Annotated in this window: 61 protein-coding genes, 1 pseudogene and 1 other annotated feature (2 of these 63 running past the window's edge); of the genes and pseudogenes, 8 read left to right on the top strand and 54 right to left on the bottom strand. The window is 45.7% G+C overall.

Annotated features, from left to right (window positions below; genetic code table 11):
• Positions 1-62 (bottom strand) — a binding site (T-box leader); it reaches 164 nt to the left of the window's first position.
• A gap of 152 nt (positions 63-214) precedes the next feature.
• On the top strand, positions 215-808 hold the full coding sequence (locus tag ACSQ8O_RS19015) for a TetR/AcrR family transcriptional regulator (protein ID WP_436242885.1): 594 nt from the start codon (positions 215-217) through the stop codon (positions 806-808).
• Positions 805-1,224 carry a DUF3995 domain-containing protein gene (locus tag ACSQ8O_RS19010; protein ID WP_436242884.1) on the top strand — a complete coding sequence of 140 codons (420 nt, stop codon included), beginning with the start codon at positions 805-807 and terminating at the stop codon, positions 1,222-1,224. The genes ACSQ8O_RS19015 and ACSQ8O_RS19010 overlap by 4 nt, the downstream gene beginning before the upstream one ends.
• 66 nt (positions 1,225-1,290) lie before the next feature.
• Here the strand turns inward: ACSQ8O_RS19010 and ACSQ8O_RS19005 are convergent, their stop codons facing one another.
• From ACSQ8O_RS19005 to ACSQ8O_RS18955, 11 genes are all read right to left on the bottom strand, one after another.
• Positions 1,291-1,710, bottom strand: a complete 420-nt coding sequence (locus ACSQ8O_RS19005) for an HIT family protein (RefSeq protein ID WP_436242883.1) — start codon at positions 1,708-1,710, stop codon at positions 1,291-1,293.
• Between the two features lie 88 nt (positions 1,711-1,798).
• Positions 1,799-2,629 carry a sugar phosphate isomerase/epimerase family protein gene (locus ACSQ8O_RS19000; protein ID WP_436242882.1) on the bottom strand — a complete coding sequence of 277 codons (831 nt, stop codon included), beginning with the start codon at positions 2,627-2,629 and terminating at the stop codon, positions 1,799-1,801.
• A gap of 145 nt (positions 2,630-2,774) precedes the next feature.
• Positions 2,775-3,263, bottom strand: a complete 489-nt coding sequence (locus tag ACSQ8O_RS18995) for an SRPBCC family protein (protein ID WP_436242881.1) — start codon at positions 3,261-3,263, stop codon at positions 2,775-2,777.
• A 114-nt stretch (positions 3,264-3,377) separates the two neighbouring features.
• The gene (locus tag ACSQ8O_RS18990; RefSeq protein WP_436242968.1) at positions 3,378-4,523 is read right to left on the bottom strand and encodes an MFS transporter; all 1,146 of its coding nucleotides are present in this window, start codon (positions 4,521-4,523) and stop codon (positions 3,378-3,380) included.
• A gap of 34 nt (positions 4,524-4,557) precedes the next feature.
• Positions 4,558-5,376 carry a class I SAM-dependent methyltransferase gene (locus ACSQ8O_RS18985; protein ID WP_436242880.1) on the bottom strand — a complete coding sequence of 273 codons (819 nt, stop codon included), beginning with the start codon at positions 5,374-5,376 and terminating at the stop codon, positions 4,558-4,560.
• 65 nt (positions 5,377-5,441) lie between these two features.
• Complete coding sequence (locus ACSQ8O_RS18980) at positions 5,442-5,738, bottom strand: hypothetical protein (RefSeq protein ID WP_436242879.1); 297 nt, start codon at positions 5,736-5,738, stop codon at positions 5,442-5,444.
• Positions 5,707-6,321, bottom strand: a complete 615-nt coding sequence (locus tag ACSQ8O_RS18975; RefSeq protein ID WP_436242878.1) for a DUF3990 domain-containing protein — start codon at positions 6,319-6,321, stop codon at positions 5,707-5,709. The genes ACSQ8O_RS18980 and ACSQ8O_RS18975 overlap by 32 nt, the downstream gene beginning before the upstream one ends.
• Positions 6,322-6,359: 38 nt before the next feature.
• Positions 6,360-7,343, bottom strand: a complete 984-nt coding sequence (locus tag ACSQ8O_RS18970) for an aldo/keto reductase (protein WP_436242967.1) — start codon at positions 7,341-7,343, stop codon at positions 6,360-6,362.
• A 154-nt stretch (positions 7,344-7,497) separates the two neighbouring features.
• Positions 7,498-7,881, bottom strand: coding sequence for a GIY-YIG nuclease family protein (locus ACSQ8O_RS18965; protein ID WP_436242877.1), 384 nt, complete (start codon positions 7,879-7,881; stop codon positions 7,498-7,500).
• Positions 7,882-7,886: 5 nt separating this feature from the next.
• On the bottom strand, positions 7,887-8,369 hold the full coding sequence (locus ACSQ8O_RS18960; protein WP_056625300.1) for a DUF6530 family protein: 483 nt from the start codon (positions 8,367-8,369) through the stop codon (positions 7,887-7,889).
• A 211-nt stretch (positions 8,370-8,580) separates the two neighbouring features.
• Entirely contained in the window at positions 8,581-9,000 is a 420-nt protein-coding gene (locus ACSQ8O_RS18955) for a MerR family transcriptional regulator (RefSeq protein WP_436242876.1), read from the bottom strand.
• Positions 9,001-9,168: 168 nt separating this feature from the next.
• On the opposite strand from ACSQ8O_RS18955, the gene ACSQ8O_RS18950 reads away from it, so the two are divergent.
• Positions 9,169-10,017: an SDR family NAD(P)-dependent oxidoreductase gene (locus ACSQ8O_RS18950; RefSeq protein ID WP_436242875.1), complete on the top strand. Its 849-nt coding sequence runs from the start codon at positions 9,169-9,171 to the stop codon at positions 10,015-10,017.
• A gap of 87 nt (positions 10,018-10,104) precedes the next feature.
• Here ACSQ8O_RS18950 and ACSQ8O_RS18945 read toward each other — a convergent pair whose 3' ends face one another.
• The 18 genes and pseudogenes from ACSQ8O_RS18945 to ACSQ8O_RS18860 all read right to left on the bottom strand — a co-directional run bounded on the left by ACSQ8O_RS18945 (position 10,105) and on the right by ACSQ8O_RS18860 (position 30,414).
• Positions 10,105-10,557, bottom strand: a complete 453-nt coding sequence (locus ACSQ8O_RS18945; RefSeq protein ID WP_436242966.1) for a GNAT family N-acetyltransferase — start codon at positions 10,555-10,557, stop codon at positions 10,105-10,107.
• 36 nt (positions 10,558-10,593) lie between these two features.
• Positions 10,594-10,939, bottom strand: a pseudogene (locus ACSQ8O_RS18940) (hypothetical protein).
• Between the two features lie 148 nt (positions 10,940-11,087).
• On the bottom strand, positions 11,088-11,348 hold the full coding sequence (locus tag ACSQ8O_RS18935; protein ID WP_056625290.1) for a hypothetical protein: 261 nt from the start codon (positions 11,346-11,348) through the stop codon (positions 11,088-11,090).
• Positions 11,341-11,739 (bottom strand): hypothetical protein, encoded by a 399-nt coding sequence (locus ACSQ8O_RS18930; protein WP_436242874.1) that lies wholly within the window; start codon positions 11,737-11,739, stop codon positions 11,341-11,343. The genes ACSQ8O_RS18935 and ACSQ8O_RS18930 overlap by 8 nt, the downstream gene beginning before the upstream one ends.
• A 122-nt stretch (positions 11,740-11,861) precedes the next feature.
• Positions 11,862-12,287, bottom strand: coding sequence for an HIT family protein (locus ACSQ8O_RS18925; protein WP_436242873.1), 426 nt, complete (start codon positions 12,285-12,287; stop codon positions 11,862-11,864).
• A 127-nt stretch (positions 12,288-12,414) separates the two neighbouring features.
• Positions 12,415-13,269 carry a 3-hydroxybutyryl-CoA dehydrogenase gene (locus ACSQ8O_RS18920; RefSeq protein WP_436242872.1) on the bottom strand — a complete coding sequence of 285 codons (855 nt, stop codon included), beginning with the start codon at positions 13,267-13,269 and terminating at the stop codon, positions 12,415-12,417.
• A 60-nt stretch (positions 13,270-13,329) separates the two neighbouring features.
• Complete coding sequence (locus ACSQ8O_RS18915) at positions 13,330-14,496, bottom strand: acetyl-CoA C-acetyltransferase (protein WP_436242871.1); 1,167 nt, start codon at positions 14,494-14,496, stop codon at positions 13,330-13,332.
• 23 nt (positions 14,497-14,519) lie between these two features.
• A complete protein-coding gene (locus ACSQ8O_RS18910; protein ID WP_436242870.1) occupies positions 14,520-15,659 on the bottom strand; it encodes an acyl-CoA dehydrogenase family protein in 1,140 nt (379 codons plus the stop codon).
• Between the two features lie 30 nt (positions 15,660-15,689).
• Complete coding sequence (gene prpB / locus ACSQ8O_RS18905; protein ID WP_436242869.1) at positions 15,690-16,598, bottom strand: methylisocitrate lyase; 909 nt, start codon at positions 16,596-16,598, stop codon at positions 15,690-15,692.
• A 38-nt stretch (positions 16,599-16,636) separates the two neighbouring features.
• Entirely contained in the window at positions 16,637-18,085 is a 1,449-nt protein-coding gene (locus tag ACSQ8O_RS18900; protein WP_436242868.1) for a bifunctional 2-methylcitrate dehydratase/aconitate hydratase, read from the bottom strand.
• Positions 18,082-19,233, bottom strand: coding sequence for a citrate synthase (gene mmgD, locus ACSQ8O_RS18895; protein WP_436242867.1), 1,152 nt, complete (start codon positions 19,231-19,233; stop codon positions 18,082-18,084). The genes ACSQ8O_RS18900 and mmgD overlap by 4 nt, the downstream gene beginning before the upstream one ends.
• A 17-nt stretch (positions 19,234-19,250) precedes the next feature.
• Complete coding sequence (locus ACSQ8O_RS18890) at positions 19,251-20,384, bottom strand: acyl-CoA dehydrogenase family protein (RefSeq protein ID WP_436242866.1); 1,134 nt, start codon at positions 20,382-20,384, stop codon at positions 19,251-19,253.
• 287 nt (positions 20,385-20,671) lie between these two features.
• Positions 20,672-22,618 (bottom strand): ATP-dependent DNA helicase, encoded by a 1,947-nt coding sequence (locus ACSQ8O_RS18885; protein WP_436242865.1) that lies wholly within the window; start codon positions 22,616-22,618, stop codon positions 20,672-20,674.
• Between the two features lie 155 nt (positions 22,619-22,773).
• A complete protein-coding gene (locus ACSQ8O_RS18880) occupies positions 22,774-23,652 on the bottom strand; it encodes a radical SAM/SPASM domain-containing protein (RefSeq protein WP_056625258.1) in 879 nt (292 codons plus the stop codon).
• Between the two features lie 86 nt (positions 23,653-23,738).
• The gene (locus ACSQ8O_RS18875) at positions 23,739-24,533 is read right to left on the bottom strand and encodes a lipid II flippase Amj family protein (RefSeq protein ID WP_436242864.1); all 795 of its coding nucleotides are present in this window, start codon (positions 24,531-24,533) and stop codon (positions 23,739-23,741) included.
• Positions 24,534-25,022: 489 nt separating this feature from the next.
• Positions 25,023-26,822 (bottom strand): ABC transporter ATP-binding protein, encoded by a 1,800-nt coding sequence (locus tag ACSQ8O_RS18870; RefSeq protein WP_436242863.1) that lies wholly within the window; start codon positions 26,820-26,822, stop codon positions 25,023-25,025.
• Positions 26,819-28,582, bottom strand: a complete 1,764-nt coding sequence (locus tag ACSQ8O_RS18865; protein ID WP_436242862.1) for an ABC transporter ATP-binding protein — start codon at positions 28,580-28,582, stop codon at positions 26,819-26,821. The genes ACSQ8O_RS18870 and ACSQ8O_RS18865 overlap by 4 nt, the downstream gene beginning before the upstream one ends.
• Positions 28,583-28,971: 389 nt before the next feature.
• Positions 28,972-30,414, bottom strand: a complete 1,443-nt coding sequence (locus tag ACSQ8O_RS18860) for a CoA-acylating methylmalonate-semialdehyde dehydrogenase (RefSeq protein ID WP_436242861.1) — start codon at positions 30,412-30,414, stop codon at positions 28,972-28,974.
• A gap of 123 nt (positions 30,415-30,537) precedes the next feature.
• Here ACSQ8O_RS18860 and ACSQ8O_RS18855 point away from each other — a divergent pair, with 123 nt between their 5' ends.
• A complete protein-coding gene (locus tag ACSQ8O_RS18855; RefSeq protein WP_436242860.1) occupies positions 30,538-32,145 on the top strand; it encodes a PucR family transcriptional regulator in 1,608 nt (535 codons plus the stop codon).
• Here the strand turns inward: ACSQ8O_RS18855 and ACSQ8O_RS18850 are convergent.
• The 8 genes from ACSQ8O_RS18850 to ACSQ8O_RS18815 all read right to left on the bottom strand — a co-directional run bounded on the left by ACSQ8O_RS18850 (position 32,142) and on the right by ACSQ8O_RS18815 (position 41,011).
• Positions 32,142-32,357: a hypothetical protein gene (locus ACSQ8O_RS18850; protein WP_056625238.1), complete on the bottom strand. Its 216-nt coding sequence runs from the start codon at positions 32,355-32,357 to the stop codon at positions 32,142-32,144. The two genes, ACSQ8O_RS18855 and ACSQ8O_RS18850, sit on opposite strands and share 4 nt — an antisense overlap.
• A complete protein-coding gene (hydA, locus tag ACSQ8O_RS18845) occupies positions 32,350-33,792 on the bottom strand; it encodes a dihydropyrimidinase (protein WP_436242859.1) in 1,443 nt (480 codons plus the stop codon). The genes ACSQ8O_RS18850 and hydA overlap by 8 nt, the downstream gene beginning before the upstream one ends.
• Before the next feature lie 2 nt (positions 33,793-33,794).
• Positions 33,795-35,090 carry an NAD-dependent dihydropyrimidine dehydrogenase subunit PreA gene (preA, locus tag ACSQ8O_RS18840; protein WP_436242858.1) on the bottom strand — a complete coding sequence of 432 codons (1,296 nt, stop codon included), beginning with the start codon at positions 35,088-35,090 and terminating at the stop codon, positions 33,795-33,797.
• Positions 35,091-35,123: 33 nt separating this feature from the next.
• Positions 35,124-36,494 (bottom strand): NAD(P)-dependent oxidoreductase, encoded by a 1,371-nt coding sequence (locus ACSQ8O_RS18835; RefSeq protein ID WP_436242857.1) that lies wholly within the window; start codon positions 36,492-36,494, stop codon positions 35,124-35,126.
• 19 nt (positions 36,495-36,513) lie between these two features.
• Positions 36,514-37,395 carry a nitrilase-related carbon-nitrogen hydrolase gene (locus tag ACSQ8O_RS18830; RefSeq protein ID WP_436242856.1) on the bottom strand — a complete coding sequence of 294 codons (882 nt, stop codon included), beginning with the start codon at positions 37,393-37,395 and terminating at the stop codon, positions 36,514-36,516.
• Entirely contained in the window at positions 37,392-38,654 is a 1,263-nt protein-coding gene (locus ACSQ8O_RS18825; RefSeq protein ID WP_436242965.1) for a M20 family metallo-hydrolase, read from the bottom strand. Before ACSQ8O_RS18825 ends, ACSQ8O_RS18830 begins: the two co-directional genes overlap by 4 nt.
• Before the next feature lie 15 nt (positions 38,655-38,669).
• Positions 38,670-40,043, bottom strand: a complete 1,374-nt coding sequence (locus ACSQ8O_RS18820; RefSeq protein ID WP_436242855.1) for an aspartate aminotransferase family protein — start codon at positions 40,041-40,043, stop codon at positions 38,670-38,672.
• A gap of 164 nt (positions 40,044-40,207) precedes the next feature.
• Positions 40,208-41,011, bottom strand: coding sequence for an ABC transporter ATP-binding protein (locus ACSQ8O_RS18815; RefSeq protein ID WP_436242854.1), 804 nt, complete (start codon positions 41,009-41,011; stop codon positions 40,208-40,210).
• A 331-nt stretch (positions 41,012-41,342) separates the two neighbouring features.
• Between ACSQ8O_RS18815 and ACSQ8O_RS18810 the strand changes: the two genes are divergently transcribed.
• On the top strand, positions 41,343-41,969 hold the full coding sequence (locus ACSQ8O_RS18810; RefSeq protein ID WP_436242853.1) for a C40 family peptidase: 627 nt from the start codon (positions 41,343-41,345) through the stop codon (positions 41,967-41,969).
• Positions 41,970-42,041: 72 nt separating this feature from the next.
• On the opposite strand, the gene ACSQ8O_RS18805 is transcribed toward ACSQ8O_RS18810, so the two are convergent.
• The 5 genes from ACSQ8O_RS18805 to ACSQ8O_RS18785 form a co-directional block, all read right to left on the bottom strand.
• Positions 42,042-42,965: a S66 peptidase family protein gene (locus ACSQ8O_RS18805; RefSeq protein WP_436242852.1), complete on the bottom strand. Its 924-nt coding sequence runs from the start codon at positions 42,963-42,965 to the stop codon at positions 42,042-42,044.
• A 95-nt stretch (positions 42,966-43,060) separates the two neighbouring features.
• Positions 43,061-43,984: a tyrosine-type recombinase/integrase gene (locus ACSQ8O_RS18800; protein WP_436242851.1), complete on the bottom strand. Its 924-nt coding sequence runs from the start codon at positions 43,982-43,984 to the stop codon at positions 43,061-43,063.
• 170 nt (positions 43,985-44,154) lie between these two features.
• Positions 44,155-44,406 (bottom strand): YolD-like family protein, encoded by a 252-nt coding sequence (locus ACSQ8O_RS18795; protein WP_056625207.1) that lies wholly within the window; start codon positions 44,404-44,406, stop codon positions 44,155-44,157.
• A gap of 23 nt (positions 44,407-44,429) precedes the next feature.
• Entirely contained in the window at positions 44,430-44,633 is a 204-nt protein-coding gene (locus tag ACSQ8O_RS18790; RefSeq protein ID WP_436242964.1) for a YwbE family protein, read from the bottom strand.
• Between the two features lie 157 nt (positions 44,634-44,790).
• On the bottom strand, positions 44,791-45,990 hold the full coding sequence (locus ACSQ8O_RS18785; protein WP_436242850.1) for a hypothetical protein: 1,200 nt from the start codon (positions 45,988-45,990) through the stop codon (positions 44,791-44,793).
• Between the two features lie 152 nt (positions 45,991-46,142).
• Between ACSQ8O_RS18785 and ACSQ8O_RS18780 the strand changes: the two genes are divergently transcribed.
• Positions 46,143-46,994 (top strand): AraC family transcriptional regulator, encoded by an 852-nt coding sequence (locus tag ACSQ8O_RS18780; protein WP_436242849.1) that lies wholly within the window; start codon positions 46,143-46,145, stop codon positions 46,992-46,994.
• A gap of 92 nt (positions 46,995-47,086) precedes the next feature.
• Complete coding sequence (locus ACSQ8O_RS18775; RefSeq protein ID WP_056625201.1) at positions 47,087-47,371, top strand: hypothetical protein; 285 nt, start codon at positions 47,087-47,089, stop codon at positions 47,369-47,371.
• Positions 47,372-47,476: 105 nt separating this feature from the next.
• Here the strand turns inward: ACSQ8O_RS18775 and ACSQ8O_RS18770 are convergent, their stop codons facing one another.
• The 4 genes from ACSQ8O_RS18770 to ACSQ8O_RS18755 all read right to left on the bottom strand — a co-directional run bounded on the left by ACSQ8O_RS18770 (position 47,477) and on the right by ACSQ8O_RS18755 (position 49,515).
• Positions 47,477-47,743: a DUF3892 domain-containing protein gene (locus ACSQ8O_RS18770; RefSeq protein ID WP_436242848.1), complete on the bottom strand. Its 267-nt coding sequence runs from the start codon at positions 47,741-47,743 to the stop codon at positions 47,477-47,479.
• A 73-nt stretch (positions 47,744-47,816) separates the two neighbouring features.
• Entirely contained in the window at positions 47,817-48,056 is a 240-nt protein-coding gene (locus tag ACSQ8O_RS18765; protein ID WP_056625198.1) for a hypothetical protein, read from the bottom strand.
• Between the two features lie 59 nt (positions 48,057-48,115).
• The gene (locus ACSQ8O_RS18760; protein ID WP_436242847.1) at positions 48,116-49,003 is read right to left on the bottom strand and encodes an RsiV family protein; all 888 of its coding nucleotides are present in this window, start codon (positions 49,001-49,003) and stop codon (positions 48,116-48,118) included.
• A 2-nt stretch (positions 49,004-49,005) separates the two neighbouring features.
• Positions 49,006-49,515: an RNA polymerase sigma factor gene (locus ACSQ8O_RS18755; protein ID WP_436242846.1), complete on the bottom strand. Its 510-nt coding sequence runs from the start codon at positions 49,513-49,515 to the stop codon at positions 49,006-49,008.
• A 155-nt stretch (positions 49,516-49,670) separates the two neighbouring features.
• Between ACSQ8O_RS18755 and xerS the strand changes: the two genes are divergently transcribed.
• The gene (gene xerS, locus ACSQ8O_RS18750) at positions 49,671-50,753 is read left to right on the top strand and encodes a tyrosine recombinase XerS (protein WP_056625189.1); all 1,083 of its coding nucleotides are present in this window, start codon (positions 49,671-49,673) and stop codon (positions 50,751-50,753) included.
• A 42-nt stretch (positions 50,754-50,795) separates the two neighbouring features.
• Here the strand turns inward: xerS and ACSQ8O_RS18745 are convergent, their stop codons facing one another.
• The 8 genes from ACSQ8O_RS18745 to ACSQ8O_RS18710 form a co-directional block, all read right to left on the bottom strand.
• On the bottom strand, positions 50,796-51,464 hold the full coding sequence (locus ACSQ8O_RS18745; protein WP_436242845.1) for a YjgB family protein: 669 nt from the start codon (positions 51,462-51,464) through the stop codon (positions 50,796-50,798).
• A 185-nt stretch (positions 51,465-51,649) separates the two neighbouring features.
• Positions 51,650-52,639, bottom strand: coding sequence for an L-glyceraldehyde 3-phosphate reductase (gene mgrA / locus ACSQ8O_RS18740; RefSeq protein WP_436242844.1), 990 nt, complete (start codon positions 52,637-52,639; stop codon positions 51,650-51,652).
• A 181-nt stretch (positions 52,640-52,820) separates the two neighbouring features.
• The gene (locus ACSQ8O_RS18735) at positions 52,821-53,849 is read right to left on the bottom strand and encodes a phosphotransferase enzyme family protein (protein ID WP_436242843.1); all 1,029 of its coding nucleotides are present in this window, start codon (positions 53,847-53,849) and stop codon (positions 52,821-52,823) included.
• Between the two features lie 24 nt (positions 53,850-53,873).
• On the bottom strand, positions 53,874-54,380 hold the full coding sequence (locus ACSQ8O_RS18730; protein WP_436242842.1) for an ADP-heptose synthase: 507 nt from the start codon (positions 54,378-54,380) through the stop codon (positions 53,874-53,876).
• Positions 54,381-54,543: 163 nt separating this feature from the next.
• Complete coding sequence (locus tag ACSQ8O_RS18725; protein ID WP_436242841.1) at positions 54,544-55,161, bottom strand: ribonuclease H-like YkuK family protein; 618 nt, start codon at positions 55,159-55,161, stop codon at positions 54,544-54,546.
• A 90-nt stretch (positions 55,162-55,251) separates the two neighbouring features.
• The gene (locus ACSQ8O_RS18720) at positions 55,252-56,211 is read right to left on the bottom strand and encodes an SH3 domain-containing protein (protein ID WP_436242840.1); all 960 of its coding nucleotides are present in this window, start codon (positions 56,209-56,211) and stop codon (positions 55,252-55,254) included.
• A 140-nt stretch (positions 56,212-56,351) separates the two neighbouring features.
• Positions 56,352-56,648 carry a hypothetical protein gene (locus tag ACSQ8O_RS18715; protein WP_436242839.1) on the bottom strand — a complete coding sequence of 99 codons (297 nt, stop codon included), beginning with the start codon at positions 56,646-56,648 and terminating at the stop codon, positions 56,352-56,354.
• A 91-nt stretch (positions 56,649-56,739) separates the two neighbouring features.
• Positions 56,740-56,860 carry the 3' portion of a thiamine pyrophosphate-dependent enzyme gene (locus ACSQ8O_RS18710; RefSeq protein WP_056625163.1) on the bottom strand. The gene runs 2,183 nt beyond the window's last position, so the window shows 121 of its 2,304 coding nt (coding positions 2,184-2,304); the start codon falls outside the window, past its right edge; the stop codon is at positions 56,740-56,742.

The following is a 56,860-nucleotide window of genomic DNA, read 5'->3' as shown; positions in this document are numbered from 1 at the left end:
CACCGAAGCGACAGCTCTCTGGACAATAGGTGTTCCTTACTAGTCCCAATCATTGCGTTTGGATATGTATGGAGTTGGATGTGATGTAAGTTTATATTCCCAATTACTTCCTGTCAATGGATTCTTTTTTCGACATTTTATCTACTTGAAATTACTGGTAAATAGAATTACTATGACCTTAGTCATATAATGACCGAGGTCATTTATTAGCGAGGTGATATTTGTACTTAGAGAAGTCCGCAAACAAGAGCTCAAGCAGCAACTATTTTTAAAAGCGATTGAGCTGTTCCAGGAGAAAGGTTACGACAATGTGACCGTTGAAGAAATTGCCTCATCCTGCGGCGTCGCTAAGGGAACCTTCTTCAACTATTTTCCCAAAAAGGAGCATATCCTTCTTCATCTCGGTCAATCACAAATTCAATTTATGAGCGAAATTGTCCAGAAACATCAAATCCCGAATCTTAGAGAACGTCTTCGACTGATCTTCAATGATCTGCTCTCCACCTATGTACAACATTCCGAATTGTTAAAGCTTACGCTATCCGAAACGATGAAGTCCGCCTTGCTTATGAAAGAAGAATCACCTAATATCCTCATTTTTCAACAGACCCTATGTCAGATCATTAATGAGGCTAAAGACTTACATGCGTTTCAAACACGTTGGGAATCGTCCATTATCGCTTCGGTTTTAGTCGGAATTTACTTTAATTCACTCCTCTCTTGGGCGATGATTCAATCTCAAGGTGAAGATCTCACCGTTATGTTTAACAAGCAAATGGATGTTATTTGGGAGGGGATTGAACAATGAGCTCATTTCTTGTTTATATATCAGCCACTTTTCTGGTGTTAATCAGCTTGATCCATGTGTATTGGGCATTTGGCGGCAGATGGGGCAGCCGTGAGGCGCTGCCGCAGACCAAAGATGGCGCTGCTTTATTCCTACCTCGTATGCCTGAGACACTAGCAGTTGCCGTATTGATGTTAGGCGTGTGTACCGTATTGGTTGCTCAGTCTGAAACGCTGTCATTCCTACAAGCAAACTCATTCACCAAGTGGTCATGTATCCTCTGTGGGAGTGTATTCTTCCTAAGAGCGATTGGAGATTTCAATTATTTAGGTTTTTTCAAAAGAGTCAAACACACTGCTTTCTCCTACTATGACACGCGATTCTATAGTCCTCTCTGTCTCTTCTTGGCATTCTCATTTCTACTAAGCGTTGTGTAAAAGTATGAAAAGCCACCTCTCATCCGTTAGATGATTGGTGGCTTTAGGTTGTGTAACCTATCGACGCTACAGATGTTCTTTCAATTGACCAATGATTTCCTCATATTCTTGTTCAGACAATTGCTTATTGTCAGCGGGATTCATTTCGAACATTTTACCCCACGTGTAGCCATCCTTATATTTCGGTACAATATGGAAATGTACGTGTGGCATCGTATCGCCAAAGGCGCCATAATTAATTTTGTCCGGAGAAAAAGCACGTTCCACGGCAGCTGCAGCCTGCGCTACATCACGCATGTATGCATCCTGATTCTCTTGAGACAAGTGAAAGAATTCGGTATGATGCTCGTTCAAAGCAACAATACAGCGGCCCTTATACGTCTGTTCTCTAAATAAGTACAAGGTTGATACACGCAATTGTCCAATTTCAATCATCAAATTCGCTAATGCCTCGTTCTTGCTGCAATAATTACATACTGGGGTCATGGTGGAAGTCTCCTATTCTAGCGATTAGTAAATGGATAACATTACTAGTATCATAGCATAATTCACATAGGAGCAGATACAATTCCTATTAGGAACAGTACGGCTCCGCCAGCTTCTTAACGCGCTCAATACCATCCCACATGTCACCAGGACCATCATAAACAAGTGTAAGCGGCCCTTCATAACCAGACTGCTTGGCGATGTTTAAGCAGCGAATAAATTCAGCTTCATCAGGATCTCCCGCGGCATTGGTTTGCGCTTTCGCATGAATGGATTCACTAAGTGGAATCGTTTGGACTAACTCATCGAATTTCTGTTCGCCTTTGAAATTCCCGAAATCGGAGGTAAATCCAATAACATCTCCACATCCTTCCAAAATCGCAAGACAATTGTCGCCAGTTGAGGAGAGAGATTTGAAATTCTCTGTCACAACGCGAACGCCATGCTCCTTACCATATTGTCCTAACTCACGTAGTGCTTCGATCGATCGTGCCAACGCATCCCTGTCCGATGGATCCGCTTCACCTGCAATAATACGCACTCTTTCCGCTCCAGCCTGCGCCGCGACATCTATCCAACCTTTGATCCATGCGAGATCGGATTGTCTACGAACCTCATCTGAACTCGAGATATCTCCGTATTCAAGCAATAAGGTATAGAAACGAAGTCCCGCATCCGTAAATGCCCCTTTCAATGCTTTCAGATAAGTTTCACTCGTCTCTGGGAAATGAAAATGACACACTTCCAGTGAGCGGAATCCCTTCTCTGCTAACACGGCTGGTAATTCGAGCAAAGAAAGCAGTTCTGGTTGATCTTGAGCTTCCGTGAATTGTGTTTGCTTATTGTCGTCCCATCGAGTCCAACGCAAAGGACCTAAATTCCGATGTAAACTCCAACTCGTTAGCGATATAAACGGCATACCTACCATCCCTTCATTCCTCTATTTTGACATATCTTATCAAAGTGTTTTTGGAATCGCCATATTCGAAAACGCAACTAGATGTCTTATTGTGCTATTTTCTTAGCAAAAAAGCAGGCCGCCTCAGCGCCTGCTCTCCTCCCAACTATGTGATGCGATCCAAAAGCTCCGCTAACCGCTCATATGAATCCTGCATCCCTTGCTCCATGCCTGAATGCAGCATGCCGTCTCGATCAGCGACCGATTGGAACACAGATTCCATCACTAGCTTAGTCTTGCCGCCTTCGAGTTCTTCGAATTTAGCCGTTTCTAGGATAACATGTCCCTTCTCTGGAAGTCCCTCAAACTCAAATGTTTGAATAATTCGTTCTGGCTCAGTAACTTCATGATACACCCCACGGAACGCATATTCATTTCCTTGGCTATCCAGATGTATATAGCGCCAGTTGCCACCGCTTCTCGGCTCAAAAGTGTCCAATTTCATCGTTAGATTCCGGGGTCCAAGCCATTCCACGATCAGCGCCGCATCCGTAAACGCTTTAAACACTAACTCTCGCGGCGCATTGAATACGCGTGTCATACAGATCTGCTGACCTCCAGGCTCATAGGTAAGAATCGCTTCATTCTCGATCATAACCGTTCACTTTCCTTTCATCGAAGTACCATGTCACTATCATAAACGAATTCACCATCGAGTTCCAAACATGCCACTTTTTACAAGGTGATCTGTCCAAAAGCTTCCTTCCCATTATATCCCTAGTTCATTGTGCTTTCTTCGTGTAAATAGAACGATACCAATCACCATGACACACGCCATAGATAGCCAAGAGCTATAAAGGAAAACTTGTCTCATTCCATACGCAGCGCTCATGAAACCGCCTAAGAAGCTGCCGATAATACGCGCAGCCCCTAGGCTAAGTAAGCCATTCAGGGTTTGCCCGCTAGCCTTCCATTCCGCTGGTACTTCGCGATTAATGATGGTGGCAATCGTAACGGATAGTACGATAAAGATGACGCCATGCAAGACTTGAACAGGTAATAACCAGTGCGCTACTTCAATCTGAGAGAATAAGTACCACCGTAAGGATGACGCTAAGGCTGCAACGAGTAAAATGATCGAGATGGGAACTCGCTTCAATATTTTTGCCGAAAATAATAAAAAGGGCAGCTCACTTAAAGACGAGATGGTCATTGACCAGCCTAACAGTACACTATCTCCACCCATTTGCTTGAAATAAATCGGAAAGAAAGCATAATAATACCCAAGCGTAATTTGGATAATAAAATTCATGCCTATGTAAAACATGAGTTTGCCATTTTTGAACAGCTCACGGAATTTCCGCCCCATCACATTCGCTGGTCGCCCAGCGGCAGCAGGAAATTGCCATAAACAAAGCAAAGCGGCAAACATCGTACAGGCGTAAACCAGGAACATGGAATTGATATAAGACTTGGCAACGAATCCGAAAAGGAGTGACATTATAGCGAAGCCTACGGTTCCTCCCAGCCGAATTAAACCAAAGCTCCATGTGGGCTGCCGATCTAATTCCTCTAAGGTAATCGCATCACTTAACGCAAATATGGAGGTCTGGAAAAAAGTAAATATGCAAATGATGACAAGTATAAAGAGAAATTGATGCGAGATCGGGAAGAATAGAATCGAAATACCGCTGCCAATAATTAATAATCGCAAGATGTGATTCTTTGTTTTGGCACGGTCCCCTAACGCTCCCCATACAGGTTGACCAATCATGGCAATCAAGGGTCCGAGACTAAGTAGAACTCCAATCTGCTCCTGAGAAAACTTCGCGTTGTTAAGATACACCGGCATGAAAGTTCCATAAACCGCGTTACCCATATAAATGACGACATAAAATAATACAAATGCATTCAGTTTCGTAGCTGTTCCCTTCTTTCATCTGTGATTGCTAAACGATGCCTACCCGCATGCGGTATCCAAATAAGATGGATCGTTGTTCACCAGCGAATACGTTCTCCACTAACTGGCGAAACGCTGCTGCCTCTGCCTCAAGCTCTTTCGCACCTAACTTTATCGCAGATTGTAAGCTGCCCTGGCTTAACGCGAGGTTGGCATACCGTGTTGCATCGCAAGACTCCCAATTATGAAACACAATTTCTCTTGCATAGCGGAATAAGCCCGATGATTGAATTTGTTTCAAATGCTCGTCCTTGTTCCATTTGTGCGCTTGCTCATGCTTCGGTGCCAGCTCAACAGCCCGCTTATCACCTAGCGACGTAAGCTTCATATATTGCTGCTCAATTTCCCAATCAATGACAGGCGGCCAATCACAATCATACGCGGCGAAGACACCGCCTGGGCGAAGGATCCGCGCGAATTCACGCAAAGTACTTTGCGGCTCCATCCAGTGAAACGATTGTGAACATGTGACAATGTCTGCAGAATCGGAAGGCAGCCCCAGTTCATGAGACAATCCGTTAACGAATTGAATAGCATCTGGCTTGTTCAACCTCTCCCATTTGGCTAGTGCTACTGCGCGCATATCATCACTGGGCTCAACGCCGATGATTCGCTCTGCATCATTCAACCAGATAAACGAAGATAACCCTGTGCCACAGCCTACATCTACAACGGTTTGGGGGTTGCCTCCCAAATAAGAGGTCAAAATCTTAATCAATTCCCGCGGCGCTGTTGGTCGGCTTTCATCATACAACGCACCGAATCCGGCAAATCGTTGTACATTACTCGTGCGAATATGTTCAATCATAGATTCCCTCCCCTGAGTGGTCACAAAAAAAGCTCAACCAAAGGATGAGCTTCTACTCTACTTATTTAACGTACATGAACGTGTAACCGTCCCTCTAGGTGAAGTATGCCTTTATCTTGGACGGCTTCCTTCGCGAGGACATTGATTCGTTTCAACCACTCTTCTGGCTTATAATTGTTAGTTGTTGCTTGGACTAATCGCTCTGCATGATCATAACAGGTGTCATAGCCACCTAATTTACGAATGACCTCAACATATTCGACAACAAGCTTTCGAGCACCTTGCGAGGTGTAACCGAAACTCTGAACAAGAGCATCAACAATTCCGCGTTCATACAGATTCAGCCGAACTTGTGTTTTCATAGTAGATCCACCTGCCTCCCGTAAAAATGTTATAACCAATAAACCGAAGGGATGCTTCCCACTTCTCCGAGGAAAATACCACTTGATTACCAAGACGCAACGCATCCAATTTCCGACCGCGTGTGTTGCGTAATATTTGATCATAAAACCAATGTACATCTCTATTTAATTGTACTGCTTCTTCAATAATTCGTCCAGTATCACCATCCGCCATTGGGCCTATAATGATATCCGGATGTTTGTGACACGGGTCATCTTCTCCCTTATTCATAACACTGCGATGCGACATGACAAATTGAGCCCATGCTAATGAATCACTTAGAAAAATGAGCGGCTCCATCTTCGCAGGAATCGAGATTAGCTCAATCTCAAGCACACAGGCAAGCTCATGCCCCATAATCGATCGAGCAGCTGCCTTACGTGCCCAATTTCGCGCCTGCGCTGCTGAGATAGTTGTATAAAATCCTTCGCCGAAATCACGGCCAGGTCGCCAATACCTGCTATCCAATAATTTATCTTGGAAAAGGTTGACGAGATTATCGGTTGTTCCATGATATAAACGTTGTGGTGTTATTATATCCATTTCGCTTTCCTCTGAAACCCCTTTCCCAACTAAATAGGCTAGTAAGCACCACGAATATGAGCGTGAACGTCAGTCGCATAGAAGCTCTTCAGACGAACCAGCTCTTCCGAAGTGAACGCAGGAACTTCAAGGGTAGCTAGATTATCTTCAATCTGCTTGACGTTCTTGAAACCAGGGATAATACAAGTAATGTGCGGATTCTCCAAAATCCAGCGCATCGCAGCGCGTGCCATGTTGCCACGACCTTCGCTAATCCAAGCCAGTTCCTGTGCGAGTTCTACCCCTTTCGCAAATGGCAGTCCTGCAAACGTCTCACCAACGTTAAATTGGTCTCCATTCGCATTGAAATTCCGGTGATCATCCGCTGCAAAGGTGCTAGATGTCGTGAATTTCCCTGTTAGTAAGCCGCTGGCCAGTGGTAGCCGAACCAGAATACCTACCCCAGCAGCATTCGCTTGCGGAAAGAGGAGGTCTGCAGGTTTTTGACGGAACAAATTAAAAATCACTTGCAGCGCTTTGACACCAGGAACAGTAAGACAGAACAAACCTTCCTCCACTGTCTCAACGCTCACGCCATAGTGGCGAATTTTACCCTCCGCTTTCAATTTCTCAAGCACCTCGAAGACAGAACCATCCTTTAAGATTGCAAGCGGTGGACAGTGAATTTGATACAGATCAATTCGCTCCCGATTTAACCGTTTCAGGCTGTTTTCCGCAAATTGGCGAACCGCTTGCTCCGAGTAAGTCGCAAGGTCATGAATATCACCCGAACGGCAAAACTTCGTGGCAATGTGTATCTCATCTTCTTTCCCTTTCGTCGCTTTCGCAAGGAGCTCTTCGGCATGACCCGAGCCATATACATCCGCTGTATCAAAAAAGTTCACACCTGCCTCCATAGCACGGTGTAAGCCTCGAATAGATTCATCGTCATTCGCCTCACCCCAGCCTCCACCAATAGCCCAAGTACCGAAGCTAACCTCACTAATTCGAAGTTCTGTATCACCAAGTTGACGGTATTTCATCATTCTCACTCCTTCTATGTAGATGTCATAAACCTACTTCTACTGATTTCATCTATCACCATTTCGCCATAGGATAAGTGGAAACCTCCCTATTTATGCAAAAAAAAGGAGTCCGCTTATGACGGAACCCCATGGTCGATGGTGAAACGAGAGACTAACGCTTGCGTTTATTGTAGCCCTTCTCTTCGTACGGCTCCAGCTTTTCGAGCCATAATTCAAGTAATGCATCAACTTCAGCTCGATAGCTTTTCAACTCCGCGGCATCCAAGATGATTTCTTCCCGAGGCTCGATGCGATCTAGCACCTCAAACACGAACGATTGGCCACCGAACGTCGCCCAGTCCTTCTGTAACTCATTAAATGTATTGGTATTCATCTGCTTGCAAAATTCAAGCCGATTCTTCATGCCATCGAGATCCATACTGCCGTTTACAAGTATTTTATCGTTCTGGGTATTGCGAATTTGATAAACACCCATGGCACGAAACGTTTGTTTATAATTGGTCGCAAGCTCCTTCTTTTTCTGTTTGTCTAACATGTTGATTAATACCCCATTTCTTTTAAAATCCTGGAAAGCGTACTTAAACGTTCTCCAATCAACTCTCCGTCATCACTTAACGCTTGACTGAAAAGCTTGATATCTTCATTAATTTTCTCATTATCGGTACATACACCTACGGTCATCGCATCCCCTTGCAGGCCGATTCTGTCGATTACAGGATTCTCGGCATTATACCCGTTCTCATACCGATATGCGTCCTCTTGGAAATGCAGCTTCGTACGACACACGAGGATTGCTAGATCCAACACACGGTGTAAAGGGAGCTCTTCGGATTGGCGTGACCATTTCTCGCCTGTATAGCGCCATACTTTAGCCGAGATATCAACCTTTCCTCTGTCGTTCCACTGAGCTAGACCTAAGGAAAGACCTTGTGTGTCCGTGTTTTGCGTATATCTACCATCAATATTGGCATAGTTCTCAGCTACGATTACAGGCTTATGTTTGAGTGTTGTTGGGATTTTCATTATGATTCCTCCATGATTGAAATAAGTTTTTACGTTTTAGTAATTTACTAATTTACTAAATATAGATCCGATGAATGAAGTATACCGCAGCTTCTTTTTCAAGTCAATGGATGCCTGTAGGTAGCGGTAAGACAGATCCTAGGAAATCTGAACAAAAAAAACACAGAACCACCCCAACAGGGAAGCACTGTGTTTTATTTCTGCCTATCTGCTATGCTCTACCAGGTATCCGTTTCGTGGTCTCCGCAAGCTCGCATGCGTCTGGCATCATGCTGCCTGACGTCATTTTCGCATCAATCACATCTATGATCATTTGTAAGGAATTAATCTGATGTTGGATATTCTCCCTATGCTGCTCCAGCTTGACTTGTAGATCTGGATGCTCAGTCAAATCGGAATCATAAGTTAGACCTAGAAACGGCTTCATCTCGTCCAACGACATCCCTGTCTTCTTCAGACAAGTGATTAGCTGCATGACTTGAAGATCTTCCGGACGATAAATACGATGACGATTCTTCTTCCGATCCGCCTGAGGTAACAGTCCAATTTTTTCATAGTATCGAATCGTATCTTCAGATAAAGCGGATTGCTCCGCTGCTTCTTTAATTGAAAAACCTGCCGCCTCACTCATGAATCTCCAACTCCCTTTATGTACATTGACTTCATTATAAAACTTGGAGTTAACTCGAAGTCAATACATAATAATTTAATCCATATAGGGTTGACTTGAAGTCGACTCCAAGTTGTATAGTCAAATCCATACAAACATACATGCTTTTGAATATGGAGGAGAGAAAACATGAATACGAATTTATCAGGTAAAATCGTCCTCATTACAGGCGCCAGCAGCGGGATAGGGTTGGCTTTAACTCACCAGTTGCTGCTAGAAGGTGCACAGATCATTGCGCTGATTCGCACAGGATTCCCTAAAGACGATACAGCGATTCAAGCAGCAATAGGAACGCGACAATTGCGTGTCTATCAAGCGGATTTAAGTGATTTTACAAGTTTAAAGGTAGCACTAGAGCAAATTAAAAACAATGAAACGAAAATTGATCTCCTTTACAACAATGCAGGTGGCAGCTTCCCCGAACTCATGTTATCAAAGCAAGGTCGAGAACTGCATTATGAACTACAAACCGTCGTACCCTATATCATCACGATGGAGTTAATGGCGCTTTTGAAGAAGGGGACACTGAAACGAGTCGTGCATACCTCCACTAACGCGTTCAAAACAATGAAGCGATTTGACCCTGAGACATTAGATCACCCCGCGCAATTTAAAATGTTGTTCGGCCCCTACGCGGCGTCTAAACTCGCGCTATCCTTATGGACGCAAGAACTCGCTCCCCATCTCGCCCTAGAAGGGATTAAGATGATCACTGTTGACCCTGGCGGCAATAATACAATGCGCAAAGGCAAACAATCGGGCATTCCCTTCTATCTCAAGCCGATCATCCGTTTATTTTTTCCACATCCTAGCAAAGGGGCCTCACTGCTCTATCAAGGTGCCCTAGGTGAACATATACCTGGTGCTTATCTGACGAATAACAAGCCTGTAGAGTTGAAATTCATCCAACATGCACCAAGGGTACTTGAGAAAGTTCGTACCATTTACGAGTATATGTATAAAGAAGTTGGGAAATAATGAGTAGACGCGAACGGCGTTGTCTATACAGAAAAACTCCTGCAATCGTGCTTGACTAGCACTTTTGCAGGAGTTTTTCCTACTTTACTATAAGTCCTGACGTAGTCGAATCATATCGCGGCACTGAATACCATTTTCAAAAATAGGTTCCTTATAATGCCTAGTAAAGAAATCGAGATCCACGCCATAAATACGAAATCCGCACTTCTGATAGAGACTCAACTGTTGGACACCAGAATTGCCTGTGCCGATCTCTATCGTCTTATAATTTAACGTTCTTGCCGTTTCCACCGCATGTTTCACGAGTTCCTTGCCATAGCCACGGCCTTGTTTCTTTGTTATCACCGCGATATTCACCAGTTCTACCGTCTTCGGTCTTGTCGGGAGCAACAAATATGCACCGACAATTTCATGATTCTCCTCTAAGACGAAACATTTGCTTTGATACACATAAGATTCCACCATCGCAAGCTCTGGATCAGCTAAAAGAAATAAGTGAATCGGATACTCCTCGGTTAACTGTAATTCTCGAATTCGTATCATTCTGTGTGCCTCCATCCTATTATGATGTGGGTTTCAGAAGTGAAACTTGGCTTTAATCATCGCTGCGACATCCTCTGGACTTACACCTGTATTGTTGATTCGCATGTAATTCTCTTTGGTGATTTCACCAACTAGCGAGTTTAAACGATGCTTTTCCATGCTTTCTAGTAAATTCTGTTCCGATTGTGCAACATTTCGTTTGGTAGGCTTATGAGCGAGTCGATGAGGGGTTTTATTCTTGCGAAAACCCGAAATAGGGATGAAGGAGATCAATCGTCATGTGATTGTGAAAGAGCTTCAACGCGGTAGTTTCTTCAAGTGCGTGGCCGACTGTCATTTTACCAACAGCTTGCGGACCGAAAATAAGTACAAATTTCATCGCAGCACCTCACTATCGTTCATCCCTACTCCTATTTTATCATGCTTATTGGCCCTTTATTTGTATAAAATAAGTAAATTCAATCTTTCCGTGTTAGGCTAGATGCCCCCGACCAATAGAAAAACGGCCGCCCCGAGGCAGCCGCAACTTAATTATACGTTATTTTGAGGCCCAATTCTGCGGCACGCACCAGAGCTGCGTCAGAGAATTTCGGCTTTTTGTATTTAACTTCGAACTCTTCCTTCGTCAGTGGTGTCCAATTGAAATCTCGATTCTGGTACACCCACGTTTTCGTACCCCAATCCACATGAATGGTACGACTCGCGACCTTTTTCACTACACCAATTTCAAGAATGACACCTGTCTTACCAAAAAACTTCGCACAGTACTTCCCGACCATTTCACTCACTCGAAACATCCTCATTTCCATTAGTCAAATCACGTAGAATGCCAATTGCGATTTCAAAAGTATCCTCATCTGACTGAAATTCATCCAGAAAGGATTTTCTGAAAATTCGTTGGATCTCTTGTCCCAACCCGGCAACACTTATCTCTTCCATATGCTTAATTATATAAATGGTAACGCTGCGAGCTTCACCATCGTATTCATCGTCTTGACTTCCATTTTCTAGTAATTGAATCGGATCCCACTGATCCAGATGATACTTCACAACCCCAATGATCGGCGAAGGATCAAACGGTAAGGATGCTAAGTACTTATTCTCTTTCCTGATTTCATTCTTTATACTCCAGAGCATATAATTTATCTTGGTCTCTTGCGATACAGCACGAAATTCCACAGCGTTTGCCTCCTTAGTTGGACACCAGCTTAATCTGCTGATTCCGTCCAAACAGATCAATCCGCTGCAGTGTCGCCCTTAGCAGTTTATCATGTTAGCTGAAGGATGCCAACTTTTTATATTTAATTACATAAATCATTAATGGCATTAATTATACGCCTTCTCGTTTCAGCCAATCGATTTCTATTGTTATTTCTATCCTCCGGCTCCAACCAACCAAAGCCGTCCCCCTCATATCTCGGGAAAATATGAACATGCACATGACCTAAATCATTGAAAGTACCGCCATTTTGGAGGATCGTAACGCCATCTGGTTGATAGAGTGTTTTAATCACGCGTGACATTTTCATCACCGCTTTCAGCATGGCTGTTGATGTCTCTTCATCCATTTGCTCCAGTTCAGCCACATGACGCTTAGGAAGCAATAGAACATGTCCTTCATTTAACGGAGCGATATCTAAGAGACAGGTCAACCACTTATTCTCGTATACTACATGAGCTTGAACTTGTCCGTTCGCTAGCTGGCAGCCTAAGCACGTATCTTCCATCTTACACTTCCATCCTTTCAGAGCACAGTTTAGTGTTATTCGCTTCTTATCAATTCCATCCATCCATTGAAATTACCTGCCCAAACAAAAAACAGCCCCTCATAAGAGTGACTGCATAGCTAACCGCTCAAGTTGAATACGTATAAAATCCTTGCCCTGACTTACGTCCAAGTCGCCCCGCCTTCACGTATTTCCTGAGGAGCGGACAGGGTCGATATTTGGAATCCTTAAACCCTTCGTGGAGAATTTCCATGATTGATAAACAGGTGTCTAGCCCAATGAAATCAGCGAGCTCCAGCGGTCCCATCGGATGGTTCATCCCGAGCTTCATCACCGTATCTACAGCTTCAACCGTTGCTACTCCCTCATACACCGTAAAAATGGCTTCATTAATCATCGGCATGAGAATACGATTCGAAACGAATCCTGGAAAATCCTGCACCTCAACAGGTGTTTTACCAAGTTCTTTACTAAGCTGAAAGATGGCCTCGAAAACATTCTGGGACGTTTCCAGGCCACGAATAATTTCTATCAGCGGCATCACGGGAACCGGATTCATGAAATGCATCCCGATAACTTGCGAAGGACGCGTTGTCGCCGCAGCAATCTCAGTGATCGGCAACGATGACGTATTCGTTGCCATAATCACTTGAGGCGGACAGATCCCATCTAACTTCTGAAAAAGAGCTGTTTTCCAAGCCATATTCTCAGATATGGCCTCGATCACCAGATCCACCTGCGCAGCCTCTTCAATGTCTCCCGTTGGTTGAATGCGGCTAAGAATGCTTACTTTCGCTTCCTCCGTTAACCTCCCTTTCGCAACATTCCGATCTAATTGGTTGCTAATGACCAACATGCCCTTATCGATCAAAGGCATAGATAGATCATGCCAAAGTACCTTGCGGTCTGCAGAGGCGGCCACTTGCGCAATGCCACTTCCCATCTGCCCAGCCCCAATTACCATGATGGTTTGTATAGACATCGTTCATCGCTCCTACTGCTTCATTGAACCGCACTATCATAACCGAAATAGGATTCCCGGCTATTCCACACGAAGCAAGATCGCATCACCTTGCGCCGTACCGCTGCAGATCGCAGCAATCCCATAGCCACCGCCCATTCTGCGAAGCTCATGGATTAATGTGAGAATGATCCGTGTTCCGCTCGCGCCAATAGGATGACCGAGTGCAATGGCACCGCCATTAACGTTAACGCGCTGCGAATTCCACCCTAGCATACGCTCGCATGTGAGCACGACAGCGGCAAAAGCCTCATTCACCTCGAATCGATCAATTTGATCCAGTGTCACACCCGTTTGTTGCAGCAGTTTCCGAATCGCCAACGCAGGTGTCGTCGCGATATAGGGCGCTCGCTCGCCTACACTGGTATGGCCAAGTATCGTAGCGAGTGGACTTACGCCCTGTTCTAAAGCAGCTTCTCTCGCCATAACGACCAAAGCTGCTGCACCATCATTCACACCTGGTGCATTTCCGGCCGTAATGCTGCCTTGCTTATCGAATACAGGGACTAATCCGGCAAGCTTAGCTAAACTCGTATCCGCACGCGGTCCCTCATCACGATTCACAACATTTGCTCCAACTTGGACAGGTACGATTTCCTCTGCACTGAAACCATTGGACATCGCCTGTAAAGCTAATTGATGACTGCGTAAAGCCCACTCGTCCTGCTCCTGACGTCCAATCTTGTATTCAGCAGCAATGCGACTGCCATGAAGCACCATATGCACGCGTTCGAATGGACATGTCAGACCATCATGAATCATCAGGTCGATCAGTCGCTGTTCGCCCATCCGTGCGCCCCAACGCGCATGCGTCGCCAAATATGGCGCGTTGCTCATGCTTTCCATGCCGCCTGCCACAAGTAGCGATGCATCTCCTGCGCGGATGATTTGGTCGGCCATGGTCACACTGCGCAGCCCTGAAGCACACACTTTGTTGATTGTCTCCGACGTCACACTCCACGTCAGTCCCGCCCTGCGAGCCGCTTGACGCGAAGGAATTTGTCCTGCCCCCCCTTGCAGTACCATGCCCATTATGACTTCTTCGATCAATGAAGGATCCAGAGACGCGCGTCGTATGGCTTCCTTGATGACGATTCCCCCCAGCTCGACAGCTGAGACATCCTTCAACGCACCGCCAAACTTACCAAACGGGGTTCTCGCACCGCCAACAATGACGCTTTCTCGCATACACCTCGCCCTCCAGTCCACGCTCACGTCCTCTTAACTAAACCTGCAATCGCTCTCCGCTGCTCATCCATTGTTGCTTCAACCATTTGGAGCATTTTAGCATCGCGCATATACCGTTCAACGGGAAAAGCTTTCGTATATCCATAGCCACCGTGGATTTGAACAGCTTCAATCGCAACGGTCATCGCCGTATCCCCAGCAAATAGATTGGCATACGCAGCTCCAACTCCACCCTGGCTCTCACGCCATGCGGCTTGGTACGTGAGCAGTCTCGCAGCTTCAATTTGCGTAGCCATATTCGCTAGCTTGAATGCGATAGCTTGCTGCTGTGCAATCGGTTTACCGAATTGCTTACGCGTCTTTGCATAGGCGATTGACACATCCATCGCTGCTTGTGCAAGCCCTACCGCCAGTGCAGCGATGCCGCTGCATGCAGATTCCAGCGACTGCAACGCAATCCGATGGCCGTCCCCTTCCTCGCCAAGCCGATTCGCCAATGGAATTCGGCAATCAACCAGTTCAATAGACATGCTAGGTGTGCCACGTAGTCCGAGTTTTCTTTCCTTTTTGCTTAAACTGAACCCCGGTGTGCCTTTCTCAATGATAAATGCACTACTCTCTTGCGACGTAGAATCATTTCCAGTCGATGCAAATATCACATATACATCCGCTTCCTCCGCATTTGAAACGAAGAAATTCGTGCCCTCCAGCACGTAATCGTCCCCATCACGCAACGCTTTTGTGTGCAGGACAACGCCAGAAGTCCCCGCTGTTTGCGCATGTTCAGACCAAGCATAAGCCCCTAGTTTTTGCCCATTGCCCATCGGACCCAGAAACAACTTCTTCTGTTCCGCTGAGCCAAACATCGAGATTGCCGCACACGCCAACCCGCTGTGCACGAAAAGCGTATACCCTGTCGATGCGCAAGCACGAGCTAACTCCTCCAAAACCAAGCAATTCGTCAAAGCATCTGAGCCAAGTCCGCCATATAACTCAGGTACTAGAATCCCAGTTAAACCAAGTTCTCCCATCATTTCGAATAGATGTCGATCAAACCGTTCTTCTTCATCTCGAAGCGCCGCAGTCGGGGCAACCTCCTCTGATGCAAAATCGCGTACCATCGTGCGAATCATTTCCAATTCCTCTGAAAGGCTATAATCCATGTGGAGCCCTCCCTCAAGCCGCTTGCACTTCTAGCTCTTTTCCTCCCATGTTGATCGTGCAATAGAACCATCCAAGGCCTCATAATCTGCATAGCGAATCGCTTTATATAACTCGCTGCGTGTTTGCATGTTATCTAGCAAGCCCATCTGTGTCCCTTGCTGACGAATCTCCTCAAATACCCGCTCATACGCTTTAGCAGCAACACGTAACGACGTAACCGGATAGAGAACCATACGGAAGCCCCAACTTTCAAATTGTGCTGCCGTAAAGTATGGCGTACGTCCAAATTCGGTCATATTGGCCAGAAGAGGTCCATCTACTTCCTTTCGAAAATGCTGAAAGTCCTCCTCACTCTCGAGTGCTTCTGGAAAAATAGCATCCGCTCCAGCGGCGAGATAGTGCTTCGCACGGTTGATGGCTTCCGCCATGCCTTCTACTCCTTTCGCATCTGTCCGTGCAACAATATAAAGCGTCGGGCTGACGGCTTTAAGCGTGCGGATTTTTTGACACATTTCCTCAGTGGAAATAAGTTTTTTACCGCTCAGGTGTCCACATTTCTTCGGCATCTCTTGATCTTCAATTTGCACGGCGGCAACTTTCGCTTCCACCATTTCCTTTGCGGTCCGCGCGACATTCAGGATGCCGCCATATCCCGTATCGATATCGACCAATAACGGAAGTCCCGATGCTCGAACGAGTTCCCTGGCTCGCTCTGCAACCTCGTTGGAATAAATAAGTCCCAAATCAGGCAATCCTCTACTGGCCGTATAAGCGGCACCTGATAAATAAAGGGCCTGAAACCCTGCTTGTTTGGCGATTCTAGCTGCCATGCCATCGTGAGTGCCAACGATTTGGACAATAGGACCCGCTTCAACGAAACGACGCCACCCCGCAGCTAACTGTTCTTGACTCGGCTCCTTCTCAATCAACCATGACATAGTAACCTCCTGCCTCATTAAGCCGATCTGTTAACCAGTTAAATGACGAAAAGCGACATATACGCAGGCACTGGCGTCTGAATTAGCTTCTCGTAATCGAGTGACAGCTTCATGATCTCTTCTGTTTGCTTCCTTGGAAACCGCGTTTGTACATTCGCTTTGAACTTATCGATCACTTTCGGCAGACCTTCCGCCCGCCGCTTGCGGTGTCCGATGGGGTACTCACAAACTATTTTTCCCGTCGACGTTCCGTCCTTAAAATAAATTTGAATGCTATTCGCGATAGAACGTTTATCTGGATCCAGATAATCCTTGCTGTATTGCTCGTTCTCGACAACAACCATACGTTCCCGAAGTGCATCAATACGCGGATCAACAGCGATATCATCTTCATAATGCTCCGCAGTTAACGTACCATACAGAAGTCCGATAGCTACCATGTACTGTAAGCAATGATCACGATCCGCTGGATTGTGTAAAGGGCCTTTTTTATCAATAATGCGCAGCGCTGATTTATGAGTTGTTAACATAACTTTAGTTATGTCACTTAATCGATCTTTAACAAGATCATGTAGAGTAAGCGCACATTCAACAGCGGTTTGCGCGTGAAACTCAGCTGGAAATGAAATTTTGAACAAAATATGTTCCATCACATAGCTGCTCAAGGGTCTTGCCAAAGTAAGCGTCTTTCCTTCGAAAAGCACATCCTGAAATCCCCAGTTCGGTGCTGTCAGTGCAGAAGCATAGCCCATCTCACCTCCAACCGCCATCAAAGCCAAGCGAACAGCCCGGCTTGTGGCATCTCCCGCAGCCCAAGATTTCCTAGAACCTGTATTCGGTGCATGCCGATATGTCCGTAAGCTCGCTCCATCAATCCATGCGTTGGAGATGGCGTTGCATACCTCCTCTTTCGACCCTCCTAGCATAACTGCAGCCACTGCGGTGGAGGCGATTTTCACCAGATGTACGTGATCCAAACCAACTGCGTTCAAACTATTTTCCAGTGCGAGCACACCTTGTATTTCATGCGCTTTGATCGCCATTGTTAAGATGTCTTTCATCGTAAAAGGTGTTTGCCCCTCGGCCATACGTTTCCGACTCACATAATCGGCAATAGCAAGGATACTGCCTAAATTATCGGATGGATGCCCCCATTCTGCCGCTAGCCATGTATCGTTATAATCGAGCCACCGAATCATACAACCAATATTGAAAGCCGCTTGAACAGGATCCAATTCGTATCGAGTACCAGGTACACGAGCACCGCCAATCACATCTGCACCTGGAACAATCGGACCCAGAAGTTTCGTACAAGCGGGAAAACGCAGCGCAAGCAAGCCTGTTCCCATTGAGTCCATGAGGACATGATGAGCAATCTGATAGGCTTCCTCACTCTCAATCTCGGCATGCAAGGCGTATTCTGCAATCTCTACAATGAGTGGGTCGAAAATCATCTCCCTCTGAGCAGGTTCTTTAGACGTACTCATACGATCTCGTCCTCACTTTCTGAAAGCGAATCTTCTTGAAGCGGATGTAAATCTCGCGCGCCCGTATAACGAACACGTGGTCGGAAGAGGCGATTGTTCGCATGCTGCTCCATCACATGTGCACTAATGCCAACCGTGCGTGCTGCAAGGAAAACAGGTGTAAACAGCTCAATTGGAATGCCAAGCAAGTAATAGACTGGCGCAGCATAGTAATCCAAATTGGGATGCAGCCCTTTCTCAGTTCGCATCACATTTTCCCCACGTACGCACATGTCGTATAACTCCTGTTGATTACAAGCGGGCGCGAGCTTCGCCAGTGCCTCCTTCATCAACAGCGCACGTGGATCCGGTTTTCGCATATACACACGGTGTCCGAAGCCCATAATGCGCTCCTTACGTGCAAGCTTAGAACGAATCAACACTTCCAAATCATCTTCTGAACCCGCTTCAAGCAGCATGTGCATGACCGCTTCATTCGCTCCCCCGTGCAGCGTACCTTTCAGTGAAGCAACCGCGCCAACAAGCGCACCATAAATATCAGACTGCGTGGAGGCGATGACGCGCGCCGCAAAAGTCGAATTCGGCAATTCATGCTCACTGTACACAATCAGCGATTGATCATAGATCGCCACCTCCATCGGAGACGGAATCGTTCCTGTTATCATGTACAGAAAATTAGCTGAATACGACAATTTAGGATCTGGTTCGATGAGCGGCTGCTTCGTGATAGCCCGATAACCATACGCAACAATTTGTGGCACTTTGGCCAATAAACGTATCGCTTTACGTCCATTCGCCTCAGGTGATCGATCATCAAGTTCGTCATCAAAGCTCGCTAACGCGGAAATGCTCGTTCGTAGCACATCCATCATATCGGCCCGATCCGGCATCAAATGGAGCATCGCACGCACATTTGGCGGTAATCCATAGACCGATTGAATCTGTGATTCAATTGCTTGGCGCCTCGTCTCATTCGGCAATTCACCCTCTAACAGCAGTCCAACTACATCCAAATAGGTCATTTGCTCAGCAAGCTCCATCAGATCATACCCTCGAATTACAATTTCTTCCTTCTCCACATCGAGAAATGAAATGCTGGTCTCACTGGCTATCACATGCTCAAGTCCAGGCAAATAGTGATCACTCATGTTTTCGCTCCCCCTTCCTACGTGGTTTCAGAAAGCAGCAAACGCGAAATCACAATACGCTGAATCTCATTCGTCCCTTCATAAATTTGGGTCACTTTGGCATCTCGCAGATATCGTTCTACCTTTGACTCCTTCAAGCAACCCCACACACCACATAGCTGGACAGCACGCAAACATACCTTAACAGCCATATCGCTGGCAAAAAGCTTCGCTATGGCAGCCTGCTTCCCATACGAGAGCCCCTTGCTCTTGCGCCAAGCGGCTTGATAGGTCAGCAGTCTTGCGCCTTCGATGTGTGTGGCCATCTCCGAAAAAGAAGCATCAAACAGCTCGCTGCGGCGCACGCCGTATTGCTCCTGATAAGCAACGAGCGCGTCTAGGGCCCCTTGCCCTATCCCCGTTGCTTGCGCGGCAATGCCAATCCGCCCGCCATCTAAGCTTCGCATCGCGATGCGGAAGCCTTCCCCTTCCGGGCCCAGCCGGTTATCAGCTGGCACCCTGCAGTCTTCAAACCTCAGCTCCATCGTGGTGGATGAGCGGATCCCGAGCTTATTTTCTTTTGTTCCGAAAATAAGCCCTTGCATGCCTTTTTCCACGATGAAAGCCGTACAACTCTTGGACTTGTTCTGTGCATCCGTTATGGCGAAAACAATATATACCTCCGCCTCCCCGCCATTCGTTACGAATAGCTTGGAGCCATTGAGCAAGTAGGCATCTCCTTCCTTCGTTGCTGTTGTGCGCATAGCGCCGGCATCTGAGCCGGATTCGCTTTCCGTCAGACAGTAGGCGCCGAGCTTTTTCCCTTGTGCCATGGGGAATAGATAAGTTTGTTTCTGCGCATCTGTCCCATACGTATGAATCGCCCAACTGGCCAGCGATGTATGCACGGAGAGCATCACGCCTGTTGAAGCACACACACGCGACAGCTCCTCAATCACCATCGCATAAGTTAAGAAATCAGAGCCACCTCCGCCAAGACCTTGTGGCCAGGGAATTCCAGACCATCCAAACTCACCGATGCTGTCGAAAATATCTCGATCAAACCGTTCAAATTCATCCCTTTCCTCTGAAGTCGGCTCCATCTTCGTGAGTGCAAACTCACGGACTTTGGCCCTGATATCTTGCTGATCTTGGGTATAAGAGAATTGCATGCGACGACCTCCTTCGACGTGTTCATGCTGCTAACACTAGTTTGGCCGAGGTTGATTGGGTCGATCGTACTTCTTTGGACAAGTTGTAAACGCTTTCAATATATGTTATATATACACGCTTTTGTTAGGCATTAGACTGTACCGCGGGAAAAAATGATCTCTTCATCCTACCCAATACCTTTTAACCTGCATGACCTTCATTTTCACTTAACGTCAGTAAACTAAGTTCAAGACATCAAAAAAAGAGGAGCAGTCATCTGCTCCTCTTGCTATACTTTTTTCAACCTTTACTCCGACTTCATCTCAACACCAGCTGGCAATACCCGCTCGATATGCTCACGTAGTGAAGTATTCGTATATAACACCTCACTGAAAATAGCAATAATCCCGCTGTCCTCACGTGTTCGGATCAACCTACCCATACCTTGCCGCAGGCGAAGTAACATGTAAGGAATATCGACTTCTTCATACGGAGAAGCCGCTGCTTCACGCTTCGCGTTAAAGACCGGATCCTGCGGAGGAAAAGGCAGCGCCCAAACAATGACATTGGATAGCGATGGACCAGGAATATCGAGTCCTTCCCACAAGCTAACCGCAGCCAGCACGCTGTGCTCGTCCTCTTGGAAAGAAGCAATCACATGCGAAATTTCTTGATCTCCTTCATAGAAGAAAGTTAGATCTTTACAATCGGATCGAGATGACATCTCCGCTTTAAACCGTTGTAACTCTTGATGCGTTGGGAACAAAATAAGCGCTCTACCTTGTGTCCGATGAAGTAATTCAACGGCAGAAGTCATTTTCTCTTGGAATGTTCCGCCCTCTGAGAATCGAGGAGCCACTACTTCCATCCGTTGCACGTAGTCATACGGTGAGTCTACCGAGAATGATAAATATTTCTCAAGGCCTAAGCTGTTCGCCACATAATCGAACTTACCCTCTACGGATAGGGTTGCTGAAGAGAATACGATAGGCATTTTGGTGGAAAAGACATACTCCTTGAGCACTTCCTTCACCGTTCTTGGCATAACAACAAGCGTGAGCCCAGTAATACTTTCTGTCGCCCAACAAATAAAGGAATCCTCGTTGCGGAATAACGCGAATGCCTTCTGCATCATTTCCAGATGTTCCTCAACAATTTTCAGCTGGTAGTCATTGAGTGTAAACATTTCCCCTTCAAAGACTAACTCCTCTTCGATCTCGGACAAAATATCACAGAGCGTATGAATCTCTCGTTTCAAGAGATCACTCATGACGATCTGCTTGCGATCAGAACCTGCAATCGGACGACAACTGCTTTCCAATACTTCAAACATGCGTTCGCTCTGCTCAATGGCCCGATCAATACAGACAGCTAGGGTTTCACGAACTTCCCCTTTTAGCAATCGAATAACCAATTCCTCGAACACCATATGCTTCAGCTTATAGGTTAACGCCTTTTGTGCAGCGGATTCCATCAAATGTCCTTCATCAAAAACAACCGTGCAGTGATCCGGCAGCAATGGCAGCTGACCTTCACGTTTTCTTCCGTCATAGGTCCAAACATGCTCCATGTAAAAGTCATGCGAACATATAATCAAATCGGTTGACTTCCGGTAGGACTCCCGAGATAACGTTTGTCCACAACGATGACGTCTATCACAGACAAAGCAATCTTGGAAAACATCCCAGTTCATCCGATTCCACTGTTCATCGTTAAGATGCGGGTAATTCTTACGATCACCATACGCATAGAACGTTTGCAGTGCTTCTCGTGTATGGACAAAATCAGGTAGAGACTCGTATACCTCGCGATACAGTCCTGTATCCTCATGTCCGAATCTGGCCTCATCTAGCTTCACCAAACAAGCATATTGATCCGGCGATTTTGCCAGTCTTGCATCAATTTGCAAATTCAAATGGCGAGCAATTTTATCAATATCTCCACCGGGTTTAACGAGCTGCTCAATTAAGGATTCATCCGCGCATGCGATGATCGCCGGTTTGTTCATAAAACGCGAATAGCAGATCGCATATAATAAATAGACCAACGTTTTCCCTGTACCAACGCCAGCTTCCGCAAAAATCGTCTGTTTCTCCGCGTAAGCCCGTTCTAACTGAAACGCCATGTAAATTTGTTCATCACGTACTTCAAAGCCTGCTTCAGGCAATATGTCATAAAAGATATCCGCAATCCAGTCAGATACCTGCTGCATAAATGGCTGTGCATGATCATATGCAAATGGATAACGTCCCACGTTAATGCCCCCAACCCATAGTTTGAATCAAACTTGTATTATCTCATGAAAATCTAGTAAAAGCAAAACTACGATTTCTTGTGCAAGCAATCAAACTTGATTACAAACAAAAAAGCTCACACCAGAGCAAGCTTCTCTCCGGAATGAGATTCCTTTTACATACTAAAACGTTCGCGATATCCGCACTTGCGGCAAAGTTCCTCAACCACTTCGCGTCTAGAAAAGCCTTCAAACAAGCGATTGGCCCGCTCCCCCTCGACGATTTCAGAGAAAGGCGTGTGGTTGATATTCCCCAAATTGATAACCCCTTCCCCATCGAGACAACAAGGAATGACGGTTCCGTCAACGAGAATACCAGCTTGATTACGCAGGGCATGGCAGAAACCAGGACCTGAGATCTCCTCTGCTTTCAAATCTGGCCACTGGAACTCGTGATCCTGATTCAGATAGACACGATCAGCAAGCTTTACACCAGTTCCGCGGACGAATTTCTCATCGATTTTGTAATCGAGCTCGAACTCTTTCTCTAGCAATTCCAGCACTTCACGGTTCCGATTCCGTTCCAAATTGGTCTGATTATCGGTATCCAAATTCCATAATCGGAAGGAAATAATGACATTTGATTTCGCGACGATTTCCTTGGCAAAACGCAGGATGCTCGTCACATAGCCTTCCTTATCCTCGGAGCCTTCATGACCGTCAAAGCTGTGCAGGGAAAAATTCATTTGACGAAGGGCCGGTTTATCGAGCAGCTTGTGCCTATTTTTGTTAATGAGCGTCCCGTTCGTTGTGATATTTACTTTGAAGCCTTTTTCGTGGCTCAGGTCGAGTAATTCGTCGATTTTGGGATGGAGCAGCGGCTCACCCTTCACATGCAAATAAATATGATCCGTATGCGGCTTAATTTGATCAAGGATATTCGTAAATGTATCTATTTTGATGAAATTCGCTTGACGCTTCGTCTGTGGACAGAACGTGCAAGCCAAATTGCATACGCTCGTAATTTCAATGTAAAACTTCTTGAACTTCTTCATGGTCGGACTCCGTTTCTTGTTTGCGCTACTATGATAGAGGCTATTATACCAAGCGACGCGGCTGAATGAAAGGATTTCACACTTTTTTAGAAAAACAACTGGACCATCCAACCAATAAAGTACGCTGACGGAACGAGGAAAATTTGCGCTAACAACGTTCCTAAGAAGCGTGTTGTCATGAGTAAAGCGTAGATTTTGCCTAACTGCTTACGTTGATCTTCGTCATGCAAGGCCTTATCGGTGATGAGACCCAACTGGGGATCGATGAAGATGGTGAGCAAAATAGTCGCAATTCCGTTGATCAGACCCGACGCTTGTGAGGCTGTAGTCGCATAATCTGGCCATAAATGAGCTGCATATAAAGAGGCTAGAACCCCTACGGAGTAGAAAGCTGTCACGACAATATTGATGAATAGAAATCGTTTGGAAATACCGAGATAACGGAACTGACTTAGCTTTACTTTAGGCTTTTTGATATATTTGGTCGTGTTCTTCAGTTGTGAAATGGTCACATTCGTGAGCATCTTCGGCAGAGATCCAGCAAGTTCGAGACGAGCAATGACTCTAGCGCTTAAGTTGATAAAAGTAGGAAATAGCGCGATCGCGATAATCGTCCCGATAGATGAAGCCAACAGAGAAATGCGTAAATATCGCACCAAATCGAACGTGGGCTCATGCTTGGCAAAATCCACAAAATTCGCCGTCATCGGCGCCTGAATCAGGTTCGCTGTGCGCGATACTAGTACGACGATACCGACAAGTGAAAGTGCTACCGCGAGTTTGTTCACCCGCACACCTGCATAACGAATCGAGTAAGACAGTGTCTCAGCTGTGTGAATGATCATCGTCAATACAAAAACCAAAATGAGCGTGTTGATCATGCGAAGGGTTCATCCTTTACTAGAGTGATAGGTGCATGAGCGAGCGAAAACCAAAAGCAAAACGGGAACCAAAACGAAAACCCACCTCCTGTTAATAGCATCGGGTGGGTTTCTTGGTGGTTGTGGTGAGGGATGTTCCCCCATCCGATTGGGTGGTTCGGCCAGAAATAGATGGAAAACATGTAGTTAATTTCGCCGATTTCACCAAACTGAACACTTTAAATGGAAAATATGTAGCTAATTTCACGGATTTCAACGTTTTCATCGAATTTCGTAGAAATTAACTACAGGAAATCCAGTTAAACTGAATTTTGGTACGAAATCGTGAAGATTAGCTGTAGTTTTTACAGTTAATTGATTTAATTTGTTTAAGGGCTCAAGTGTTGATGTTTATGTTGAAGTTGTTACGGCAGACTATTTTACTATTCGTGACGCAGCTCGGATTACCTTCATTGGTAATCACGAAAGGCGCAAGAATTACGGCTCGGGCTAAGCCTTGCGGTCGTCCCCGTACCACAGCTCTCGGAACGTGGAGCTGTGTAGTAGCAGTTCCTCCGACGTGCCTTCTGCTTCGATACGGCCATCTTTCATCACGATGATGTGATCGGCACGCGTCAACGCGGTTTTGCGGTGCGAGACGACCAGACACGTAGCATCGCTGCGGCGCTGGAACATTCGCTCCCAGAGCTTTTGCTCCGTCTCGACGTCGAGCGCGCTCGACAGGTCGTCGAAGACGTACAGCTCGGCGTCCCGCACGAGCATTCGGGCTGCGGCCGTCCGCTGCGCTTGGCCGCCAGAGAGCTTTACACCACGCGGGCCGATGACCGTGTCCAGCCCGCCAGGCAGCTGCGCGACGTCGAACTCGAGCACCGCCGCGTTCAAAGCCTGCTGCAAGCTGTCGCCTTGCTCCGCTTGCCCGAGCAAAATATTATTGCGCAGCGTATCGCTGTATAACCGCGGCACCTGCGCGGTGTATGCGCTCTGCGGCGGTGTAAAGAAAGTGCCCGGATCCTCGACGGGCACACCATTCCACGCAATCGTTCCTTTCTCCTTGGGCAGCAGCCCAAGCAGGGAACGAACCAGCGTGGTTTTACCAGATCCGATCGTTCCCGTGATGACGGTGAACGATCCTCTTTGCATGGCGAAGTGAATGTCAATGATACCTCTACCCGTATCCGGGTAAGTGTAACTGAGCCCATTCACTTCCAAGCGCTGCAGCGGAGGCGCAACGACGCTGTCATTCTCTTGCTCTTGCTCTACCTTCACAATGGAAGAATCAACCTTAGCTACCCGCTCCTTCTTCAAATACAACGGCTTCACCATCGTCAGTACCTTCGCCGACGCGCCTTGCAACAAGAAGGTCAATCGCTCCAGCGAAACACTCATTTGCTTAAAGTACGTGATAAACTTCCCGACATTCGTAATAAACTGCGTCACGAAGGTCAAATAGTAAACGAACAATGCGAGGTCTCCGACGGTGAACGTCCCTGCTCTCATTTTCGTCCCCGCTAAGAGAAGCAATAGTCCTGTCCCCAGATTAACCGAATTCGAGAAAACGGAGTCGAGTAATTCACTCATCAGGCGATCTTTCAGCATCGCTTTGCGACGCTGATCACCGAAGCTGCTAAACCGCTCCATGACTCTCTTCTCAGCGCCAGCTACTTGAATAGCTTGCACATTGCCGAACATTTCGCTAATCTCCCCCGTTACTTTCGAGGTAGATTCTCTACTAGCTGCGCGATATTTCTGCAAACGAACAGTTGCAAGTTGTGCCGCAGTGATGACAATAACGATTGGCATAAACACGAGAAGTGTCATTTGCGCATCAATACGAATCAATATGTAACCTGACACGAGAGCAAAACACGTCATCCCAAACACATCAACCGACCAGCTCGCCGCTTCCTCGGATTGATCCACGTCGTCGCGAAAGTGACTGATCGCTTCCCCTGGAGATACAGGAATCGCTTGTGCACCTGGTTGCTTGAGAACATGTTCTAGCAAATTGCGGCGAAGCAGCATCCCCATACGAAAGCGGAAATGCACATCCGTAATGAATCCAATGATGATCAATAGGATTCGTCCCAATGCTGCCCCGATCAACAGTGCGATCAAGCCCCACACGCCAAACTTTAATGTGGCATTCCCCGTCAACGTATCGAAAAAAGCTTTTGTAATAAGACCCGGCGCAATTGGAGCCAAATAAATGATGGTCCAAGCGAGAGCATTAATGAAATACCGGAAAGGTTTATACATGATTAGACCTTTTAAATACTGAAACGTTGTCATGCCAACACCTCCTCTAACCCTGTCGCGAGCAATTGACTGAAGCGGGAATTCGGGTCTGCAGCTAGAACCTCTCTACGTCCTGATTCCAGCACACGCCCCCCATCCAAAATTACGATGTGATCTGCACGCTGCACGGTGGCAAGTCGATGGGCAATCATAATACAGGAGCGCTCCGTTAACAATTTGGAAACGGCTTTCTCCATCCGTTGTTCAGTCAGAGGATCCAGACGCGATGAAGCTTCATCCATAATAACCAGTCCCGGATTCGTCAGGAATACGCGTGCAAATGCCAACAGTTGTGCCTCTCCAGCAGATAAGCTGCTTCCCCCTGATGCAAGCCCCGTATCCAAGCCATCTGGCATCGCTTCATACCAAGCACCTAAGCCAAGTTCATGAAGTACTGCAACAATCTGTTCATCCGGAATCGACGCATCATAAAAGGTTAAGTTATCACGAATTGTCCCTTGGATGATTTCAATATTTTGTGTCACTAGCGCAACACGCTTCCGTAGCTCGGCTAGTTTACACGCACGAATGTCGGTACCACTGAGTGCAATCACACCACTTTGCGGATCATAAAATCGTAATAATAACCTCGCAATCGTAGACTTCCCGCTCCCTGTTCGACCAAGCAAACCAAGCACTTCGCCTGGCTTCAATGTCATCGTCAGGTGATCAATCGTCGGCTGATCGTCATCATAACTGAATACGACATCCTTGAAATCAACCCCAAGCGGTCCATCCGGAAGCCCAGCCCCAGGACCATCTTGAATCTTCGATTTAATCGCGAATAGCTCACGAATTCGGGAAATACTTGCGTCTGCTTTTTGCAAATCTTCCATTTGCGTCCGAATCTTCTCGATCGGCTTAGCGAGTAATTCCGTGTAGAAGAAAATTAAATATACGGTTCCCAAGGAAATATGATTGCCATGCCATAAATAGGCGCTGATCCCGAACGCCATCGCATTTCCTAACGCGAACACGAAAATTGACATGTTCCACATTGCACAGAAACCGAGGAACGCTTTGACGCGTAGGGGCAGCATTTTTCGGAGCATCGTATAGAAACGATTCATTACGAAGCGTACCGCGCCGTTAGCGCGAATATCCTCTGTCCCCTCCAAATGCTCCCCGATAAAACCATAAAACTCAGCATTTGCTTGCCGCCACCCCGCCCACACAGGTACAGCAAACTGACGAATCCACCCAATCATGTAGATCGCGCAAACGACAAAAACAGCCATTCCCGCACCAATTAACCAATTTTCCCGGAATAAAAGAACGAGAATACCCGCCATAAGCAGTACATTTCCAAATAAATGGATGATCATGCTGGAAAAGAAATTCGCAAGCGCATTCACATCCCCATCCACGCGTTCGATCAGCGAGCCTGACGTATGACTTTTATGGAAAGACATATCCAGCGATAAGCAGTGCGAGGCTAAATCTACACGAAGCTTATTAGTCGTTTTCCAACCGACATTTTCACTAAAGTAAGTCGCTATCACCGATACAAGCTGCTGCACTAATGCAAATCCAATAAACAGAAGAGCCGCAGTAAATAGTGGCTGCATCGCCCCTTGCGACTGTGCGGTATCAATAAAATAGCGGATAATTTGCGGATTAATCAACTGCAGCCCAATAGATGTGAACAACAGGAGTGTTAGTCCGATTAGTGTCCCCTTCTGAGGGAACAAATAACGGCCAAGCAGCTCACGGTATTGTCCCATGGAGTTGCTGTTTTTTCGGTTTTTCTTCATTGTAATGGAGTCCTCCGTATTCCTCTCGACGTACACTCCATCATACTAAATTGACTCCTTCTCGACAACGGACTGTTTGGCTAAAATGAAAAAAACCGCCTTTTAGGCGGCGTGGTATCCACTGGAGTTTGGCTTTTGAGCTATAGTGGTATTTTTCATCACTATTCAGCTTACACGCAGCTGCTTTTGACCATTTTTGAGTCAATAATGATGTTTTTCATCACTATTGAGCTTACACGCAGCTGCTTTTGGTTCATTTTGAGTCAATAATGATGTTTTTCATCACTACAGGCATCGAAATCAAGCTGGTCTGGTTTTCAGACTCGGAACTGCGCCTACACTCACTGAAAAACCTGAGGCTCCACCTCACGTTCATCAGTCTTCCAAACTCAAAAATACCGCGATGTAATCATCTTCTTTTTCGTATAAAATTCAACACCGTCTTTCCCATTGGCATGCAAATCGCCATAGAATGAATCCTTCCAGCCTGAGAAGGGGAAGAAGGCCATCGGCGCCGGCACCCCAACGTTGACGCCTAGCATCCCCGCCTCTACCTCCTCGCGGAATTGGCGCACAGCCTTCGCATTCTCCGTGTAAATAACCGCTGAGTTCCCGAAGCGGGATTGATTCACTAACGCCAAAGCGCTTGTCAAATCCGTTGCACGGAATAATGACAAGACTGGCCCAAATATTTCCTCTTTCGCAATCGTCATTTCAGGCTTGACATGATCGAATATCGTGGCTCCGAGAAAAAAGCCTTCCCCCGCACACGCCTCCACCATTCTTCCATCGATCAGCAGATCAGCACCTTCCGTGATCCCTTTCTCGATGTAGCTCGCGATTCTTGTACGCTGCTCATCTCGGATAATCGGAGTCAGTGTGACCTGCTCCTCCATCCCACTGCCAAGCACCAACTGAGCAGCAGCTTCCTTCAACCCGCCAACAAAAGCTTCCCCATCACCTACAACAACGACAGCGGAACAAGCCATACAGCGTTCCCCCGCTGAACCGAACGAGGACATAACAATATTCTCGATTGTTTTCTCCAGATGGGCATCGGGCATGACGATGTGATAGTTTTTGGCGCCTGCTAGGGCTTGCACCCTTTTACCAGCAGCGGATGCACGTTCATACACATACTTAGCCACAGGCTGCGAGCCTACAAAGGATACAGCTCTGACGGAAGGTGACGTTGTCAGCGCATTGACCACGTCATGGGCACCATGCACGACATTCAGCACACCATCAGGAAGTCCAGCTTCTTGCAATAATGCGGCTAATTTCATGGCAGTCAACGGTGTGCGTTCGGAAGGTTTCAACACGAAGGTATTCCCAAGAGCAATCGCGAGCGGAAACATCCAGCAGGGCACCATCATCGGAAAGTTAAAAGGTGTGATACCTCCAACTACACCTAAGGGTACCCGAAATAACTCGGAATCCATTTCCGCAGAAATATTAGCAAGTGTAGTCCCCATCATGTGGGACGGTGCACCAGCTGCAAATTCTACACACTCAATGCCGCGCAGCACTTCACCTAGTGCCTCTTTGTAGCTCTTTCCGTTCTCACTGGTAATCAATTCAGCAAGTTCATGCTCGTGTGCTTGAAGCAACTGCCAATAATGAAACAAAACGCGCGCACGTTTCGGAACGGGTGTTCTACTCCATGATTCAAACGCATCTTGGGCAGCAAACACAGCTTGCTCTACATCCCTAGCATTTGAAATCGGCACACGTGCAATCACACCACCTGTTGCCGGATTGATGACATCACTCATTTCACCACTTGTTGCGTCTACCCAAACGCCATTAATAAAATTTTGCAGGTCCGTCATCGCCGTTCATCTCCTGGGGTAATAAATTTTCTCCACAAGTCAATGGACACATTGTATAATAGGGTTCATTCCCTTACTTTCGCAATTACGTCAACTTTCCTTACATGAAAGTGGTGATTTCGCTTGGTACAGACCCTACTGCAAGTAACCGTGCACGATATTTTGCAGCGCCCGCTCTTTCATAAGGCCGAAGCGATTGCTACTGAAGAAGCACTGGCTCGTAAAGTTCGCTGGGTTCACATCATGGAAGTAACGCAAGTGGGTCACCTTTTGAATGGAAACGAACTTATTCTTAGCACGGGGATCGGTTGGCAGGACAACGAAGAAACGAGCCTTTCATTTCTGCAGCAATTGATCGACAGTGGTGCTTCCGGACTGTGTATTGAGCTAGGGACTTATACGAAGCAGCCGCTTGAGAGCATGAAGATGCTTGCTCTTCAAGCGAATTTTCCGCTTATTTTTTTCCATGAGGAAGTCCGTTACATTGACATTACACAGGATTTACATACGCATTTCATTCACCAGCATCACAAAATGGTATCTGATCTAGAATCCCTCTCCACCAAGCTAAATCAGCTACTTTTGTCAGGTAAAGGCTTGCAGCCACTTCTCAAGCTGTTGCACGAGACGACGCAAGCGCAGATCGCCTTTTTCCCTTTCGACACGAATGAGGCTGTTTTCGTTCCTTCACTTCCCAAAGCTGATGGTGCAGCTTTCTATGAGAAATGGATTTACGGCGAAATGTTTCTCCTTTCCGATGTCAAAAACAAGCTTGCCCATCGCCCCATCCTCGCACTAGAACATTTGTTCGCAGACCTGCTTTTATGTGCCGAACAAGAACTGAGCGAGTTCCAAATCCTTGCTTTGGATCGATGTGCGACCGCAATAGCCCAAGAAATGATGCGCACCACTTATATCGAAGAGAAAACCCGCTACAAACAGGATCTATGGGTAACCGATTGGTTAGGCGGCAAACACTCGCTTCAGGATATTCGTGACTATCTCATGTCCGTCAAGCCTCCCATGAAACTAGGTCCAATCATCCTATGTGTTTTCGATAAAGCCGCAGGAAGCAATGGTTCCAGAGAGCAAGAAACACTCCTTATTCAGAAACAAATGATCGCTCGCTCCCTGTTTGAAAGAGAAGGCTTTTATTTACTTCCTACGGTGTATGAGCACCGGATCGTCTTCATTCTTTTAGATCAAATTCCCTCTGGTGCTAGTCATGAACGAATCTTACGAACGATCCAGCGCTTTCATAAAACGCAAGAAACACAGCTATTTCCGACGCTAATGGGGATTGGCCAAACAATTAGCGATCCGCTCCAAATTCAAGTCAGTTATGAAACTGCCTTACAAACGTTAGAGATCCAGAAAGATATCGGCGTTCTCCCGAAGCCTTTCTATCACGAACTTCACGTCTACAAAGTGATCCTGCTTATGAAGCAAACTGGCGAACTTACTTCCTTTATTGACAGGTATCTCAGCGGGATTATCGCCTATGATCTTGATAAAAATGGCCAGCTATTGAAAACTCTCCGCGTTTATCTAGCGCTATCCGGCTCCAAACAGGAAACAGCGAAGGAGCTCTTCATTGTTCGCCAAACGTTATACCATCGGTTGGACAAAATTGCTGCAATCCTCGGAGACGATTTCATGCAGCCGCAGAAGCGAATCGCACTAGAGCTCGCCTTGCATGGTTATGAATATCTGAACGGGCCCATCCACTAAGCCTTGGATTTGCCCTGTGACAATAGCACATTGACGTAGTACTTCCTGGCGTTGGCCGTCGTCAAATGAAGCCTCGCCGTTTCACCGCCGGGGTGCTCGAGATCCAGCCATGCCCCTTCTAGATCCTCGAGCACGCCGACAATTTTGAATTTCTGCGCGACATAGCCGTCAAGTTTTTGCTTTTCCGATTGAAAAAGCTCAAATTCAGACATGAGGAGCACCTCCTTGGACCGTTTCCTTCTTCGGCCGACTCACCTGTGAGGTTGACGAAACATACGTTCCCCTCTTGATGAATTGACCATTTCCGGCTTCACCTACGAATTGTTTTTCTAGAATGACATAGGCTCCGCGAGACAACACCGTCACGGGCTCACCTGTAACTTCAATACCTTCGAACGGATTATAATCCACATTCATATGGTGGGTTTCGGCAGAAATCGTTCGCTTCGCATTCGGATCAAAAATTACAATATCCGCGTCCCCGCCAACCGCAATCGTCCCTTTTTTCGGAAACAAGCCAAACAGCTTTGCGCTTCTCGTCGACACAATATCCACGAACTGATTCAGTGTAATTCGTCCTTTCCCTACCCCTTCAGAGAAGAGAATAGAGAAACGATCCTCGATACATGGCCCGCCGTTGGGAATTTTACTGAAGTCCCCGAGCCCTAAATCTTTTTGACCGTTAAAATTAAACGAACACTGATCCGAGCCCAGCGTCTGTAGCTGGCCCGTTTTCAACGCATTCCACAGCACGTCTTGGTGATACTTCGGCCGAAGTGGCGGGGACCACACATATTTCGCCCCTTCGAAATCTGGCTTTTCCAAATATGTTTGATCGAGCATCAAATACTGCGGACACGTTTCTCCCCAGATATCGACACCGCGATTGCGTGCCTCCGTAATTTGCTGCACAGCCTCTTCACACGTCACATGCACCACATAGAGCTGCGAATTAGCTAATGCTGTGAGCTTGGCAGCGCGCCCTGTCGCTTCACCTTCTATCAAGGATGGCCGTGTCAGCGCATGATAAATGGGGTCCGTCTGCCCCGCTTCGAGCGCTTCTTTGATTAAATACTCTATCACATCGCCATTCTCTGCATGTACCATCACGAGTGCTCCATGCTTTTTCGCCTCAAGCAAAGTCCTATACAGTGTGCCGTCATCCGCTTGAAAGACATTCTTATACGCCATGAAAACCTTTAGAGATGTGATCCCTTCGTCATGAATCATGCTCGGCAGCTCGGCCAGCACCTCATCATTGATTTCCGCAATCATCAGATGGAAGCTATAGTCAATGACGGCTTTGCCTTCCGCTTTCTGGTGCCACGTCTGAACAGACTGACTAAGCGGTTTCCCCTTATTCGTCAAACAAAAATCAATCACCGTCGTCGTTCCACCAAATGCAGCAGCTATCGTGCCAGTCTCGAAATCATCAGCGGTGACCGTCCCGCCAAATGGCATATCCAGATGGGTATGCGGATCAATACCGCCAGGAAAAACATATTTTCCTGTGGCATCTACAATTTCGGCGCCTTCGAGTGTAAGGTTCAAACCGATTCCAGTAATAATCCCATCTTCGATGAGAATATCCCCCTTATAGTGATCCGTTGCAGTGACAATGGTTCCATTCTTAATCAGTTTGGCCATGTCTACACAGCCTCCTTCTTATCGGCATCTTTACCCTCCGTCAGTTTGGCAACAGCCGCTTGACGCTCGTTCCACGTCATGGGCTCCTCTGTCCCCTTCACCTCAACCATCGAGATCGCACCATCTACGGGACACACAATCGCACATAAGTTACAGCCTACACAGTCCTCTTCCCTCACCTGCAAAAAGGGCTTCCCTTGCTCATTTGTGTGTCGCTCAATGCATTGATGCGAGGTATCCTCGCAGGCAATATGGCACTTATTGCAGTTAATACACGTTTCCGTGTCGATCTTGGCAATGACGGCGTAGTTCAAATCCAAATTTCCCCAATCTGCATAGCGCGGGACGGATTTCCCGATTAATTCGGAGACGCTGGCTAACCCTTTTTCATCCAAATAGTTGTTCAGCCCATCGATCATATCCTCCACGATCCGGAAGCCATGATGCATAGCCGCTGTGCACACTTGAACACCTGTTGCGCCCATGAGCATAAATTCAACCGCATCACGCCAATTGGAAATGCCGCCAATGCCGGAAATCGGAATATTCACCCCTGGATTACGCGCGCAATCCGCGACCATATGAAGGGCAATGGGCTTCACAGCAGGACCGCAATAACCGCCGTGCGAACCTTTACCGCCGACATGTGGAATCGTGTTCCACGAGTCAATATCAACACCAGCAAGTGAGTTAATCGTGTTGATGAGCGAGATCGCATCTGCCCCGCCACGAACCGCCGCTAAAGCGGTGCTCGTAATATCCGTGATGTTCGGCGTCAACTTCACGATCACAGGCGTTTGGGCTGCTTCCTTCGCCCACATCGTCTGCGCCTCTACGAGATCAGGCTGCTGTCCTGATGCCGCTCCCATGCCACGCTCCGCCATACCGTGCGGACATCCGAAATTCAGTTCAAGTCCGTCTACGCCAACGGCTTCGACCTTTTTGACGATCTCATGCCACTTCTCTCGCTTGGGCTCAACCATCAGAGAAACCACAAGCGCATGATTCGGAAATCGCTTCTTGGTTTCATAAATTTCCTTCAGATTAACCTCTAGTGGACGGTCGGTGATCAGTTCAATATTGTTAAAGCCCGCAACACGTTGTCCATTGAAATGCACAGCAGCGAAGCGAGAGGATGTATTGATAATGGGATCGCCAAGCGTTTTCCACACGGCACCTCCCCAGCCCGCTTCAAAAGCCCGTTGTACCTGATACCCCGTATTCGTTGGGGGAGCCGATGCCAACCAAAAAGGGTTGGGTGATACAATTCCAGCTAGATTCGTTCGTAAATCAGCCATGCTGAATCCCTCCTGAGTCTGAAGTAGCTCTACCTAAGCTGACGCCTCTTGCCCCTTCACCAACTGCTTGTAAATCGCGTATGCCGCTAATTTGCCTTGTTGTGCTGCTGATACGACCATGGCTTCACCCTGTCCATCTCCGAAAATAACATCACCAGCTGCGAACACCTTCGGATTCGATGTCATTCCTGCAGCTGCATCTACCAACGTTACTGTGCCCCTTGAATGAGCAAGTCCGAACTGTTCAATCAGCGATATATGTTTGGTCTGGCCGATCGCCTTGATCACCGCGTCCACTTCGATGACGAATTCAGAGTCTGCAATGGGCACTGGGCGTTTACGTCCCCCGTTATCAGTATCGAGAAGCTCCATCCTCACACATTCGATCCCAATGACGTTCCCCTGTTCATCACCAAGGATCCGTTTCGGCGCCGTTAACCACTGAAAGGCAACGCCATCGAGCTTCGCAAACTCATATTCAAAATCATACGCTGTCATTTCTTCTAGTGTTCGTCTGTACACGATTTGCACGTTGTCTGCCCCAAGCCGGACAGAGCACGTAGCTGCATCTATGGCGGTATTCCCAGCGCCAATCACAGCAATCCGCTTCCCTATGAAAGACTCATCGAGATCTGGGGCAGTTTTCGTCGCCTCTACGAAATCAATGGCGTCATAGACGCCGGTCAATTCTTCTCCATCGATGCCTAGCATGGGCACCTTTGACATCCCAACTGCGAGCACCACAGCGTCATAATCACGTACCAATTCAGCAGCACTGACATCAACTCCGACACGCGTGTTCATCCGAAACTCCACACCAAGCTGTCTAACTTGCTCGACTTCCCAAAGCGAGATTTCCGGCGGTAATCGGAAGGATACGATCCCATACGTATCCAAGCCGCCAGCTTGCTCCTTCGCCTCGAACACGGTCACCTTAAAACCGAAGCGGGCTAGCTCACGAGCTGCTGCAAGTCCCGCAGGTCCACTGCCCACGATCGCAACTGTTTTACCATTACTTGCCCCTGCTTTAAATAAAATCTGCTCATTTTTGATCGCCCAGTCCGTTGCGTACCGCTGCAATTGACCAATTAAGATAGGCTTGGACGAATGATTAAGGACGCAAGCCCCTTCGCATAATTCCTCTGTGGGACACACACGAGAACATGAAGCGCCAACAGGATTGGCATCCATAATCGTTCTGGCGGAGCCTTTTAGATTGCCAGAGGCGATCTTTTTAATGAATGAAGGAATATCAATGCCTGTTGGACAGGCGTGCGTGCAAGGAGCGTCATAACAGAACAAGCAGCGATTGGATTCTTCGATCGCCTCTTTCGGCTTCATACCCGCTTTCACTTCGGCAAAATTGCGCTTCAACTCCGTTAGCGAAATAAATGTCGTACTCATCTTGCTCCTCCTCCCTCATTCAAAGTTGCGTGATTTGATCATATGTTTCTGGCCTGCGGTCTCGATAAAACTGCCACACGTTACGGACCTCGCGAATCAACGTTTTGTCCATCTCCCCGATAATCACTTCATCTTGATCCCGACTGCCTATCGTAACGATTGACCCCCGCGGATCCACTAGGTACGACTGGCCATAAAATTCACCCATGTTCCACGGCGCTTCCGTTCCAACTCGATTAATCGCAGCTACGTAATACCCGTTGGCTACCGCATGCGCGGGCTGTTCAAGCTTCCATAGATGTTCAGATGTGCCTGCAACGGTAGCAGATGGGTTAAACACAATTTCTGCACCGCCAAGTCCAAGCGCCCTTGCTCCTTCTGGAAAGTGACGATCATAGCAAATGTAGACGCCTACCTTGGCAAAAGAGGTATCGAATACGGGATATCCGAGATTGCCCGGCTTAAAATAATACTTCTCCCAGAACCCACAGGACCCGCCTCCTGCCGCAACATGAGGGATATGATGCTTCCGGTACTTCCCAAGATATGACCCGTCCGCATCAATGACTGCTGCTGTATTGTAGTAGGAGGCAATTCCCTCGCGCTCGTAAATGGGGAGAATGATGACGATACCCAGTTCCTTCGCTATATCTTGAAAAAGCTTCGTCGTCGGTCCATTTGGGATTTCCTCGGCTGCATCGTACCATTTCGTCGTTTGCTCTGCGCAAAAGTAGGGACCATAGAAGATCTCCTGCAAGCACACGATTTGTGCTCCCTGTGCTGCCGCATTACGAACCAAACCAAGATGCTTCTGAATAGCGAACTCCTTATGTGTAGCGACCGGTTCATCACCATGGACATCGTGTGAGGCTTGGATGAGACCGATGGTGACGATACTCATGCTCGGAAGCCCCCTTTCTCCACCACGATCTGGCGGGCAGTTCGGTACAGAAGTTCCGTCCCTAATGTTATATCCTCTGGGCTAGCATATTCCTTCGGATTGTGACTAATGCCCTCCAAACAGCGCACGAAAATCATGCCATACTCGCACACGTAGGACATGGTTAGCGAATCATGGAAGGGACCGCTCATGAGCTCAGGCGGCTTCATCCCCATAAGACCCGCTTCCTTGTTCAGCGCAGCTTTGATCCAATTCGCACAATAGCGAGGATCGCTGTTCGTGTCTTCCCGAATCGTATAGGTGAGCCCATGTTCGCAGGCTACGTTCTCGATGACACTAAGGAGCTCCGCCTCAAGTGCGTTTCGACGACAGATATCGATGTCTCGTAAATCAATCGTAAAGCTGACCTTCTCTGGGATAATGTTACGAGAATCTGGAAATACCGTGAGTGAACCTACGGTTCCAACCGTTGGGACGCCTGGTTCACGACGAACAAGCTCGTTAAGTGCAACGATAATCTTGGCACTGCCTAGCAAGGCATCATGTCGCATCGACATCGGCACGGAGCCGGCATGACCCGCGAAACCCGTCATTTCCACAGTGAGCCATAATGGACCGGAGATTCCGCTCACGATACCAATCGGCTCGTTCAGAGACTCCAAGACCGGTCCCTGTTCAATATGCAGCTCCAGAAAAGCGCCAACTCGGCCCTCCTGGAACGTATAACCTTCGAAATCAGCTGGATCACAACCGAATTCCAACAGTGCTTCACGGCGGGTAACGCCGTTTTTGTCCGTACGTTCCAACTCATCCGCTTCGAGTTTACCGGTCATGCCTCTAACGCCGAACAGCCCTTTATTGAAGCGACAGCCTTCCTCATCACAGAAAGCAACAACTTCGACATTACAAGCGGGTATCACTCCTTGTTCCACCATCGTTTGCACCGCTTCTATCGCGCCAAGTACACCGATTGCCCCATCAAATCGCCCCCCATAGGGCTGCGAATCCACGTGTGAGCCGAGCATTAATACAGGTGCCCCCGGATCGCTCCCGCGCCATACGCCGACCAAGTTAGCAAAGGGGTCGATATAAGCCTCCATCCCGGCTTCTTCCATCCAGGATTTCACAAGCTCCACACCAGCACGATCTTCCTTCGATAGAGCAAGTCTGCAAACGCCTGTTTCGCCGATTTTACCAATTTGCGCCAGATCATGAATATGCTGTCCAAGACGTTCTGCGTTGATTTGGATAGGTGGCATTGTCGACAAGTCCAATCATCCTTTCTCTTGCTCGTTACTAAACACACTGAGTAAAGTTTCGATTATGAAATTCACATCGTCATCCGTAGAAGATAATGGCGGACTGAGCGTAAGGATATTGGCATAGCCAGGAACGGTATCCCCATTCTTACCAACGAGCAGCCCTTTGCTTTTGCAGGCTAGAATAAGATGAGTTACCCGTTCTACCGAAGCGGGAATCTTCGATATCCGATCCTCTACCAGTTCAATGCCCATGGCCGATCCGAAAATGCGTATTTCCCCGACATGGGGATGCTCATTCAACGGTTCTAATCGAGTTCTGAACGCTTGCCCAATCTCAGCCGAACGTTCAACAAGGCCCTCACGCTCAATAATCTCAAGATTTGTTAAAGCCACTTTACAGGAAACAGGATTACCACCAAACGTATTGACATGTCTAAAATGGCTAGTCGCTTCTTTCTCTTTGAAAGAGTCGTATAATTCGGCTGATACAGCGGTAGCTGAAAGAGGCGAATAGGCGCTTGTTAACCCTTTGGCCATCGTGACGATGTCGGGTCTTACCGCATAATTCTGATGACCGAAGGGCTTCCCCGATCGCCCAAAACCACAAATGACTTCATCTACGATCAGCAAAACCTCATATTTATCACAAATACTTCTAACCGCCGGTAAATAACCATCATGAGGAACAAGCATTCCCCCGCCAGTAATAACAGGCTCCAGGATCACACCAGCAACAGAATCTGCGCCCTCCCACACGATGGCATTCTCGATCGCTTTGGCACATTGTAACGAGCAAGTCTCTTTCGTCTGACCAAAAGGACAACGATAACAATAAGGCGGAGGCACATGCTGGAAGCCTACTCCAAGTGGTTCATATTTCAGCTTGCGTTGTGCTTGCCCCGTGGCCCCCAATGCACCCATGGAATTCCCATGATATGCGCGATGACGCGAGATGAACTTATGTTTACTCGGTTTTCCATTCTGATGGTGATATTGACGAGCGATTTTGAACGCGACTTCATTCGCGTCTGATCCTGAATTGGAGTAAAAAATACGGTACTCCCCTTCAAGCCATTCATTTAATTTCGCCGCTAACTCAATAGCCGGGATATGGGATTGAACCAATGTCGCATAAGCAATTTTCATCATTTGGTCAGCGGCTGCTTCAGCAATTTCTCGCCTTCCATGACCGACATTCACGCACCATAATCCTGACATACCGTCTAAATAACGATTACCATCAATATCTGTCACCCAACTACCTTCGCCGGAAGCGATGATCATGGGATTCTCATTATGGGCAGACATATGATGCCAAACATATTTGCGATCCTTCTCTAGCAATTCCTCTTTCACCAATGGATCATCGTCATCCTGAGCACGCATAAGCAGTCCCTCCATCTCTTGTCCATTCGTTCTTACACTAATCCTATGTTCAAAAAGAGGATGTCATCCCTAGCTATTGTTGTTATTTTTCAATTAATAGATTTGGTTTTGACAGCGTAGTAAGTTGGGGGTAAACGAAAGATAACCTAAGCATTGTTTAAAAGTTACTCTTCGGAGGATGAACTTCCCTCGTAAACAGACTTTCGAATTGCAGTGGTCAATTCCTGAAAAAGTGGGGATTCCCGCGTTAGCAAAGTGCGATCATGACCTAATGGAACCTGGTGAATCGCATGCACACGACCTGGATTGGCGGATAAGACGATGATCCGATTTGAGAGGAACACGGCCTCAGTTGTACTACGGGTGACAAAAACGATGGTTTTGTTCATTTTCTTCTTCATTTCCAGTACATCGAGTTGTAATTTGTCTTTCGTAAATTCGTCTAAAGTTGAGAATGGTTCATCCATAAAGAGTATGGGAGGATCGAGGGATAACGCACGGGCTATAGCGACTCTAATTTGCATACCAAGACTGAGCTGCCAGGGGTAATAATCCTTAAATTTAGTTAAACCGAGTGTATCGAGTAAGTGGTCTACCCGATCTTGGTACGTATGTCGAGACTGTTCGTAAACTTCAAGTGGCAACTCGATATTCTCTCGTACAGTCCGCCATTCAAATAAGTTAGGCGTGCGAAAAATGATGCCAAATTTACGGCGCAGCCGCACTTCCTTGGGGTGTTCCTTCTGAATCGTAATCTGGCCACTGGAGGGCTGTAAGAGATCAGCCATAAGTCGAAGCAACGTTGATTTGCCGCAACCTGAAGGTCCTAATAACGTGACGAATTCATTCTGCCCAACATCGAAGCTAATGTTCTGAAGGACGGTCACTTGCCTTCCTTTTTTACCGAACACCATACCGACGCCATCCAACGAAATTTCCACTTTCTGACGGGAAAAATCTGAATTCACTGGGCTCCTCCTTCTATCCACTGAAGATCGCGTCATCTCTCTGTGAGTATTAGTAACCCTATATGTTATATTATATCTCGAATTTCATCATTTTCATTATACATTCTGTTCCTAAATTAGAGCCGCAATTTGACATAGTGTAAACTCATGTATCTATTTCTGCTCTATGGATTCGCGGATTAGTTCTTTTGAGTTTCTTTTGATGACATAACTAATATTATGTAAACAAAATTTCGACATATCTCTCATATCCATATATTGTTCATATTCTCTATTTCTTCAATTTGATAGAATGTGTAAGTAACCACATTCGACATCTAGGAGGAAGACGATGAAAAAGATCATTCTTACAACAGTTGTTGCTACTAGCCTCATGTTCGGTGGAATTGCCAATGCCGCGCCTTCCAATACGTACATAGCCACGGATTCGGACACCTTCTGGTCCATTTCTCAGAAGTTTAATGTGCCTCTGTCCGAGCTTATCGCAAATAATCCTAAAGTGAATGCGGATAATATTTATGAAGGCGTTATCATTTCTATTCCTTCGAAGGCGACTCCAAAAGCTAGCTGGGAAGTCAAAGCCGATGCTATCATTGCAATTGGGATGAAGCAGCTTGGTGTACCTTATGTTTTTGGCGGCAGCACACCTTATGTAGCCTTTGATTGTTCGGGTTTTGTTCAATATGCGTTTAATCAACAAGGATTTAACTTGCTTCATTCTGCAGCTTTACAAAGTCAATTAGGGACGCCTGTAGAGAAGAGCAACCTTCGTAAAGGAGATTTAGTTTTTCTACAAGGAACCTATACAACTGGTGTTTCCCATGTCGCTATCTATCTAGGCAATAATCAAATTCTTCAAGCAGGAACAATGGGAACAAGGGAAGTAAAAGTCAGCACTTTATTTGGTACTCCATATTATGATGAGCATTATTGGGGAGCACGCCGTTTGATTAACTAACGACCAGTGAAGGACAAAAAAGCCGGTATCTACCGGCCTTTTCCTTTTATATTTTCCAACAGTTAAGTTGAGCTATCCTGTGACGGTTGGTTCTAAAATGGTCAGTTTGTTCGCATATGTATCAAGTTCAGCCATAGCCCCGATAGGAATAGCCGCTTTGTATAAGCCATGGGCCGTACTAAAGTTAGTCAAAAGTGGTTTCCCTAAAGGCACGATGATCCCCGAAATTAAGTCATTATAGGACGTCGCATAGGACGTGGTACAGTTCGTACATTGTCCCATCACGATCCCCACGCAATCTCGAAATTTCCCCGCCATAATCAATTGCGTCAAATAGCGATATATCGCATTCGTCGGTTCATGCGTCTCTTCGATGACGATTATTTTACCCACTGTATTTACTTCGAAAGGTGTCCCCAGTGTCCCAACGAATGAGGTGAGATTACCACCAACAATTTGCCCTCTCACCGTACCCTTCACAAGCCCATTCAACGGCATACTAGGTGGATTTTGAATGACTCTCGGGCTAACAAGCGTCGAGGTCGCTGCATAAAATTGATCGAAATTATAGGCTGGTGTATTCGGGTTAAAATCAATCAGCAACAAACTTTGAAATGTAATGAGATTCGCAAATTGAAATAAAATATTTAATAAAATCGTAATATCACTGTATCCCGTAACGATTTTCGGATGACTATTAATGAGGGGATAATCGAGAAGTGGCAATATATCCTTAACCCCTGTACCACCTCGTGTTGGGAGAATCATACTTACATTCGGATTGGCAAACATACTCATCAGGTCTTCCGCTCGCTGTGCTGCCGTCGCTGCAACGATCCCTCCATACGCATATGCGTATTTGCCTACGACAACATTAAAACCCATGTCACCGAGTGTCCCTATTCTAGCATCAATCGTGCTCGCATCAAGTGGGCTTCCTAATGTAACAATGCCAATGGTATCTCCACGTTGTAAGATGGGTGGGCGTATTGCCATCGCTATACCTCCTACCAATGACATTGTGTGAAAAAAGGAACTTCTCCCTCAATCCCTTTTATGCTCAGAATAAGCCAATTATGACAACTTAACCCTCAGATCCCCATTCCGACTGGAATAAATGCGGATACACGATTCATGGCTTCCTGCTTTTGTTTATCCCCTACATGTGTGTATATTTGAGTCGTTTGAATACTGGCATGTCCAAGCAACTCTTGCAGCGTTCGAATATCCGTCCCCGCTAACACTTGCATTGTTGCAAATGTATGCCTCAACTTATGGCTCGAGAATGATTTCCCCTGCAGCTCCATATATTGCCCCTTCAATTGCTCGAACTGCTTCTCAGCAATTGATTGAATCATTCGTATGCTAATACGCCGACCGAATTGGGATACAAAGAACGGCTGCTCGCTCCCACTTCTCGCCTCCAGTCGCTCAACAAGCGCGCGCTCAAGAACATGTACGATTTCACTGGGGAGCGGGATGACACGCCACTTGCGACCTTTCCCTAGAACCATTAATGAATTCGTGCCGCGATTAAAATCTGAGATATTTAACCGATGAAGCTCACTGACCCGTAAGCCCGCATAGCTCATTAATAGGAACATGGCTACATTGCGAATCTGATATTTCCCTTCGATGGATTGTAGAAAGACGGAAAGCAGCTCCTCACTCAGAAATGTCGGAACCGAGTTCTTTTCTACCTTCGATTTCTTGACTGCGATAGAAGGATTGTTCTTCACCATCTGCAATTCAATGAGTGCTGAGAAAAATGTTCGGATCGATGAGAGATAGCGATTCCTCGCGGCATCTCCCGCCCCACCTTGACGCATCTTCGTCAAGAAACGCATGATATCAATGGCTTCAATCGTAGACAACTCTTTCTCTCCAAGGCTCGTCAGAAATAAACGCACATCTCCCAGGTACGCTTGTTGTGTTCGTTTCGTGAACCCCTGGTCTTTCATCCAGGTGTCAAAAAGCTCCAAAAAGTCGTCATCATATGTGAATCTAGTGTCCATTCTAGTAAACTCCGTCCGTCACAAACTAAATTGCGTTAAATATAGATTTAGTGCAATTTTTCGGGGTGAAAAAATCGCTTATTCTATACTCTCATAGCCAGACGCGTAACAACGCTGCATACAAAAGTAAAAAATAAGCGTATGAGTTAAATTTCAAACTGTCGTTTCTATTAATCCCGCGGATACTCCACTTTCATAATATCCATGAACGGCACCTTATCCAGCTCGCCTTTACAATCCATATGTACTCTTCCCGTACGTGAATCCATCGTCGAGATCGTGCCTCGCACCGTTTCCTCGCGCCCCCAAACCGTTAAAACAATCTCGGAATTCTCCATCTTCGCTTCCGACAACTGGTTCCCGATTTCTTCTAATACGAATTCATCGCGTGTTGGCCGTTTCGCTACCTTCGCTTTTGCCATCCCCTATTCTCCTCCATGTTCCGTCAATTGGACGGCGTAATAATTTCTTTCACGCGACCGACTTGGCCATCTGTGAGTCTTACTTTTATACCATGAGGATGTGTAGGTGAGTTCGTTAATAAATCCTTCACGATCCCGCGTGTAAGTTTCCCGCTTCGTTGGTCTTGCTTTAACACAATGTCCACTTCTCTGCCAGGTACTACATCTTTCCGATTTTGTCCATTCATGCTGCGTATGTCGCCTGCTTTCATGCCATAATGTGATTCATTATACCATAGTTTCCCCATCTACCCCATCTCGATGAAGGATTTATCTGTTATTTTTATTTAATGACATTAATAATTCATCTCATTAAATGAAAATGAGACACAAAAAGCGGGAATCCTAAGATTCCACGCCTTTTATAACCGTCTTCACAGCTGATTCATCACTTTTTCTCGAAAAATAGGGGATTAACAAGGCAGATGAGAAACTAAAGATCATCACAGCCTTAAATACGTATCCATCAAAGTCCTGAATCCCAAGGATCAACGCCAGTAGAAACATTCGCGAAATAACAAGGATGAGTTCCCGCCATACCATTACTCTCGTTTGATGAATCGGTTCTAATTGATAGGTCACAAGAAATTGTCGGGAACTCCAAATTGTAGAGAAGAAGAACAATCCGATCGTCGTTAAGATGTTGGAAAGAATCAGAATCAAAGGAGTCGGGAATAACGCTAACAAGAACCCTGCTGCCGCGGCTGCCATGCCAAAGCTTAACCATTTGTTGTCACTAATCTCACGCGTACGACTAAAACGACGATAAATGAACACACAAGCAATCGTGAACGATGTGTACATGATTTGGAGCAAGGCGATGTTGAGCTTATCTTGTGTGACTGAAAAGGTAAAGATCAGTGAGAATATCCCCTGAAACTGAATGAAAAAACCGCCAGCAACAAGCGAAGGAATCATCCATTTCAATTGAGGTGTTGCAAATACATGGCCCAAGCGGAACTTACGAAAGACGGGTTCATTCGCTTCTTTTAAAGAAATAGGCGGAACGAAATACGATGTGAAAATCATAAGTGCGATAAAGATGAACATAATGAAGAAGGACGCAGTGAATCCCATCCACTTAATAATCACTGCAAACAGTAATGGATTAAGGAAAGAAATCAACTGACCAATCACATTGACTGCGGAAAAAAATACGGTAAACTCCTTCCCTTTTCCAAAAAGCGAAATCCCCATATTATTTGCAGAGCCATATAAACCGTTCGTAAGTCCCACTGGAATAGCGATTAATGTGATATAAAGGATTTTCGGTTCAAAATGCACCCAGGATAGAAGAACAAATGTGACGCCTGCCCCTATGGCAGCAACTCGCATCACGGAGCCAATCGTAAACTTAGATAGAAGATTGGCTCCGTACATAAAAGCCACTCCCCAAGCAAGAAACATAACGAGATTAAACCACGCAACGTCGAAGATTTGATTTCCTTTTTCCCAAATAAAAAGATTAATAAATATGCCCATATAGTTAAAAATAATGCCAGAACTTATACTCATCCATAATAGTCGTTTTAATGCGGTCGCCATGTTGTCCACTCTTTCTGAACGAATTTTTATAAACTAGTTACGTAGGCATAGATTCTCCCTTATAATGAAAATATACGAAAGTTTATGCGGTTTAACTTTCATCATCATATCACGGAGTTAGTTCGGAAGGAATGTATGTTATGCCCAGGTTCATGGACGATACAATAAGTCCTTATCCACTTCGAATCATTACTTTACCTATCGATGCTAGTAAATTGAAACTGCAATCCCTCCTCATTCGACATGTCGGACATCTGCCTGGGCGGATTATGTTTCGCGGACATGCCACATTCGAGAGCTTTGCCATTGTATATATCGCAGGAGGCAAGGGAACTTACCGAGTCAATGACGGACCGGTTCAAAAAGTGGAGAGCGGCAGTCTATTCTTCTTCCGGCCGAATCAAGTTTATCAATATGGCCCTGATCCCGGAGGCTTCTGGGATGAGTATTATTTTACGCTCGAAGGCAGCCGAGTAAAGGAATGGCAGAACAGTTGGTTGACAGACTTAGATCAAGTGAAACAGGTTGGTTATGAAGATGCTGCCCAGCATAATCGGATTGAGCGAATATTCATCGCGATGGAAAGTGGTATTCCTGCTAATATTGATCGAGCAGCTTTACTTATTGAGTCGTTACTGTTTGAATTCATTCAGCGGGCGGAAGCCAGTACAGAAACAACGAAGTCGGAGCAGTTCATCAATCTTATCAATGAGCTCAGTGATTCGTTATATCAACCCTTTGATGCACATAGCATTGCGAAACGACATCACATTTCACTTTCTACCCTTCGCAGAGTCGTCAGTGATTATTCCGGTTATCCGCTAAACACTTATATGCATAGAATGAAAATGGCTGAAGCCAAAAATATTTTGTTGAATACGACGAATTCCGTAAAGGAAATTGCCGACTCGCTGGGTTATAAAGATGTCTTCTACTTCTCGCGTATTTTCAAAAAGTATGTAGGCGTCTCCCCTCATATCTTCCGAAATACGATGCACACATAATCACAAAAATTTCCGACTACTTAGCACGACTTGTCACATTGCCGCATATGATAGATTGAAAGCAAATCTTCGTATGTGGGGGTGAATCAGACATGGCACTTACACTATCGGGTTTAATGCTTTATGCAATGTGGCTTGTCTTGGGAGTCATGGGTCTTAGCTTTGTAGTAGATTTGTTCAAATCGTTCTCATCAGGCACGTTCTCCAGTTCTACGATTACAAATTACTTGAGAGACCTTTTGTACTTTGTGTTCCCATTATTCTTACTTTCCAACATGATGCCGCTAGATCATACCGATTTCATTATCAAAATCGCCTATTATATCGGTGTGGTTGGCGTACTCTACAATTATGTTGGAGGCTATTTTAAAAAATAATTTTGCAATCGCATTCAAAGCTGCTGAGACACTCAGCAGCTTTTTTAATGCAAAACGCAAAAAAAGCTGTTCACCATTTGAATGGTAAACAGCTTTTCAAATCCTTTAAAATCGCGGTAAATTTGATAAATTATTGCTTGGATCTCCATCCGGATAGGAACGCAAGGTTTTCTCACCTTTCCGATTTACCCCCGTATTCGCATCTTCGATTAAATCGGCTTCCGTCATCTCAATTGCAGTCTGGACATCGACCACTTGGCCATTTTGAAATTGAACAGCCCCAATACTTCCATTTTCATAATGTACGGATTGGATCATAGCTTTGTTCGGATCAATCGTATGCGGACCACTATTACGACGTCGCGGCATCATATCTCCTCCTCTATCTTCGTGCAAATTGTTGAACCCCACGAGAGTGGGGCCTCATTGTAGCTTCATTCAGATACTATGACTGTGTAGATTCACTCTGGGATTTAATTTCCTGCTTCAGATCTTCCGTCTTCTGCTGCGCTTGCTTGATTTGAGTTTGAAGATCCTCTAACTGCTGCTCGGCCTCCGTAAGTGCCGCTGCTGTAGCTTGTGAATAGATTTGCTGAGCAACCTGCAAGGTTTGTTCGGCTGCTTGCTCTGCTTTTTGGGCAACATCTTTGATTTGCGCTAAACCAAGTTCCTTTTGTTGCGGCATGGTAATACCCCCAGCTGATGTTTTGCATACCCAATTAATGTAGGCAACCTAGTCCTTTTTTATTCGGGCAAAAGATAAGCATGTGTACTTAACTGATCAGCTAAAAGATTGGTCGGTATGATGAATTCTGGTGTCCCCATGTAACCTGGTGTAACCTCATATTTTTGAAACACGATGACAAGCTTCCCATCCTTATTGATATAGAAGCTTTGATCTTTTTTTATGGAACTAAAATAAAATTTCACATCATTCGGAACACCCTCTACCCAATAAATTTTAGCTGGGTCCTCTTTCATCCGTTGTATCATTTGCGCCTTAATATAATCACTAATCACTTGAACATATCCTTCATCCTTAAATAAGCTCGGTAAGGTGATTAATAACTGATTTTTCTTATCAACCGTGTCATATTGGAAGGTTGTGGACGAAGAACCCACAGTGTTGACAACATATCTGCCTACCGCTAAGATCTGATCATTGTCGGTTTTTACAATATAACCACTATCTACCCCAAGATGTCCCTCTAATCCACTTGCTTTCATCTTCTCAATGTCGTTCATGAAATCCGTGTAGAGCTTCTTGCTTTCGTCTAAGTATTTGGTATTTAGGGATTCCTCTAACACTTTGTTATCCAAATTCGTGATGATGGGGACTTCTACTTTTGCTTTATGTGCGCCATCATCATACAAGTATTCGCGGAAGGTCAGCACTTTGATCAGTTTGCCAACGACGGGCATATCTGCTAACGAATGAGCGAAAGCTGGACTCGTATTAAGACCCGCAACAAATACGATAACCGCTGCCGCGACAGCTACTGATGACCATTTCAGATTAGTCCTAGGCTTTTTTCTATGTTGTTTTATCGCTTGATTGACAATGAAATCGAGTTCTGCAGGAATGGGTATGTCAATATAGGTTTGTTTCATTTGTTCTAACTTCTCGTCCATGGTTAGTTTACCTCCACAAGCGTATCATCGTTCATTTTTATCCGTAAAAGCTTAAGTGCTTGGTAAAGCCGAGTCTTGATCGTACTCGTGTTTTCTTTTAACACATCCGCAATTTCATCAATCTTCAAATCTTCAAAATAGCGAAGCGTAATCACACTGCGATACATGGTAGGTAAATCTTCTAACGCTCTCTCCAAATCAATATTCGTATAGGCATCTTCACTGCCAGGCGTTATCGCTTCCATCGTCACATCATCCATAACAGTAAGTTTCTTATGTTTACGCAAGAAGTCTAATGAGGTATTGATGACAATTCGGTAAAACCAGCTTTTAATTGCCACATGGCTTTTCAATGAATCTGCGGCAGCAAAAGCTTTCTGAATGGCCTCTTGCACGATGTCGAGTGCATCCTCTTGATTTTTCACATAGCTATAGGCAAGACGATATACATGCTCCTTATGCTCCGTTATACAGGTAATGAGTTCGGTTTCTAGCTTCCTATTCTTAGTCATATCGTTGATGACGCTCCTTTTACCGCGCGGTTAATCAGAATTGAATCATGTTGTAGCTAAGACGTTTATGGAGGCCAAATAGTTTGATCTCGATGCCTACCAATTTAGGGAATCCACTGGTATACTAACAGCAAGACGCTTATGAGGTGAACCGTATGAATATTATTAAAGTCAAAGACCGCCATGAGTTAGATCGACGAGTCCCTTCGATGCCTTGGTATATCGAGAAATTCATTAATTATAAGCTCCCTGATCTTTCACCTTCATCACTTCTTGAATATGTACGTGATTATGAAATTTTCCTATCCTGGCTTCTTGCCGAAGGATTAAGCACGGCGACTGTAATGAATCAAGTTCCCCTGGAGGACTTAGAGCGACTACATATGGACAGCGTTAATAATTTTCGCATGTTCCTTGCAACTCGTAAAGCACAAGCTAATGGTAAAACTACGATTAACCGCAAATTGTCTGCGCTGCGTTCCTTATTTCATTATTTGAGTCAAATTGCCGAAGATGATAACTTCTACCCGCTCCTGAAACGAAATGTAATGGCGAAGGTGGAGATCAAGCGTGCGCACAAGGCCAAAGACAGCGCGGCGAAGCTCGAAGGCAAATTGCTCCAAGAAGAAGAAATTGCCGAGTTCATTGCTTATGTGAAGGAAGGCTATGAGCACGATGTCGCAACGAATAAACAAGCACTGTATGCCTATGAGTTAAATAAAGTCAGAGATGCCTGTATCGTCACACTAATCCTAAATTCAGGACTTCGTGTATCTGAGGTGTTCAACTTAAACGTCGATGATATCGACATGAAATTGAAGCTCGTTCATGTGTATCGCAAAGGTAAAAATGACGATACGTTCAAAACGCCGGTCTATTTTCGTCTCGATGCCATTCAAGCCATCACGGACTACTTGAGTATCCGCACCTCCCGGTACAAGCCAGCCAAAAAAGAAAAAGCCCTCTTCGTTGCCATGGCTAATGGCAAAAAAGAAGGCGAACGTATGACGAAACGAGCAATTCAAGAGCTTGTGATCAAATACGCTAAAAGGTTTGGAAAGCCGTATTTATCTGTACATAAGTTGCGACACTCATTCGCTACCGACTATTACCTACAGAACGACTTGTACAAAACGCAAGAGCAGCTCGGCCATGCTTCCCCTGAGACCACGCAAATCTATGCGCATCTCACCGATCGTACGATGTCTGAAGCGATTGATAAGCGCGCGGAGTCTTAAGACCTTTCAAATTACTCCACGCGCGCACTGCTATTGTATTAATCAGCCAGCCATGTTGTTGATAGAGTGAACGGTATCAAATACAGAAATATGATCTACTTTGCCAGTGGATTTAGGAATAATAAATTTGAGTTGAAATTCCTGTGAGGCTTTATAAATATAAATGGTATCATCACCATTGACTTTGGTGTCATTCGGTTTGCCTAAAGCTTGTTCAATCTGACTTAACGTCAACGTGTGCAACTTTGAATCATTCGAGCGAATATCTATGATTTGACTTCCCTTATTATAGCCAATAACAGCATTCTTCTTAGAGTAGGTCGCGTAAATGCCACTACCCGCTGATTCGGTCTTATCTGCCTTTCCCCACGATTTCTCGACATCGTCAGTAAGTCCAGTATTCGCTGCAAACGGAATGCCGCTAACTTTGCCTGATTTGGCAAGCTCAAACATATCTTTAATTTGCTTAGATACCGTACTAGCACTTGTAGATGACGAAGGCACCGGTGAAGCAGTAGGAGCCGCAGAAGGACTTGCTGTTGGACTCGCTACTGAAGTTGTTGCAGGTGTAGCGGTTGGTGATGGTGACGAACTAGGACTCGGAGTCGTCGTATTGGACGCCGGTTCTTGTGTTGACGAACATGCTGTTGCTAAGAGCATTGTCGACAAAATCAAAGTATATATCGTTGTTTTTCTTTTGTATATTTTCATAGTAATCTCCTCTAATCGATTTAGTTACAGTTTACTAACGAAGAAACCACATGAAAGGTTGCTAATCACGAAATAAAACAAACCATAAGGGAATAATCCCCTATGGTTTGCGTTGTTCCATGCAATTCAATTTTACTATGTAGTATGTTTCAAATCTTCTCTGATAATCCCTTGATTCTGAAAGATTACTTCAAGATTTTCTCAATAGCTGCCAATTCTTCCGGAGTAAACTCCAGATTTTTAAGTGCAGCCACATTCTCCTCAATTTGTGACACGCGGCTTGCACCAATCAATGCTGACGTAACACGTTCGCCGCGAAGTACCCAAGCCAGCGACATCTGCGCGAGGCTTTGACCACGAGAACTCGCCAATTCGTTCAATTGAATGATTTGGTTAAGCTTTTCTTCTGTGATGTCTTTTTCCTTCAGGAATTGGCTCTTTCCGCCGGCTCTTGAATCCGCAGGAATCCCGTTCACGTATTTATTCGTCAACAAGCCTTGAGCAAGCGGGCAGAATGCGATACTTCCAACACCGAAATCATCAAGCACATCTTGTAAGCCCTCCTCGATCCACCGATTCATCATACTGTAAGCAGGTTGGTGAATAAGAAGTGGAGTACCTAAACCTTTAAGAATCGAAGCAGCTTCTTTGGTTTGCTCAGCCGTATAATTGGAAAGTCCAACATAGAGCGCTTTACCTTGACGTACGATTAAATCCAACGTCGCCATTGTTTCTTCGAACGGTGTGTTCGGATCTGGACGGTGAGAGTAGAAAATATCTACATAATCTAGACCCATTCTTTTCAAACTTTGATCTAAACTGGACACCATGTTTTTCTTGGATCCCCACTCACCATAAGGACCTTCCCACATGTGGTAACCCGATTTTGTCGAGATGATGATCTCGTCGCGGTAATCCCCGAGATCACTTTTAAGCACACGACCCATTAATTCCTCTGCTGATCCTGGTGGCGGCCCATAGTTGTTCGCTAAGTCAAAGTGTGTAATCCCCAAATCAAATGAACGAAGCAGCATGGCTCTTCCGTTCTCATGTAAATCTAAACCCCCGAAATTATGCCACATGCCGAGTGATATAGCAGGAAGCTTAAGCCCCGATTTCCCAGTACGATTATATTTCATTTCTGCATAGCGTGTTGAACTTGCTTGATAGACCATGATTGTCCTCCTTCATAATTCTAAGTACCTTTGTTATTTGGCAAGAAACCTATGTATTCACTAAAGTCTTCACAAATATCCTGCTTCCTATGTACCAGTATAGTTCAAGCCTATCAACAAAAAAAGAACTGAAAAAAACGTGTCTTACTAACCTTAAGGTTAGTATGGCACGCTTTATGGATTAATTCAGATCAAAACGAAGTAAGGTATTATGCTCTTGGAGCCATTTCGTTTTCTCATAAGTATTGGCAATAATATCGACCAACACACCTTGTGGATCTACCCCATCCAAATATCTTCCTAGGAAATGAATGAAAACATCTAGTCTACGAAGTTCGATTAACAAAGGTAATATCCTAATTTCTTCTTGTGATAATTGGACAAATTGACGGTAACCGTCATAGAATGCTTTGCTATTCCTTCTGAGTCTATCCTCGGGAAGCATCGGATCAATTAGATCGGATAAACAAACGGCAAGTTCCATAACCCTCACATCGATGGTTACAAATTCAAAATCAAGAATGGCTACAAAACGGCCCTTGTCATCCACCAGCATGTTGGAACCATTAATATCGCCATGAACGAGTTGATGGGGAAGCTGACGAATCGTTGGTATTGCGCTGTACAAGGCCATGTAACGATTAAATATATAAGCAAGTTCGTCCTGCTGTGCGATGAAAGGCTCTGGCGGTTGCAGCGCGAACGCTCGAATCGCATCTGGCTTGCAGCTAGGATGAATATGTTCTATTTCATAGTAAGGAGCGTACTGCGGTTTATCTGTAATTGAAATCTTGGCTAAGGAAGCAGATAGTTGTCCTGCTGCTTTCCCCATCTCTTGCAGTTGACTTAAACCTAATTCGATTGGATTATGACCATCTGTAAAAGTAAACAAGGCAGCAAGCTTCCACTCATCATCATCCCCTAACGTCACCACGGTTCCCCCAGTTGGCAGCTCTAGTGGCATCGGAATTTCGAAAGGAAGCTCCTCCTTCATTTCAGCTAAACGAAGCAAAACGCTATGCTCAAACATAATTTTGTTCCGGTCACGATGTGTCTCGTACAGCCGTAGAACATATGTACGACCCTCCACCTCAACGAATCGTGTTGTATTATTCATCCCGCCTGCACCAACACGAAGCGTCCATGTTTGGGTCCCGAACCAATTAGCAGGGAGTAATGCTAACTGTTCCTCTTTTTCAATGACTCGCATAATACCCTGACTCAGCTCCTCTTCTTATACTTCGTTGTCGCCTTCCACCGCGAATTCAAAATCCTCTACATCGAAAGCCTCAACAGGTATGGCATATTCCACTAATCGCTCAATAAAATCGAACTGATCCGTTAATAATACAGCTTGCTCTTTCAATGAGGTCAATATTAACTCCGTTTCAATAGGGTCAAATTGATCTCCATAAGCTTCATTATCTATCGCATACACAATTTTCAATGTGACATGCTCATTTATTGGTAACGGCGGGCTTTTCCCCCATGGTATGGACAAAGCTTTTTCTATTTTTTTCTTATTAAAAGATTCTTCAAAAAATGCAATGAGCTCACCGATCATTTGTTTGACGAAGCCATCATCTTCTTGCTCTAACATAATAGGTTCAGGGCTGCTATGCAGCTCATATAATTCTTGAATGGTCGTATAAGGAATCAAATAAGTCACAGGCTTTGATGGCAGCATGAGCTGGCCATGCACGGCTAACATCACCGCTTCGATAATAAACGTTTTGCTCATGGAGTCCCCCCTAATGCTACAATCATTATTCAGCAATATTTCGCTAAGAATACGCGGAAACCCTTTTTTTCAAGTAGAAACACATCATACCCTTGCCTTAAAAACGAAACCGTTAGCTCCCAAGATCGCTTTGACCATTCGAGCTAACGGTTCATAACCCAGCTTATAAACTGCCATCGAACACCTCATTGTCTTCATAAAGGGGTCGATATGGTTTCTTGGAGAAGCGATTTGCATAGGCGGATGCAACATAACAATCGGGTTTAATGACCGGCACCATACCAACAGATTCCACCCGTCTCACCATTTCTTGGACGAATTTTGCCGTCCGATTTCTATTCTCATCATCTCCCGCATCAATATGAATGAACATATCGAAAGTGGCACCTTGATACAGATGAGGAAGAATAATATTTTCCATTTCTAATCGCTTGTTTTCGTCAAAATACATCGCAATCTCTTCGCTTAACGTCGTTTCCATCGAAAGTTTTTCTTTGATGGAGTGAAGCGCTCTTGGTACGATGACTTGACGATAACATGCCCACGCTCCTTTCCCTAGCCGCTGGATCACTACGCCGGTAATGAATTTCGTATGACCTGTGTGTACCTGACAATCCGTCCCTATAATGAATTTATAGGTTGCCACTGGGTCAAGACGCATGAAATGAAGAATACGCTCGTGCACGGTATCCAGGTTAAGTCCTCTTTCCGTTGTGTTCCTAAATTCCAGTGGATGGTTCGTCGCCGAAGGTTTCAAAGATAAGGCTCTCCCTTTCTCCATAGACTATGAGAAAAAAAAGGCGGATGCTCAAGGCAGCACCCGCCTCTCTTCTATAGTATATGGCAAACCTTGCCTGTTCGAACCATCAACTTATTTTAAAACAGGGCCACCGTACAAAAATCGATTTTCCCACTGCTTGCCATCAATTGTATCCACACGAACGCCGCCGGATTCAACGGAATAGGTGTGCAGCATTTGGCCGTTGCCCAAGTATAAACCAACATGTGTAATCGGCTCAGTCAATACATTAATGCCATCGTAATCTGAAGCTTTGGAGCCTTTATAGCTGCTAAAAAATAGAAGATCCCCACGTTTTAACTTCGTCCAATCCATCACAATGGGTCCCAGGGATCTCACATAGCTACCTTGCGCAGCAGAGTCACTTGGTAAAGACAACCGGAGCGCATCCCAGTACATCGTTTGCACAAAGTCAGAGCAGTCGAATGTAGAGGGATCATTCCGTTCGGAACCAAATTCATAAGGAGTCCCTAAGTAGACTTCGCCTGCGTCAATCACGGCTTCAATCTCATCAGCTACTGGCATATTAGGTTTGATAACGGAGAAATCCGCTGTTATGTATTTGGAATTAGAACTTACATAGCCACTGACACCGTCAGCATCTTTGACTTTATACCAACTATCATTCACTTTATCAGTGATAAGAACTTCTTCTCCTTTGCTCAGCATTCGAATCACCTTCGAACCTGAACTTACGTCTGATGACGGCAGCGTTCGGAAATTAACGCCATAAATAATCTGTGCATTGCTCACAATCCTTATGTATTTACTGTTGGTCGATACGAATCCATTTACACCTTGCGCATCCTTAATTTGAAACCAATTCACTGTCGTATAGTCTTTCACCGTGACCACTTCGTTGGCCTTCAACATGCGTATGACATTACTCGACGTACTTGGTTGATCTCGAAAGCTTACACCTGCTACGATCTGAGCCTTCGTCACGACACCTTCTTCAGCTTGCGTAACCTTGGGAAGTAGAGCCATGAAGGATACCATCAATACCGCGATAACCATTGTCAACTTATTCATCGTCTTACCCTCCACCCTCTTGATGTTAAAATTTTCAATCGTATCCTTATTATAGTTTGAAGGGGTATTAGGCGAATATAGGTGAATGGTAGCGATTATTGCCATCGTATGCGTGGCGATTAGCCTATTGACGGCTAGGTTTAATTTTCCAATTTCCGCGCTTCAGCTTTACGTGTTAAAGAAGACCAAAACAGGCGCCATTGCGGGGAGTTTTTGAGTTTTACATTCCCTATTTTCATCTCATTTTCTTCCAATTCAATCACTTGCCAACTGCTTGGATCTGGAACGGCTTGCGATTCTAAAAAGGCTAAAGCGTGCTCGTTCGCTTCCTCTTGCTCATTCCAGAATTTCACACCATAGTAGGCGAGTCCATAATGGTTAACCAGTGTTGTCGTATAGATTTGCTCAGACTCTTTCTGCTGCAGTACATAAGGCATCTTCCATTCCTCCTGGTAAAAAGGCCCATTCACCACGAGGGGAATGGACCTCCGTTTATAGGCAAGCTTATCAGATAACGGTTACGCAAACTTACAAATACGCATTCTCATGCTTCGCTTTCAGCATATTCCAACGGCGTTCCACTTCCGTCTCGAACGATTTCAGTGAACCTTCATATTCGGGTTTCGTAAGATGTTTCGTTTTCCCCATC

It is taken from the genome of Paenibacillus sp. LjRoot56 (genome assembly GCF_964253335.1).
GTDB lineage: Bacteria > Bacillota > Bacilli > Paenibacillales > NBRC-103111 > Paenibacillus_E > Paenibacillus_E allorhizoplanae.
This window is presented reverse-complemented; position numbering and strand designations above follow the sequence as displayed.

Excerpts from the sequence above, each read along its gene's own strand:
- ACSQ8O_RS18980 (WP_436242879.1), bottom strand. The coding sequence starts at position 5,738 with ATGAAAACACAAGTTCGGCTGAATCTGTATGAACGCGGAATTGTTGAT.
- ACSQ8O_RS18995 (WP_436242881.1), bottom strand. The coding sequence starts at position 3,263 with ATGATCGAGAATGAAGCGATTCTTACCTATGAGCCTGGAGGTCAGCAG.
- ACSQ8O_RS18970 (WP_436242967.1), bottom strand. The coding sequence starts at position 7,343 with ATGAAATACCGTCAACTTGGTGATACAGAACTTCGAATTAGTGAGGTT.
- ACSQ8O_RS18805 (WP_436242852.1), bottom strand. The coding sequence starts at position 42,965 with ATGGCAATACGCCCACCCATCTTACAACGTGGAGATACCATTGGCATT.
- ACSQ8O_RS18770 (WP_436242848.1), bottom strand. The coding sequence starts at position 47,743 with ATGATGCCGCGACGTCGTAATAGTGGTCCGCATACGATTGATCCGAAC.
- xerS (WP_056625189.1), top strand. The coding sequence starts at position 49,671 with ATGAATATTATTAAAGTCAAAGACCGCCATGAGTTAGATCGACGAGTC.
- ACSQ8O_RS18735 (WP_436242843.1), bottom strand. The coding sequence starts at position 53,849 with ATGCGAGTCATTGAAAAAGAGGAACAGTTAGCATTACTCCCTGCTAAT.
- ACSQ8O_RS18975 (WP_436242878.1), bottom strand. The coding sequence starts at position 6,321 with ATGGATATAATAACACCACAACGTTTATATCATGGAACAACCGATAAT.
- ACSQ8O_RS18925 (WP_436242873.1), bottom strand. The coding sequence starts at position 12,287 with ATGGAAGATACGTGCTTAGGCTGCCAGCTAGCGAACGGACAAGTTCAA.
- ACSQ8O_RS18810 (WP_436242853.1), top strand. The coding sequence starts at position 41,343 with ATGAAAAAGATCATTCTTACAACAGTTGTTGCTACTAGCCTCATGTTC.
- ACSQ8O_RS18915 (WP_436242871.1), bottom strand. The coding sequence starts at position 14,496 with ATGCGAGAAAGCGTCATTGTTGGCGGTGCGAGAACCCCGTTTGGTAAG.
- ACSQ8O_RS18790 (WP_436242964.1), bottom strand. The coding sequence starts at position 44,633 with ATGAATGGACAAAATCGGAAAGATGTAGTACCTGGCAGAGAAGTGGAC.
- ACSQ8O_RS18725 (WP_436242841.1), bottom strand. The coding sequence starts at position 55,161 with ATGGAGAAAGGGAGAGCCTTATCTTTGAAACCTTCGGCGACGAACCAT.
- ACSQ8O_RS18900 (WP_436242868.1), bottom strand. The coding sequence starts at position 18,085 with ATGAGTACGTCTAAAGAACCTGCTCAGAGGGAGATGATTTTCGACCCA.
- hydA (WP_436242859.1), bottom strand. The coding sequence starts at position 33,792 with ATGGCCAAACTGATTAAGAATGGAACCATTGTCACTGCAACGGATCAC.
- ACSQ8O_RS18890 (WP_436242866.1), bottom strand. The coding sequence starts at position 20,384 with ATGCAATTCTCTTATACCCAAGATCAGCAAGATATCAGGGCCAAAGTC.
- ACSQ8O_RS18960 (WP_056625300.1), bottom strand. The coding sequence starts at position 8,369 with ATGAAAATCCCAACAACACTCAAACATAAGCCTGTAATCGTAGCTGAG.
- prpB (WP_436242869.1), bottom strand. The coding sequence starts at position 16,598 with ATGTCATGGTTGATTGAGAAGGAGCCGAGTCAAGAACAGTTAGCTGCG.
- ACSQ8O_RS18985 (WP_436242880.1), bottom strand. The coding sequence starts at position 5,376 with ATGATTGAACATATTCGCACGAGTAATGTACAACGATTTGCCGGATTC.
- ACSQ8O_RS18730 (WP_436242842.1), bottom strand. The coding sequence starts at position 54,380 with ATGAGCAAAACGTTTATTATCGAAGCGGTGATGTTAGCCGTGCATGGC.
- ACSQ8O_RS18775 (WP_056625201.1), top strand. The coding sequence starts at position 47,087 with ATGGCACTTACACTATCGGGTTTAATGCTTTATGCAATGTGGCTTGTC.
- ACSQ8O_RS18715 (WP_436242839.1), bottom strand. The coding sequence starts at position 56,648 with ATGCCTTATGTACTGCAGCAGAAAGAGTCTGAGCAAATCTATACGACA.
- ACSQ8O_RS18865 (WP_436242862.1), bottom strand. The coding sequence starts at position 28,582 with ATGAAGAAAAACCGAAAAAACAGCAACTCCATGGGACAATACCGTGAG.
- ACSQ8O_RS18780 (WP_436242849.1), top strand. The coding sequence starts at position 46,143 with ATGGACGATACAATAAGTCCTTATCCACTTCGAATCATTACTTTACCT.
- ACSQ8O_RS18875 (WP_436242864.1), bottom strand. The coding sequence starts at position 24,533 with ATGATCAACACGCTCATTTTGGTTTTTGTATTGACGATGATCATTCAC.
- ACSQ8O_RS19000 (WP_436242882.1), bottom strand. The coding sequence starts at position 2,629 with ATGCCGTTTATATCGCTAACGAGTTGGAGTTTACATCGGAATTTAGGT.
- preA (WP_436242858.1), bottom strand. The coding sequence starts at position 35,090 with ATGGCTGATTTACGAACGAATCTAGCTGGAATTGTATCACCCAACCCT.
- ACSQ8O_RS18800 (WP_436242851.1), bottom strand. The coding sequence starts at position 43,984 with ATGGACACTAGATTCACATATGATGACGACTTTTTGGAGCTTTTTGAC.
- ACSQ8O_RS18850 (WP_056625238.1), bottom strand. The coding sequence starts at position 32,357 with ATGTCTGAATTTGAGCTTTTTCAATCGGAAAAGCAAAAACTTGACGGC.
- ACSQ8O_RS18755 (WP_436242846.1), bottom strand. The coding sequence starts at position 49,515 with ATGACTAAGAATAGGAAGCTAGAAACCGAACTCATTACCTGTATAACG.
- ACSQ8O_RS18955 (WP_436242876.1), bottom strand. The coding sequence starts at position 9,000 with ATGAGTGAGGCGGCAGGTTTTTCAATTAAAGAAGCAGCGGAGCAATCC.
- ACSQ8O_RS18720 (WP_436242840.1), bottom strand. The coding sequence starts at position 56,211 with ATGAATAAGTTGACAATGGTTATCGCGGTATTGATGGTATCCTTCATG.
- ACSQ8O_RS18950 (WP_436242875.1), top strand. The coding sequence starts at position 9,169 with ATGAATACGAATTTATCAGGTAAAATCGTCCTCATTACAGGCGCCAGC.
- ACSQ8O_RS18870 (WP_436242863.1), bottom strand. The coding sequence starts at position 26,822 with ATGACAACGTTTCAGTATTTAAAAGGTCTAATCATGTATAAACCTTTC.
- ACSQ8O_RS19010 (WP_436242884.1), top strand. The coding sequence starts at position 805 with ATGAGCTCATTTCTTGTTTATATATCAGCCACTTTTCTGGTGTTAATC.
- ACSQ8O_RS18745 (WP_436242845.1), bottom strand. The coding sequence starts at position 51,464 with ATGAAAATATACAAAAGAAAAACAACGATATATACTTTGATTTTGTCG.
- ACSQ8O_RS18825 (WP_436242965.1), bottom strand. The coding sequence starts at position 38,654 with ATGCCACCTATCCAAATCAACGCAGAACGTCTTGGACAGCATATTCAT.
- ACSQ8O_RS18830 (WP_436242856.1), bottom strand. The coding sequence starts at position 37,395 with ATGAGTATCGTCACCATCGGTCTCATCCAAGCCTCACACGATGTCCAT.
- ACSQ8O_RS18920 (WP_436242872.1), bottom strand. The coding sequence starts at position 13,269 with ATGTCTATACAAACCATCATGGTAATTGGGGCTGGGCAGATGGGAAGT.
- ACSQ8O_RS18835 (WP_436242857.1), bottom strand. The coding sequence starts at position 36,494 with ATGAGTACGACATTTATTTCGCTAACGGAGTTGAAGCGCAATTTTGCC.
- ACSQ8O_RS18910 (WP_436242870.1), bottom strand. The coding sequence starts at position 15,659 with ATGGATTATAGCCTTTCAGAGGAATTGGAAATGATTCGCACGATGGTA.
- ACSQ8O_RS18880 (WP_056625258.1), bottom strand. The coding sequence starts at position 23,652 with ATGAAGAAGTTCAAGAAGTTTTACATTGAAATTACGAGCGTATGCAAT.
- ACSQ8O_RS18965 (WP_436242877.1), bottom strand. The coding sequence starts at position 7,881 with ATGTTAGACAAACAGAAAAAGAAGGAGCTTGCGACCAATTATAAACAA.
- mgrA (WP_436242844.1), bottom strand. The coding sequence starts at position 52,639 with ATGGTCTATCAAGCAAGTTCAACACGCTATGCAGAAATGAAATATAAT.
- mmgD (WP_436242867.1), bottom strand. The coding sequence starts at position 19,233 with ATGAGTGATCACTATTTGCCTGGACTTGAGCATGTGATAGCCAGTGAG.
- ACSQ8O_RS19005 (WP_436242883.1), bottom strand. The coding sequence starts at position 1,710 with ATGACCCCAGTATGTAATTATTGCAGCAAGAACGAGGCATTAGCGAAT.
- ACSQ8O_RS18760 (WP_436242847.1), bottom strand. The coding sequence starts at position 49,003 with ATGGACGAGAAGTTAGAACAAATGAAACAAACCTATATTGACATACCC.
- ACSQ8O_RS18860 (WP_436242861.1), bottom strand. The coding sequence starts at position 30,414 with ATGACGGACCTGCAAAATTTTATTAATGGCGTTTGGGTAGACGCAACA.
- ACSQ8O_RS18820 (WP_436242855.1), bottom strand. The coding sequence starts at position 40,043 with ATGCGTGCTCAGGATGACGATGATCCATTGGTGAAAGAGGAATTGCTA.
- ACSQ8O_RS18785 (WP_436242850.1), bottom strand. The coding sequence starts at position 45,990 with ATGGCGACCGCATTAAAACGACTATTATGGATGAGTATAAGTTCTGGC.
- ACSQ8O_RS18765 (WP_056625198.1), bottom strand. The coding sequence starts at position 48,056 with ATGCCGCAACAAAAGGAACTTGGTTTAGCGCAAATCAAAGATGTTGCC.
- ACSQ8O_RS18795 (WP_056625207.1), bottom strand. The coding sequence starts at position 44,406 with ATGGCAAAAGCGAAGGTAGCGAAACGGCCAACACGCGATGAATTCGTA.